The organism is Clostridium frigidicarnis (genome assembly GCF_900111985.1).
In the GTDB taxonomy this organism is placed as follows: domain Bacteria; phylum Bacillota; class Clostridia; order Clostridiales; family Clostridiaceae; genus Clostridium_Z; species Clostridium_Z frigidicarnis.
On the sequence record NZ_FOKI01000004.1, the window covers coordinates 57,672 to 115,342 of the forward strand.

At 28.2% G+C, this 57,671-nt stretch carries 50 protein-coding genes and 1 riboswitch (1 of these 51 only partly in view); of the genes, 43 read left to right on the forward strand and 7 right to left on the reverse strand.

Annotated elements, in window-relative coordinates:
• Positions 1-363: 363 nt before the first annotated feature.
• The 8 genes from BM119_RS03185 (at position 364) to BM119_RS03215 (ending at position 8,060) form a co-directional block, all read left to right on the forward strand.
• The gene (locus BM119_RS03185) at positions 364-1,155 is read left to right on the forward strand and encodes a basic amino acid ABC transporter substrate-binding protein (protein ID WP_177199300.1); all 792 of its coding nucleotides are present in this window, start codon (positions 364-366) and stop codon (positions 1,153-1,155) included.
• A gap of 37 nt (positions 1,156-1,192) precedes the next feature.
• On the forward strand, positions 1,193-1,840 hold the full coding sequence (locus BM119_RS03190; protein ID WP_090038842.1) for an amino acid ABC transporter permease: 648 nt from the start codon (positions 1,193-1,195) through the stop codon (positions 1,838-1,840).
• Between the two features lie 12 nt (positions 1,841-1,852).
• Positions 1,853-2,596 (forward strand): amino acid ABC transporter ATP-binding protein, encoded by a 744-nt coding sequence (locus BM119_RS03195; RefSeq protein ID WP_090038844.1) that lies wholly within the window; start codon positions 1,853-1,855, stop codon positions 2,594-2,596.
• 35 nt (positions 2,597-2,631) lie between these two features.
• On the forward strand, positions 2,632-3,825 hold the full coding sequence (locus BM119_RS03200; RefSeq protein WP_090038846.1) for an argininosuccinate synthase: 1,194 nt from the start codon (positions 2,632-2,634) through the stop codon (positions 3,823-3,825).
• A 3-nt stretch (positions 3,826-3,828) separates the two neighbouring features.
• On the forward strand, positions 3,829-5,148 hold the full coding sequence (gene argH, locus BM119_RS03205) for an argininosuccinate lyase (protein ID WP_090038847.1): 1,320 nt from the start codon (positions 3,829-3,831) through the stop codon (positions 5,146-5,148).
• A gap of 202 nt (positions 5,149-5,350) precedes the next feature.
• Positions 5,351-5,518 (forward strand): hypothetical protein, encoded by a 168-nt coding sequence (locus BM119_RS19745; protein WP_177199301.1) that lies wholly within the window; start codon positions 5,351-5,353, stop codon positions 5,516-5,518.
• Positions 5,502-6,794 carry an NCS2 family permease gene (locus tag BM119_RS03210; RefSeq protein WP_090038848.1) on the forward strand — a complete coding sequence of 431 codons (1,293 nt, stop codon included), beginning with the start codon at positions 5,502-5,504 and terminating at the stop codon, positions 6,792-6,794. Before BM119_RS19745 ends, BM119_RS03210 begins: the two co-directional genes overlap by 17 nt.
• A gap of 447 nt (positions 6,795-7,241) precedes the next feature.
• Positions 7,242-8,060: a class I SAM-dependent methyltransferase gene (locus BM119_RS03215; RefSeq protein WP_090038849.1), complete on the forward strand. Its 819-nt coding sequence runs from the start codon at positions 7,242-7,244 to the stop codon at positions 8,058-8,060.
• Positions 8,061-8,205: 145 nt separating this feature from the next.
• Here the strand turns inward: BM119_RS03215 and BM119_RS03220 are convergent, their stop codons facing one another.
• Both BM119_RS03220 and BM119_RS03225 read right to left on the reverse strand, forming a co-directional pair.
• Positions 8,206-8,673, reverse strand: a complete 468-nt coding sequence (locus BM119_RS03220; protein ID WP_090038850.1) for a pyridoxamine 5'-phosphate oxidase family protein — start codon at positions 8,671-8,673, stop codon at positions 8,206-8,208.
• A gap of 17 nt (positions 8,674-8,690) precedes the next feature.
• Positions 8,691-9,635, reverse strand: coding sequence for an amidohydrolase family protein (locus tag BM119_RS03225; RefSeq protein ID WP_090038852.1), 945 nt, complete (start codon positions 9,633-9,635; stop codon positions 8,691-8,693).
• A 492-nt stretch (positions 9,636-10,127) separates the two neighbouring features.
• Between BM119_RS03225 and BM119_RS03230 the strand changes: the two genes are divergently transcribed.
• The 7 genes from BM119_RS03230 to BM119_RS03260 all read left to right on the forward strand — a co-directional run bounded on the left by BM119_RS03230 (position 10,128) and on the right by BM119_RS03260 (position 18,780).
• Positions 10,128-11,867, forward strand: a complete 1,740-nt coding sequence (locus BM119_RS03230) for an ABC transporter ATP-binding protein (RefSeq protein ID WP_090038854.1) — start codon at positions 10,128-10,130, stop codon at positions 11,865-11,867.
• Positions 11,864-13,678, forward strand: a complete 1,815-nt coding sequence (locus tag BM119_RS03235; RefSeq protein WP_090038856.1) for an ABC transporter ATP-binding protein — start codon at positions 11,864-11,866, stop codon at positions 13,676-13,678. Before BM119_RS03230 ends, BM119_RS03235 begins: the two co-directional genes overlap by 4 nt.
• A 302-nt stretch (positions 13,679-13,980) precedes the next feature.
• Complete coding sequence (locus BM119_RS03240; protein WP_090038858.1) at positions 13,981-14,349, forward strand: hypothetical protein; 369 nt, start codon at positions 13,981-13,983, stop codon at positions 14,347-14,349.
• A 190-nt stretch (positions 14,350-14,539) separates the two neighbouring features.
• The gene (locus tag BM119_RS03245; RefSeq protein WP_090038860.1) at positions 14,540-15,769 is read left to right on the forward strand and encodes an ABC transporter substrate-binding protein; all 1,230 of its coding nucleotides are present in this window, start codon (positions 14,540-14,542) and stop codon (positions 15,767-15,769) included.
• A 2-nt stretch (positions 15,770-15,771) separates the two neighbouring features.
• Positions 15,772-16,617, forward strand: coding sequence for an ABC transporter permease (locus tag BM119_RS03250; protein WP_242948293.1), 846 nt, complete (start codon positions 15,772-15,774; stop codon positions 16,615-16,617).
• A gap of 21 nt (positions 16,618-16,638) precedes the next feature.
• A complete protein-coding gene (locus BM119_RS03255) occupies positions 16,639-17,415 on the forward strand; it encodes an ABC transporter permease (protein WP_090038864.1) in 777 nt (258 codons plus the stop codon).
• A 345-nt stretch (positions 17,416-17,760) separates the two neighbouring features.
• The gene (locus BM119_RS03260; RefSeq protein WP_090038866.1) at positions 17,761-18,780 is read left to right on the forward strand and encodes an ABC transporter ATP-binding protein; all 1,020 of its coding nucleotides are present in this window, start codon (positions 17,761-17,763) and stop codon (positions 18,778-18,780) included.
• A 188-nt stretch (positions 18,781-18,968) separates the two neighbouring features.
• Here the strand turns inward: BM119_RS03260 and BM119_RS03265 are convergent, their stop codons facing one another.
• The gene (locus tag BM119_RS03265; RefSeq protein WP_090038868.1) at positions 18,969-19,718 is read right to left on the reverse strand and encodes an alpha/beta hydrolase; all 750 of its coding nucleotides are present in this window, start codon (positions 19,716-19,718) and stop codon (positions 18,969-18,971) included.
• Between the two features lie 556 nt (positions 19,719-20,274).
• Here BM119_RS03265 and BM119_RS03270 point away from each other — a divergent pair.
• On the forward strand, positions 20,275-21,126 hold the full coding sequence (locus BM119_RS03270; RefSeq protein ID WP_090038870.1) for an alpha/beta hydrolase: 852 nt from the start codon (positions 20,275-20,277) through the stop codon (positions 21,124-21,126).
• 8 nt (positions 21,127-21,134) lie between these two features.
• Positions 21,135-22,115: an acyltransferase family protein gene (locus BM119_RS03275; protein WP_090038872.1), complete on the forward strand. Its 981-nt coding sequence runs from the start codon at positions 21,135-21,137 to the stop codon at positions 22,113-22,115.
• A gap of 204 nt (positions 22,116-22,319) precedes the next feature.
• Here the strand turns inward: BM119_RS03275 and BM119_RS03280 are convergent, their stop codons facing one another.
• Complete coding sequence (locus BM119_RS03280) at positions 22,320-24,782, reverse strand: CoA-disulfide reductase (protein WP_090038873.1); 2,463 nt, start codon at positions 24,780-24,782, stop codon at positions 22,320-22,322.
• A 103-nt stretch (positions 24,783-24,885) separates the two neighbouring features.
• Positions 24,886-25,182, reverse strand: coding sequence for an ArsR/SmtB family transcription factor (locus BM119_RS03285; RefSeq protein ID WP_090038875.1), 297 nt, complete (start codon positions 25,180-25,182; stop codon positions 24,886-24,888).
• Between the two features lie 571 nt (positions 25,183-25,753).
• Here BM119_RS03285 and BM119_RS03290 point away from each other — a divergent pair.
• The 3 genes from BM119_RS03290 to BM119_RS03300 all read left to right on the forward strand — a co-directional run bounded on the left by BM119_RS03290 (position 25,754) and on the right by BM119_RS03300 (position 30,174).
• Positions 25,754-27,985 (forward strand): ribonucleoside-diphosphate reductase subunit alpha, encoded by a 2,232-nt coding sequence (locus BM119_RS03290; protein ID WP_090038877.1) that lies wholly within the window; start codon positions 25,754-25,756, stop codon positions 27,983-27,985.
• A 53-nt stretch (positions 27,986-28,038) separates the two neighbouring features.
• Positions 28,039-29,073, forward strand: coding sequence for a ribonucleotide-diphosphate reductase subunit beta (locus BM119_RS03295; RefSeq protein ID WP_090038879.1), 1,035 nt, complete (start codon positions 28,039-28,041; stop codon positions 29,071-29,073).
• A 141-nt stretch (positions 29,074-29,214) separates the two neighbouring features.
• Positions 29,215-30,174: a calcium/sodium antiporter gene (locus tag BM119_RS03300; RefSeq protein ID WP_090038881.1), complete on the forward strand. Its 960-nt coding sequence runs from the start codon at positions 29,215-29,217 to the stop codon at positions 30,172-30,174.
• 377 nt (positions 30,175-30,551) lie between these two features.
• Here the strand turns inward: BM119_RS03300 and BM119_RS03305 are convergent, their stop codons facing one another.
• A complete protein-coding gene (locus BM119_RS03305) occupies positions 30,552-30,896 on the reverse strand; it encodes an arsenate reductase family protein (RefSeq protein WP_090038883.1) in 345 nt (114 codons plus the stop codon).
• Positions 30,897-32,142: 1,246 nt separating this feature from the next.
• Between BM119_RS03305 and arcC the strand changes: the two genes are divergently transcribed.
• The 17 genes from arcC to BM119_RS03390 all read left to right on the forward strand — a co-directional run bounded on the left by arcC (position 32,143) and on the right by BM119_RS03390 (position 49,090).
• The gene (gene arcC, locus BM119_RS03310; protein WP_090038885.1) at positions 32,143-33,087 is read left to right on the forward strand and encodes a carbamate kinase; all 945 of its coding nucleotides are present in this window, start codon (positions 32,143-32,145) and stop codon (positions 33,085-33,087) included.
• Between the two features lie 73 nt (positions 33,088-33,160).
• Positions 33,161-34,366: an arginine deiminase gene (arcA, locus tag BM119_RS03315; protein ID WP_090038887.1), complete on the forward strand. Its 1,206-nt coding sequence runs from the start codon at positions 33,161-33,163 to the stop codon at positions 34,364-34,366.
• Positions 34,367-34,393: 27 nt separating this feature from the next.
• Positions 34,394-35,392 carry an ornithine carbamoyltransferase gene (argF, locus tag BM119_RS03320; RefSeq protein WP_090038889.1) on the forward strand — a complete coding sequence of 333 codons (999 nt, stop codon included), beginning with the start codon at positions 34,394-34,396 and terminating at the stop codon, positions 35,390-35,392.
• 311 nt (positions 35,393-35,703) lie between these two features.
• Positions 35,704-36,669, forward strand: coding sequence for an aromatic acid exporter family protein (locus tag BM119_RS03325; protein ID WP_090039034.1), 966 nt, complete (start codon positions 35,704-35,706; stop codon positions 36,667-36,669).
• Positions 36,662-37,219 carry a TVP38/TMEM64 family protein gene (locus BM119_RS03330; protein ID WP_090038892.1) on the forward strand — a complete coding sequence of 186 codons (558 nt, stop codon included), beginning with the start codon at positions 36,662-36,664 and terminating at the stop codon, positions 37,217-37,219. Before BM119_RS03325 ends, BM119_RS03330 begins: the two co-directional genes overlap by 8 nt.
• A 309-nt stretch (positions 37,220-37,528) precedes the next feature.
• On the forward strand, positions 37,529-38,629 hold the full coding sequence (gene dinB / locus BM119_RS03335; protein ID WP_242948296.1) for a DNA polymerase IV: 1,101 nt from the start codon (positions 37,529-37,531) through the stop codon (positions 38,627-38,629).
• A gap of 268 nt (positions 38,630-38,897) precedes the next feature.
• Positions 38,898-39,566 carry a nitrite/sulfite reductase domain-containing protein gene (locus tag BM119_RS03340; RefSeq protein WP_090038897.1) on the forward strand — a complete coding sequence of 223 codons (669 nt, stop codon included), beginning with the start codon at positions 38,898-38,900 and terminating at the stop codon, positions 39,564-39,566.
• A gap of 5 nt (positions 39,567-39,571) precedes the next feature.
• Positions 39,572-39,853, forward strand: a complete 282-nt coding sequence (locus BM119_RS03345; protein WP_090038899.1) for a hypothetical protein — start codon at positions 39,572-39,574, stop codon at positions 39,851-39,853.
• Between the two features lie 384 nt (positions 39,854-40,237).
• Positions 40,238-40,420: riboswitch (cobalamin riboswitch) on the forward strand.
• 200 nt (positions 40,421-40,620) lie between these two features.
• Positions 40,621-41,625, forward strand: a complete 1,005-nt coding sequence (locus BM119_RS03350; RefSeq protein ID WP_090038901.1) for an ABC transporter substrate-binding protein — start codon at positions 40,621-40,623, stop codon at positions 41,623-41,625.
• 20 nt (positions 41,626-41,645) lie between these two features.
• Positions 41,646-42,755, forward strand: coding sequence for a FecCD family ABC transporter permease (locus BM119_RS03355; RefSeq protein ID WP_090038903.1), 1,110 nt, complete (start codon positions 41,646-41,648; stop codon positions 42,753-42,755).
• A gap of 1 nt (position 42,756) precedes the next feature.
• Positions 42,757-43,527 carry an ABC transporter ATP-binding protein gene (locus BM119_RS03360; RefSeq protein WP_090038905.1) on the forward strand — a complete coding sequence of 257 codons (771 nt, stop codon included), beginning with the start codon at positions 42,757-42,759 and terminating at the stop codon, positions 43,525-43,527.
• The gene (locus BM119_RS03365; RefSeq protein ID WP_090038908.1) at positions 43,528-43,848 is read left to right on the forward strand and encodes a CGGC domain-containing protein; all 321 of its coding nucleotides are present in this window, start codon (positions 43,528-43,530) and stop codon (positions 43,846-43,848) included. It abuts the gene before it with no gap.
• 227 nt (positions 43,849-44,075) lie between these two features.
• A complete protein-coding gene (locus BM119_RS03370) occupies positions 44,076-44,822 on the forward strand; it encodes an ABC transporter ATP-binding protein (protein ID WP_090039036.1) in 747 nt (248 codons plus the stop codon).
• Positions 44,809-45,639 (forward strand): ABC transporter permease, encoded by an 831-nt coding sequence (locus BM119_RS03375; RefSeq protein WP_090038910.1) that lies wholly within the window; start codon positions 44,809-44,811, stop codon positions 45,637-45,639. The genes BM119_RS03370 and BM119_RS03375 overlap by 14 nt, the downstream gene beginning before the upstream one ends.
• A 26-nt stretch (positions 45,640-45,665) precedes the next feature.
• A complete protein-coding gene (locus BM119_RS03380) occupies positions 45,666-46,706 on the forward strand; it encodes an ABC transporter substrate-binding protein (RefSeq protein WP_090038912.1) in 1,041 nt (346 codons plus the stop codon).
• Positions 46,707-46,930: 224 nt separating this feature from the next.
• The gene (gene msrB / locus BM119_RS03385) at positions 46,931-47,398 is read left to right on the forward strand and encodes a peptide-methionine (R)-S-oxide reductase MsrB (protein WP_090038914.1); all 468 of its coding nucleotides are present in this window, start codon (positions 46,931-46,933) and stop codon (positions 47,396-47,398) included.
• A gap of 282 nt (positions 47,399-47,680) precedes the next feature.
• Positions 47,681-49,090: an NAD(P)/FAD-dependent oxidoreductase gene (locus BM119_RS03390; RefSeq protein WP_090038916.1), complete on the forward strand. Its 1,410-nt coding sequence runs from the start codon at positions 47,681-47,683 to the stop codon at positions 49,088-49,090.
• A 380-nt stretch (positions 49,091-49,470) separates the two neighbouring features.
• On the opposite strand, the gene BM119_RS03395 is transcribed toward BM119_RS03390, so the two are convergent.
• A complete protein-coding gene (locus BM119_RS03395) occupies positions 49,471-50,442 on the reverse strand; it encodes a hypothetical protein (RefSeq protein WP_090038917.1) in 972 nt (323 codons plus the stop codon).
• A 459-nt stretch (positions 50,443-50,901) separates the two neighbouring features.
• Here BM119_RS03395 and BM119_RS03400 point away from each other — a divergent pair, with 459 nt between their 5' ends.
• The 6 genes from BM119_RS03400 to gcvPB all read left to right on the forward strand — a co-directional run.
• Complete coding sequence (locus BM119_RS03400) at positions 50,902-52,797, forward strand: sigma-54-dependent Fis family transcriptional regulator (protein WP_090038919.1); 1,896 nt, start codon at positions 50,902-50,904, stop codon at positions 52,795-52,797.
• 219 nt (positions 52,798-53,016) lie between these two features.
• Complete coding sequence (locus BM119_RS03405; RefSeq protein ID WP_090038921.1) at positions 53,017-54,183, forward strand: iron-containing alcohol dehydrogenase; 1,167 nt, start codon at positions 53,017-53,019, stop codon at positions 54,181-54,183.
• Between the two features lie 520 nt (positions 54,184-54,703).
• Positions 54,704-55,813, forward strand: coding sequence for a glycine cleavage system aminomethyltransferase GcvT (gene gcvT, locus BM119_RS03410; RefSeq protein ID WP_090038923.1), 1,110 nt, complete (start codon positions 54,704-54,706; stop codon positions 55,811-55,813).
• A gap of 39 nt (positions 55,814-55,852) precedes the next feature.
• Positions 55,853-56,236 carry a glycine cleavage system protein GcvH gene (gene gcvH, locus BM119_RS03415; RefSeq protein WP_090038924.1) on the forward strand — a complete coding sequence of 128 codons (384 nt, stop codon included), beginning with the start codon at positions 55,853-55,855 and terminating at the stop codon, positions 56,234-56,236.
• Between the two features lies 1 nt (position 56,237).
• Positions 56,238-57,578 carry an aminomethyl-transferring glycine dehydrogenase subunit GcvPA gene (gene gcvPA, locus BM119_RS03420; RefSeq protein ID WP_090038926.1) on the forward strand — a complete coding sequence of 447 codons (1,341 nt, stop codon included), beginning with the start codon at positions 56,238-56,240 and terminating at the stop codon, positions 57,576-57,578.
• Positions 57,578-57,671: the beginning of an aminomethyl-transferring glycine dehydrogenase subunit GcvPB gene (gene gcvPB, locus BM119_RS03425; protein WP_090038928.1), read on the forward strand. 1,358 nt of this gene lie beyond the right edge of the window; 94 of the gene's 1,452 nt are visible here — the first part of the coding sequence; its start codon is at positions 57,578-57,580; its stop codon lies off the right edge, out of view. The genes gcvPA and gcvPB overlap by 1 nt, the downstream gene beginning before the upstream one ends.

Here is a 57,671-nt window from a genome sequence, read left to right on the forward strand (position 1 = left end):
AATGAGAAGATTAGTAAAATATATTTTAATATAGAAGCCATGAAATTTAGAATACATATCTAAATTTCATGGCTTTTTATTATATTTATTTAAAGAGTAAACCATGTATATGTTATAAAAAACTAAATTACTTAAAATAATATTAAAATTTAAACGATTACCAAATTAAAATATTTAATAAAAATTGCTTTATATTATTAAAATTATAAAAAACTAAATTTCCTTATGAATATTTATGCAAATATATTGCATAAATATTCATAAGGAGTTATAATAACATCATGATATACGAACGAAACCTTTGAAATAGGTAAAAGTAAGAAAAATATGAGTATAAAAATACAAAAATCAGGAGGGGCTAAAATGAAAAAGAAAGTAATATTAGCATTAGTAGGAGTAATGATTTGCGGGGTGGTTATGGCAGGCTGTGGTAGTAAGCAGGAGAAAGTAAATACTCTTGATAAGGTAAAGGAATCAAAAGTTTTTAAAATAGGTTTAAGTCCGGATTACCCACCTTTTGAGTACACAAATGATAAAAATGAAATAGTAGGTTTTGATATTGATTTATCTAATGCAATAGCAGAAAAGCTAGGAGCTAAAACAGAAATTGTTACAGTACCATTTGATGGGATTGTACAGGGATTAAAATCAAACAAGTTTGATATGGTTGCATCAGGATTTACAGTGACAGAAAAGAGACAAAATGAAGTATTATTTACAGATAATTATTTAAACAGTGGCCAGTATATAGTTTTAAATACAGAAAATAATGATATAAAAACAGTTGAAGATTTAAAAGGAAAAACTATAGGCGTAGGTATTGGAACAACATCAGCAGATGCAGCAAAGAAAATAGAAGGTGTTAAAGAAGTTAAAGAATATAATAAAACACCAGAAGGATTGTTAGATTTAAAAAATAAGAGAATAGATGCTGTTGTAGTAGATAAGCCAGTATGTGATTATTATCTAGATAAAGATAAGGAATCATATAAGAAAATAGATGCAAATATAGAAGAAGAACCAATAGCTTTAGCATTTAAAAAGGAAGATACACAAATTCAACAAGAGGTAAATAAAATCTTAAAAGAGTTAAAAGAAGATGGTACTTTAAGTAAATTATCAGAGAAGTGGTTTGGATTTGATGCTTATAAATAACAATTAAATTAAGTAATAACATATGGGGGATGAGGTTATGGATTTAGAATTTATAAAGATGAGTGTTCCTGTTCTTACACAGGGAGCAATTGTAACTATAGAACTAACAGTTTTAACATTAATATTTGGAACAATAATAGGAATAATTGGAGCATTATTTAAAACCTCAAAATATAAGGTGTTAAATTTAATTGCAAGTTTTTACACATGGATAATAAGAGGGACACCTATGTTATTACAAATATTTATAATATATTTCGGACTTCCAAGTATAGGAATAGAAATGGAAGCTATGACAGCCGGAGTTTTAGCTCTTAGTATCAATTGTGGTGCTTATATGACTGAAATTATAAGAGGAGGAATTCAATCTGTAGATAAAGGACAGTTTGAGGCTTCTAAGACATTGGGATTATCTTATGGACAAACTATGATGCATGTAATAATTCCACAAACAATAAGAATTATACTTCCATCTGTAGGAAATGAATTTATTACAATAAATAAAGATACATCAATAGTTTCAACAATAACTTTAGTTGAGCTTATGAGAAGTTCACAAGTTATAGCGTCATCGTCATTTAGAGCTATGGAAACATATTTACTAGCAGGAGTGTTTTACTTAGCAATGACAACAGTTTTAACATTATTATTTTCATTAATAGAAAAAAAAGTTTCTGTATACTAGGAGGGATTTATAATGAAAGCTATAGATGTAAAAAATATAACTAAAAAGTTTGAAAATTTAACAGTATTTGAGGATTTATCTTTAAATATAAATCAAGGAGAAGTTGTTACAATAATAGGTCCTTCGGGTTCAGGAAAATCTACTTTCTTGAGATGTTTAAATAATTTAGAAACCATAGATAATGGAGAAATATTAATCGAAGAAAATAAGCTAGATGTATCTGATAAGAAAGTTATGAAAGATTTAACTACAAAGATGGGAATGGTTTTTCAAGGATTTAATTTATTTCCACATCTTACAGTTTTAGAGAATGTTATGTTAGCACCATTAAAAGTAAAAAAAGAAGATAAGAATACTGTACTTGAAAGAGCAAAAAAACTATTAGAGAAGGTAGGATTAATAGATAAAATAAATTACTATCCTTCAAAGCTTTCTGGAGGTCAAAAGCAAAGAGTTGCAATAGCTAGAGCACTTGCCATGGAACCTAAAATCATGCTTTTTGATGAACCAACATCAGCTTTAGATCCAGAATTAGTTGGGGAAGTTTTAAATGTAATGAAGGAACTTGCAAAAGAGGGTATGACAATGGTAGTTGTTACACACGAAATGAGTTTTGCTAGAGATGTATCAGATAGAGTTATATTTATGAGTGATGGAAAAATCGTTGAAGATGATGTGCCAGAAAAGATATTTACAAACCCAAGTGAAGAGAGAACAAAAACATTTTTATATAAAACATTAGAAAAATCAGCATAATAGAATTTTTTATATACGAAGGAGGGCTATTTAAAATGAAAGAAAAAGTAGTATTAGCATATTCAGGGGGATTAGACACATCTATAATAATAGCATGGCTTAAGGAAAATTATAATTTTGATGTTATTGCAGTGTGTTTGAATGTTGGACAAGATGAAAATATGGGGGCTATAGAAAATAAAGCTCATGCATCAGGGGCATCAAAGGTTTATATTGAGGATTTAACTGAAGAATTTATAACTCAATGTGTATATATGGCTGTGAAGGCAGAAGCGAAATATGAAGGAAAATATATGTTAGGTACTTCTCTTGCAAGACCTATAATGGCTAAAAGATTAGTTGAAATAGCTCATGAAGAGGGAGCTAAGGTAATTTGTCATGGATGTACTGGAAAAGGTAATGATCAGGTACGTTTTGAAAGTTCTATTTGGGCTTTTGATCCAACTATTGACATAATTGCACCTTGGAGAATTTGGGATATAAAATCAAGAGAAGATGCTATAGATTATGCAAATGATCATAATATAGAGGTAGCAGTTACAAAGGAAAAAATATATTCAGTAGATGCAAATATTTGGCATACATCTCATGAGGGCGGAGATATTGAATGCTTAGAAAATGAGCATAAAGAAGAAATGTATCTTATGGGAGTATCACCTGAAAAAGCAAAAGATGAGCCTACATATGTAGAAATATACTTTGAGGAAGGTATACCTAAAAAGATAAATGGTGAGGAACTTCCACCTGTTGAACTTATGAAAATGTTAAATAAGTTAGGTGGGGAAAATGGAATTGGAATTGAAGACATTATCGAAAACAGATTAGTTGGAATGAAATCTAGAGGAATATATGAAACACCAGGAGGAGCTATACTTTATAAGGCTCACTCAATATTAGAAAGTGCAACTTTAGAAAAGGATACTATGCATTATAAAGAAATGATTTCTATTAAATATGCAGAAATTATTTATGATGGAAAGTGGTACTCAACTTTAAAAGAATCTTTGGATAAATTTATTGATGAAACACAGAAAAATGTAACAGGAACAGTTAAAATTAAGTTATATAAAGGTAATATTAAACCAGCAGGTATATTCACAAATAATGCTTTATATGATAATGAAATTTCTTCCTTTGGGGCATCTGAATTATATGATCATAAGGATGCAGAAGGGTTTATTAAATTAACAGCTCTTCCATTAAAAATCAAGGCAATGAAGGGGATGTAAAATATGAAACTTTGGGGTGGTCGATTTAAAAAGGGTGAAAGTAAGTTGATGGAGGATTTTAATTCCTCCCTTTCTTTTGATAAAAGATTATATTTAGAAGATATAAATGGAAGTATAGTTCATGTTAATATGCTTAAAAACTGCAATATAATAAGTGAAGATGAAGGAAAAGAAATAGAGTGTGCACTTAGGGAACTTCTTAAAGATATTGAAGAAAATAAAATTGAGATTAAAGGAAACTATGAGGATATCCATTCATTTGTAGAAATAAACTTAATCGAGAGAATAGGAAATGTTGCAAAGAAGCTTCATACGGCGAGAAGTAGAAACGATCAAGTTGCTTTAGATATGAGGCTATATTCTAAAGAATGTGCAATTAATATAAAAAATAACTTGGAAAAGTTGGGTAATACGTTAAAGTGTGTAGGAGAAAACAATCCATATATTATGCCAGGATATACACATTTACAAAGAGCTCAGGTAGTAACATTTACCCATCATATGAAGGCTTATGAAGCTATGTTTAAAAGAGATATTAAAAGAATAGAAAATGCCATTGAAATACTAGATGAATGTCCTTTAGGTTGCTGCGCTTTAGCAGGTACAACATATAATATAGATAGAGAGTTTACCGCTAAAGAATTAGGATTCAAAAAACCTACAGATAATTTTTTAGATGGAGTATCGGATAGAGATTATTTAATTGAACTAAGTGCAGATTTTTCAATAATAATGATGCATTTATCAAGATTGTCAGAAGAACTTATTCTTTGGAGTTCTAAGGAATTTGATTTTATATCAATAGATGATGAGTTTGCAACAGGAAGTTCAATAATGCCTCAAAAGAAAAATCCAGATGGACCAGAACTTATAAGAGGTAAAAGTGGTAGAGTTTATGGAACATTAATATCCTTATTAACTACAATGAAATCATTACCTTTGGCCTATAATAAAGATATGCAAGAAGATAAGGAAGTGTTTTTTGATGCACTTGATACTACCAGTAAATGCTTAATAGTTATGGAAAGAATAATAGGGACAATGAAGGTGAAAAATGAGTCTATGAGAAATGCTGTTAAAGCAGGTTTTTTAAATGCTACTGAAGTTGCAGATTATTTAGTTTGTAATGGAATGGCATTTAGAGATGCTCATAAAGTTGTTGGGGAGATTATTTTATTCTGTGAAGAAAAAGGAGTTAATATAGAGAAGCTAACTTTAGATGAACTAAAACAATTTTCTAGTTGTTTTACAGAAGATATATATGACTTTATTGATTATGAAGTTTCAATCACAAAAGGAATAAAGAATAATATGAATATGTAAATTTAAAAATTTATAAAATATATTATAAATTTAAAAACTTATATTTACAAGCTATCTTTAATGCTAAACATATGCTAAAAAGCAGTTTATATGGTTAGTTAAAGATAGCCTTTGTTTTTAGTGTATATTATTTATTAATTAGTGAAAAATTATAGATAGGAGTGATTCTTATGATGTTCATAAAAATTATGTAGAAATATGAATGGATAGAATGTCAAAATCACATGAAAATTTAAAAAATACATATAAAAATTTAAAAAAATATAAAAATATTCGGCAAAACCCTTGGCAAAATGAAAAAATGTGTTATTATAGTAAAGGTGTTGAAAAAATAACTAGAAAGAGTGGTACATATGGAAAAGTATTTTAAACTTAAAGAAAACAACACTACTGTAAAAAAAGAAATAGTAGCAGGAATAACTACATTTATGACAATGGCGTACATATTAATAGTTAACCCCTCTATTTTATCAGTAGCAGGAATGGATCCAGGGGCTGTATTTACAGCAACAGCATTATCAGCGGTCATTGCAACTCTTATAATGGGTTTATATGCAAAACTACCATTTGCACAAGCTCCAGGAATGGGATTAAACGCCTTTTTTGCGTTTACAATAGTTAAGGGTATGGGATATTCATATCAATTTGCATTAACAGCAGTTCTTTTAGAAGGAATTATATTTATATTATTAACACTATTTAATGTTCGTGAAGCTATAGTTGATTCAATACCAATGAGCATTAAAAGAGGTATATCAGTAGGTATAGGATTATTAATTTCATTAATAGGTCTTGAAGGAGCAGGCGTAGTTACTCATCCAGAGGGTGGTGGAACTATAGTTGCATTAGGAAATATAATATCAGGACAAGGATTAGTTGCAATAATAGGAATATTAATAACAGGAATATTATTAGCTAAGAATGTAAAGGGAGCATTATTTTTAGGAATGCTTATTACAGCTATAGTTGGAATACCTTTAGGGGTAACACATTTTCCAACTTCATTAGTTAGTATGCCACCATCAATGAGTTCATCATTTTTTACTTTTGAATGGCATAATATCTTTACTTTTGATATGGCGATAGTATTATTTACTTTATTATTTATGGATATGTTTGATACAATAGGAACTTTAGTTGGAGTTGCTACTAAGGCTAATATGTTAGATGAAAATGGAAAAGTGCCAAATATAAAAAAGGCCCTTTTATCAGATGCTATTGGAACAACATTAGGAGCATGTCTTGGTACAAGTACTGTAAGTACATTTGTTGAGAGTGCATCAGGGGTTGCAGAAGGCGGAAGAACTGGATTAACAGCAGTATCAACAGCAGTAATGTTCTTTTTAGCATTATTCTTTGCACCACTATTTTCAGTTATAACTCCAGCAGTAACAGCATCAGCTTTAGTATTGGTTGGACTATTTATGATTGAGCCTATTAAAGAAATAAAGCTTGATGATTACACAGAAGCTATACCGGCATTTTTAACAATTATAATGATGCCATTTTCTTATTCAATATCAGATGGTATAGTATTTGGAGTAATTTCATATATAGTATTAAAAGTATTCACTGGAAAGCGTAAAGACGTAAGTCTAGCAACAGTGATAATAGGTATAATATTTATACTTAAATTCTTAATTTAAGGCACATTGAATGTGCCTAATATAAAGACACTAAAACACTAAAAAATTGCTTATGTGAAAATTTTTCATATAAGCAATTTTTATTTTAGATAATAAAAATATATGGAACTATAGATTAAAATCTTAATGAACTAGCGTATATTTTATAATTTTTTAGGTTTACTTAGACAATATCCTCTTTTAACAGAGCTTTTTTTAGATTATAATATATATTTGGTATACCTTTTAACTCTATAGGATATTATAGAGATGAAATATATGGATAACCTTAAAATACATTAAATATGTAATTTAATCAGTGACAAGTTGTAAGTGACAAGAGAGTTAAGGATGAAATCTTCTTAAGAAGATGTTAACAATAACTGTCAATTTTCAATTATAACGAGGTTTAGCCACTTTGTTCTAAATATAATATATAGTTAATTTATACTTAATGGAGGATGATTTATGAATCAACAAGAATGCAATGAAAGTAATAAAGAAGTATGCATTGATATAAATGAGGAAGCGTGGAATAAGGAAACATATGATGCATGGGTTGAAAGATTAGGAGAACCTAAAATGGCGGCTGAAAAGATAAAGAAAAATCCTACAAAACCTATATCTGTTATTTACAACAAGTTTGGAGATGTAAATAACAAAAAAATAATGAATTTAATGGGATCAAACGGAAATAAGGCTGTAGCATTGAGCTTATTAGGAGCTAATGTAACTGTAGTTGATTTTTCAGAGGGAAATAAAAGATATGCTATGGATTTAGCTAAAGAAGCAAATGTAAATATAAAATATGTTTTATCTGATGTTCTTAAACTTCCAAAGGAAGAACTTACAGGAGATTATGATATAGTATTTGCTGAAATGGGAATACTACATTATTTTTCAGATTTAAAACCTTTTTTAAATATAGTACATAAATTGTTAAGTAATAATGGAATATTTGTTATAAGGGATTTCCATCCTGTTTCTACAAAATTAATTTCATCAAGGGGATCAACAGCTAAAGTCCGTAAACATAAAGTTACAGGAGATTATTTTGATACTTCTCTTGAAGAAAAACTTATATCTTATTCAAAATATTTAAATGACAATGAAGAACCTAAAACAGTACTACTTCGCAAATGGAATTTAGGGGAAATAGTAACAGCCGTATCCCAATCAGGTTTAATGATAAAGAGCTTAGATGAGGAAGCAAATTTATCCTCAGAGGTTTTTGATAAAGGGATACCAAAGACATTCACTTTAGTTGCTGAAAAGCATGTAAGATAAGTTTAATTAAGTAATTTCTAGTTTTGGATGGAGTTTGATTAAACTTAGAGAATAAATTTAATAGTTTGTTTTAAATTATGGCAAGGAAACCCCAGACTAGTATGTTTTGGAATTCCTTGCCGCTTTTGTAGCGAATTATTACTAATTAAGATTTTCGTCCCTTAGCAGAAATGTTTTCAATAGTTATTTTTATTACTTTAGTTTTTGAGGCTAAATTTTCAATATATTTAGTACCTTCATCTATGTAATTAGGAGAATACTTATTAATTAATTCCAAAAGAACTAAATTTTTTTCATTATCATGAACTTCAGTTGCTAAGCCGAATACAATTACGCTTTCATATTCTGTGCTAAACTTTTCAGGGAGAATATGAGTTTTTCCAACTACACAAAATGAGATTTTGTTATTATTATTAATGCTATCTATTTTATGGCCTTCGGTGGCAGAATGAAAATAGATGGAGTTATTCATATAGACATAACTTAGTGGCACGCCATAGGCATATCCATTTTCACTTAAACATGATAAAATACCATAATCACAAGATTTTAAAATTTTTATAGAATCTTCTTTAGTAAGTTCTCTGTTTTTCTTTCTAAGTTCTCTAAACATATATAGGCACCTCCAAATTATAATAAAGACATATGACGTATTTCATTTAATTCATCTTCATTAAAAACTCCAGATTTATAAAGATATAAATATTCCTCTGAAACTCCACTATTAAATAGCAGTAAGTCATCAGTATTTATGCTCAAAGTTACACCGCTATCAAATAAAATTCTAGAGGGATGTTTTTTTATGTCATCAATAGCTCCTAAAATAAAATTACTGCTTGGACATATGTTTAATCTAATATTTCTTTCTTTTATAAGAGAAATGACATATTCATCAGAATAAGCCCCAATGCCATGTTGTATTTCATCTATATTTAATATTTCTATAGCTTTTTTTACATTTTCTGCACCATGAAATTCTCCACAATGAACTTTAAGTTTAAGACCTTTTTCTTTTGCATATTTATAGTAAGGTTTGAACTTTTCAAAATCATCAATAGATTCATCCCCATATAAATCTAAGGACTTAAATACACCGCTATCTATACAGGGTATTAAAAAGTTCTCTAGACCTTCAGTTGTTATGGATTTAGGCATTCCAATTTCTGGCCTGAAATCTATACTGTTAGCATATTTAGTTTTAACTTTAAGTATAGAATTAAAAAAGTCATTATAGTTATTGAAATATCTTAAGTCATTGCAATCTATACTAGGTTCCAAAATTTTAACTCCATCCTCTATAGCTTCTTTTAGAGTAGCCTCTATTAGAAATTCAATATCAGAGCCTTTGGTAATAAATTTAATAGTTTCACCAAAAATATAATTATCTAAACCTAAAAGGCCTTCCATTTTATTTGGAGGTGGCGTTACATTACCGCTTGCCCACTTGTTAAATGTAGAAAACCTCATACCAAGACCACAGTGATTATGTAGATCACCCTTAGGGGTTTTTCTTATTTTAGATAAATCATCTGATTTTAATCCTTCTTTAAATAAGAAATCATATTGGTTATTCATATAAAATCCTCCTAGAAATTTTCTCAATAAATAATTAAATAATAAATTAGGATAAGATTTAGGAGTTCAAAACCATATCCATAAATTTATCGTCACCTTTGTTATTGGGTTTATTAAAGCATCTTTACCATACTTTTCTGATATTTTAATACATCAATATAGCCCTATTACATAAGCAAATTCTGAGTTGAATTTAATCATGTAACCGACTCATCTACAAATGTAATATATGTATTACAATTATATCATATGTTTGTAAAATTAATACTTTGTGAAAATAAAAAATCTGTTTAGAATAAAATTAATTATAATAAAATGCAATAATAATAAAGGTTATTTTCGTGATATAATAATGTAAATTAGAAATTTTAGCCTTTTATTTAAGGAAGAAATCCTTAATTGTCAATTCTCAATTTTAAATTGTCAATTAAAACGTGGTGTTCTAATAAGAATATAAACATAAATATATTATAGATACTAGGAGCGAGATGCATGAATTTTATAAGAGAATATATGAATAAGTATTGGAAATCATTTGGATTTGCCTTGTGTTTTCTTACTTTAGAGACATTATGTGATCTTTTACAACCAACTATAATGTCAAGAATCATTGACATAGGAGTAAAAAATAAAGATATAAATTATGTTGTGAATATGGGACTCATAATGCTTTTAATAACTGGACTTGGAGCTGTTTTTGCTTTAAATAGAAGTATACTAGCAAGTAAGGTTTCACAGCATTTTGGAGCTGACTTAAGGGAAGGACTTTTTAAAAAAATAAATACTTTTTCATTTGAAAACATAGATAAGTTTAATAGAGCATCACTGATTACTAGAGTAACAAATGACGTCAATCAAGTGCAGGTTTTTATTAATGGATTAATGAGAATTTTTGTTAAGGCACCACTGTTATGTATTGGTAGTATTATAATGGCAGTTAGATTAAACCCATCTATGTCATTGGTTATTATAGGTATAATGCCAATAATCATAGCAATAATGACAATTAATATGAAGAAGGGATATCCTCATTTCAGAAAAGTACAAAATTCATTAGACAAAGTAAATAGTATTATAAGAGAATATTTATCTGGTATAAGAGTTGTAAAGGCATTTAATAAATTTGACTACGAAAAAGATAAATTTGATATATATAATAATGAACTGTTAAATTCTTCAACTAAAGCAATGAGAGTTATGTGTTTTTTTAATCCTGCAATCACGTTAGTAGTTAATATCGGTATAATAATTGTTATTTGGATTGGAGGCATAAGAGTATCAAATGGAAATATGCAAGTTGGGCAGATAGTTGCATTTATTAATTATATGGGTCAGATTTTAAGTTCTCTAATATTAATATCATATATACTTAACACATTTGTTAGAGTTAAAGCATCCTCAGAAAGAATACAGAAAGTTTTTGATGAAAAAAATAATATATCACAAGATAATTCTTTAGAATTTAATAATGATGAAAAAAACATGTTTATAGAATTTAATGATGTATGTTTTTCTTATATTAAAGAAGTAAAAGATTATAATATCAAGAACATAAATTTTAAGTTGAGCAGTGGAGAAACTATAGGAATTATAGGATCTACAGGGTCAGGCAAAACCACCATTGTGAACCTTATACCAAGGTTCTATGATGTGGATTGTGGAAGTATAAAAATAGGAGAAAACAATATTAAGGATATTAATTTGAAATATCTAAGAAATAAAATATCAATAGTTCCTCAAAAGAATATATTATTTACAGGTACCATAATGGACAATATAAAGTGGGGAAAAGAAAATGCAACCTTAGAAGAAGTTGAAAGGGTAGCTAAAATTGCTGATGCCCATAATTTTATATGTGGATTTAAGGATGGATATAATACAATGATAGGACAAGGCGGAGTAAATGTTTCAGGGGGACAGAAGCAGAGAATATCAATTGCAAGAGCAATAATTAAAAATCCGGAAATACTTATATTAGATGATTGTACTAGTGCTGTAGATGCAAATACAGAACTTAACATAAAAAATGGATTAAAAGAACAGCTTAATAATTCAATATGTATTATCATAGCCCAAAGAATAACTTCAGTTATGGATGCAGATAAAATTATAGTTTTAGATAATGGAGAAATAGTTGGAGAAGGAAATCATAAAGAGCTTATGCAAAATTGTAGTGTTTATAAAGATATCTTTATATCTCAAATGGGTAGAACAGGAGATGATAAAAGATGAATACAATGGGAGCAAGAAAAAATAATAGTGGAAGATTTTTACCCAAGGCAAAGCCTAAAAATATAAAAGAAACTCTTAAAAGATTATGGATGTATATTAAAGGAGAAAGAAAACAACTAGTATTAGTTTTTATATTTATTATAATTGACTCAATAGTAGTTTTGTTTATACCTTATTTAATTGGGCGATCAATTGACTTAATATCTTTAGACAACATAGAATTTAGTCTTTTATCTATATCAGTTTTGGCTTTATTAATGGCATATTTAGGTGATGTAATAATTAATTTTATAAAAGGGTGGCTTATTGTAGGCATATCTCAACGGGTAGTTAGAAATATGAGAAGAGCATTATTTGAGAAACTTCAGAAATTACCTATAGAATTTTTTGATACCAATTCAAATGGAGATATAATGAGTCGACTTACAAATGATATAGATAATATAAATACTGTTATATCTCAGTCTTTGGTTCAGCTTATGGCAGGAATCATAAGTATTGTGGGATCTTTAGTTATGATGCTTATATTAAGTCCGATTTTAACACTATTTACAATGATTACAGTACCACTAGTTTTTTTATTAACTCGAAGCATAGCAAGAAAAACTAAGGTGCTATTTAAGAATCAGCAGGTAGAATTGGGTAAACTAAATGGACATATAGAAGAAGTAATATCAGGTTTAGAAGTAGTTAAGGCTTTTAATCATGAAGAAAAGGCATTAGAAGAATTTAGAGAAGTTAATTCTAAATTATTGAATGTTGGATTAAAAGCACAAATATGGTCATCATTTTTAATGCCATTTATGAATGTAATTAGCAATATTGGATTTGCAACTGTGTCTGTTGTAGGTGGAATACTAGCAGTAAAAAATCTAATCACCGTTGGGGTAATAGCTAGTTTTATAAATTACTCTAGACAATTTACTAGGCCATTAAATGATTTGGCTAATGTATTTAACACATTACAGGCAGCTTTAGCAGGGTCTGAAAGAGTTTTTGAAGTTCTTGATGAAAAAGAAGAAAAGAAGGATATAGTAAATGCCAGAAGTATAGTTAACATTAGAGGAGAGATAGAATTTAAGGATGTTGGTTTTGAATACAAATATAATGAACCAATATTAAAAAAGATAAACTTTAAAGTTAAACCTGGAAGTAGTATTGCTTTAGTTGGACCAACTGGAGCAGGAAAAACTACCATTGTAAATCTTATTACAAGGTTTTACGATGTTTCAAAGGGGGAAATTTTAATTGATGGGATAGATATAAGAAACTATAAAAGAGAGGATTTAAGAAAAATATTTGGAATAGTTCTTCAAGACGCATATTTATTTTCAGGAACAATAAAAGAAAACATAAAATATGGAAACTTAAATGCTACTGATGAAGAAATGAAAGATGCTGCAAAAAAGGCAAATGCTCATAGTTTCATTAAATACCTTCCAAAAAGATATGATACATTGCTATCAGAAAGTGGTCAAAATTTAAGTCAGGGACAGAGACAACTTTTAACAATAGCTAGAGCAATTCTTGCTGAACCTTCTATTTTAATATTAGATGAGGCTACTAGCAGTGTAGATACTAGAACAGAAATTAAGATACAGGAAGCTATGCTTAAAGTAATGAAAAATAGAACAAGTTTTATAATTGCACATAGACTTAGCACAATTAGAGATTGTGATATTATTATGGTTATAGATAATGGAGAAATACTTGAAAGTGGAAATCATGAAGAGCTTATAAAGAAAAAAGGGTCATACTATAACATGTATTATAAGCAAATCCCATTAAGTTATAGGAATAATATAAATTAATATTAATATTTATATTATATAAGGCACATTCAAAAAAATAACAGTCAGTATGCTAGTCTATTTTGTGCCATACTGCGTCAGCCATATTAGCCCATAGCCTATGCTATGAACTAATATCACTTCCTTGTCTGACACAAAATATACATGGCATTTTTGACTTGTTATTTTCTTTCATATGCCTAATTAGGATTTATAAACTTACTCATAATAAGTTGAATTTTAAATATTGTAAAATTCCACATTAAGTATGTAATAGAGGTTTATTTAGTGTTTATTTAGTGTTTATAAGGGTGGGGTAATGAATGAAAAGCTTTTTTGATCTATCATATGAAGAAATTGTATGTCTAGCAACTAGTATAGGATTAGGTATAGCTGGAGAACTTACGGTATATCAGCAAAATATTCTTGCAAATTTTTATATATTATTAGGTCAAGTAATAGTAGTTGCCAATACTGTAGGTGGTGTGTATCCTCCAGTAGGTAATGGCCCTAATTATGGGCCGGTTGGATTAGGAAGTTTAACAGGGTGTAGATTTGGTTGTAAAGATAACTCTAATAATAATTCATCCAATAATGACGATGAATTACAAAAGAACCTGAAGATTATGATGGAAAAAATAAATGATCTAGAGAGGGAAATCTCTATTTTAAATCAAAAAAATAACGATTAAAAACAATAATATTGTAAAATAGTATGTTAATAGAGTATAACAATAAGTAAATTTTGTTAATTGAAAATGAATAAAATATATAGAAACAACGATGATTATATAAAAATGCTATAAAATTAATATAAACTATACAATTACATACAAATATATGTATAATTATATATGAAAAAATATAGTAAGGCGGGATCAAATGAAAAAAACAGTATTTATTTTAATGGCATTAATATTAACATTATCATTTTCTGGATGTTCAAAAAAACAGGCTAAAAATGAGGAATCTAATATAGAAAATTGGCAGCAGGTTTTAGATGAATCTAAGGGATCAACTGTTAATTTCTATGGTTATGGTGGAGATGAAAATATAAACAAGTGGGTTGACAATGTTTTAGCTAAGAAAGTAAAAGAAGATTATGATATAACTCTAAATAGAGTGCCTATGGACATAGACAGTATACTAAATAAACTACTTGGAGAAAAACAAGCTAACAACGAAAAGGGATCAATTGATTTAGTATGGCTTAATGGAGAAAATTTTTATGCTGCAAAAAAGGCTAATTTACTTTATGGACCATTCACTAATATAATTCCTAATTTTGAAAAGTATGTAGACGGTACAGCTAATGATATTAACAAAGATTTTGGATATAATGTAGATGGATATGAATCACCTTTTGGCAGAGCTCAATTGGTAATGGTTTATAATAAAGACATGGTAACTAAGTTTCCTAAAAACACACAGGAACTTATGGAGATTTGTAAAGCTAATTCAGGAAAATTCACATATCCAGCACCTCCAGATTTTACAGGAAGTGCATTTGTAAGAAATGTGATATATGATATCGTTGGGGAAGAAAAGCTTAAAGGACTTAAAACTAAGGAAGAAATAGAAAAAGCTATAGAACCTGCAATAAATTATTTAAATGATTTGAAACCATATTTATGGAATGAAGGAAAAACTTATCCAGCGACTTTGGCTCAATTAGATAATATGTTTGCAGATAAACAGGTTTTAGGCACAGTAACATATGCTCCTAATGCTATAGATGGAAGAATCAAGAATGGTGAATATCCTAATGGAGCTGTTTCATCAGTTTTTGAAAAAGGAACCATTGGAAATACACATTTTGTAGCAATACCTTATAATAGTGAAAATAAAAAAGGGGCAATGGCAGTAGCAAATGCAATATTGTCAGTAGAAATGCAGGCTAGTAAGTATGATCCTCTAGCTTGGGGAGATTTACCAGCATTAGATAATAACAAATTATTGGATAATGAAAAATCTATGTTTAGTAAAGTGAAATTAAGTGATGCTATAGTAAAACAAGATGAACTTTTAAGTCATAGATGTTCAGAACCAGATGCAGATATTATACCTATAATAGAGAAAATTTGGATGGAGAGAGTTGCAGGGGAGGAATAAGTTTGAAGAAGTTAAGTCCCTATATACTGCTTCTTCCATGTTCCTTATTTTTAATAATAACTTTAGGCTTTGGAGTAATTGAGGGAATTCTTCAAAGCCTTGGCTTTATGCCTTCATTAGGTATGGAAGAAGTAACTTTCAAGTATTATGCTGAGCTATTTAAGGACGGAGAGTTTACTAAGTCTTTATTATTTAGCTTAAAGACATCATTAATATCATCTATTTTATCTGTTATTATAGGAGTATTTATAGCTTACATATTATATAAAAGAAAAAGTAGATTAAATAATTTAATTATAAAGCTTCCAATGGTTATACCACATATTGTGGTGGTTTTTATTATACTTTCTATATTTTCCCAAGGTGGATATATAAGTAGAATAATGAACAATTTGTTTATGATAAGTGATTTTAATGAGTTTCCACTGCTCATAAATGATCAATATGGAATTGGAATAGTGATAGCTTATTTGTGGAAGGAAATCCCCTTCGTTGCTATAATTACCTATGATATACTTAATAATATAAACAAAGACTTTATTATTGCTGCTAAAAATTTGGGCGCAAATAAAGGTCAGATATTTTCTAAAATATTATTGCCACTAAGTAAAAAAAGTATAATAACTAGTTTTTTAATAATTTTTGCCTTTTCTTTTGGAGCTTTTGAGGTTCCGTATCTTTTAGGGCCAACAATGCCCAAAGCACTTCCAGTTAAAGCATTTATTGAATATTCAAGCTCAGATTTATTTAATAGACCATATGCTATGGCTATAAACACAGTGTTATCATTTATATCTTTAGTTATTATGGTGTTTTATGAAATATCATTTAGAAAAACTTTAAAATAAAAAATAGAAGGGATTTTTAGGTTGAAAAGATTATTAACTATATTGTTATTTATAACTTTTGTATTTCCTATTATGATACTTATATGTTATTCGATGTGCACAGCGTGGGCATATCCAAAACTTATACCAGATGATATAAGCTATAGAGGAATAGAGGCCATGTTTAGTGTTGAATCATTACATATAACATTTAATAGTATAATTTATGCGTTGGCAATTACAATAGTTACAGTGATGCTATGTATACCAGCAGCTAGGTCATTATCATGTTATGATTTTAAAGGAAAAGGGGCTTTTAATCTACTAATAACATCACCATTAATATTACCTCTTGCTTCTATTACAATGGGATTGCATATACTTTTTATAAAGCTAGGACTTACTAATACAATACTAGGTGTTGTTCTTATAAATTGTATACCATGTATACCTTATGGGGTAAGGCTTATATCAAATGTAATGTCTATTGTTGGGGTAAATCATGAGATAGCAGCAAAAAGTTTAGGTGCATCTCCAGTAAAGGCATTTTTATTTATTACATTTCCAATGATTTTACCAGGAGTAATATCAGCTTGTGCATTTGTGTTTATTATTGCTTTTAGTCAGTACTTTACAACATTTTTGATAGGTGGTGGAATGGTTAAAACACTTCCTATGGTTTTAATACCTTATATCCAAAGTGGAGACAGAACATTGGCATCAGTGTATAGTATATTATTTATAATATCATCCCTCTTAGTTTTAATTATTATAGAGAAACTAGTTTCAAAGCATTATAACAAGTGGTTTTACATATAGAACTTAACGTATAGAAAAATATAAAATTTTTAAAATCTAAAAGGCTGATAAAATAAGGGCTAATGGGAGTTGAAAACTTTATTGAGTAGCAAGTTACAAGTTTAGGATAAATCTTCTCAGGAAGCTTGGAATGAATTGACAATTGAAGGATAAATCTTCTTAGGAAGATTTTAAAACCTAAACTTTCAACTTTCCACTCTCAACCTTCAACTTTATATTTAGGAAGTCTGTGACTTCCAACAATAATTGTCAATTGTCAATCGTCAATTAAAAAAGGGGGTAGCCTTTTGTTCTAACAGGATAGGAGTTACAGGTGGTAGTCATAAGATAAAGGAGCAACAAAGTATGAGTTCTATTGAAATAAAAGATTTAACAAAAATATTAGATGAAAAAGTTATATTGGATAAAATAAATTTAAATATAGAAGAAGGATGTTTTTTTACAATTTTAGGTGCATCAGGTTGTGGAAAAACAACACTTTTAAAGACTATAGCAGGCATACATAATATAGACAATGGCCAATTAATTATAGATGGTAAAGACATTTCAACTTTGCCTATGGAAAAAAGGAACACTCCTTTTGTATTTCAAGATCACTTATTATTTCCTCATATGAAGGTCTTTGATAATATTGCATTTGGATTAAAAATAAGTAAAATGCCAAGGAAAGAAATACACAAAAAAGTAACTAGAATTATTGATTTATTGCAATTAAACGGAATGGAAAATAAATATCCGAAGAACTTATCAGGGGGACAAAAACAAAGGGTATCCCTAGGAAGGGCTTTAGTTATGGAGCCTAAAATATTATTACTAGATGAGCCATTTTCAAGTCTAGATATTAATCTTAGAGAACATATGAAGAACTTAATTAAAGAGATACACAACATATTTAAATTAACAATCATATTTGTAACTCATGATAAAGAAGAAGCATTATGTATTTCAGATAAAATAGCATTAATGGATGGTGGAAAAATACTTCAGATAGGAACTCCCTATGAAATATACGAAAAACCTAATTCATTAGAAGTTGCAAAGTTTTTTGGAAACTGCAATTTAATAGAGGGTAGAATTAAAGATGAGCATTTTTTAAATGACTTTTGGAATATAAAAGTAAAAGTTAATAAACTAGATGTGGATAACTGTAGATTAGCTATAAAATCAGAAGACATAGAAATAACCAAATGTGTTACAAGCCCTATATTTATAAGCAAAAAACTTTATACAGGAGATAAATTTATTTATACTTTAAAAAATAAAGATGAAGAGATAAAAGTAAGTTGTAATAAAAAAACAAATTTAGATATAAATGAAAAGGTATATATACATATATCAAATAAGGTAGAGGCGGTAATACTTTAAGATTAATAAGGAGATATATAAGTAAAGTTAACAAAATATTATACTAAGGATAAACAATAAAAGCCTATGAATTATGAAAATTCATAGGCTTTTATTGTTATAAGGTTAAAACTAATGTTAGTGTTTTGTTAGAATTATAATATAAGTTGTAATTCAATAAAGTATACAAATAGTAATAATTTTTATATTTAGTTTGAAAGGTTATTTAAAAAATCTGCTGTAAACTTTAATGTTTGGGTTTGTTGACCTTCTCTAGTAATCAAACTTTCATGGTCACCTTTTTGATTACCATAATTTCCAAAGTTCCCATGGTTTCCTCCTTGTATAACATTAAACACAGCACTAGATGGAAATAAATTTTTAGAATTTTCTATATTGGCTAAGGAGGCTACGCCATCTTCAGATCCATATAAGGATAGAACACTTATATTTCTATCTTTAAAGTTATGTTTATCTTGAGGATAGGATGCATACATAATTAATCCAGTTATTTTGTCAGGATTATTATAAGCATAAGATGCAGCCATAGTACCACCTAAAGAATGTCCTCCTATAACCCAAGTATGAATTTCAGGATTTTTATTTATAATACCATCAGCCTTATTAGGTGAAAATACTGCTAAATTAAAAGGCATTTTAGGAATTATAACTTTAAACCCATTTTCAGAAATTTTTTTCATTAATGGTGCATATGCATCAGCAGTTACCTTTCCACCAGGATAAAATATAAATCCTATATTATTACTTTGATCTTTAGGAGTAAATGTAATGTAATCAGTATTTTCAATATTTACATTTGTAGCATCTAATAGATCTTTTTGTGATGTATAATCTCCAGTATATACTCCAGAATAAACATACATAAAGAATAATAGACATAATGTAAAAAGAATAATTATGGGTATAAATATTAACTTCTTTTTATTTAATTTTTTCATTTTTTCGCTCCTTACAAGTATTATTAATTAATATATCATAATTTATGCTATTTTGTGAACAAAGTTCTTTTAAAATCCGCTAATCTGATATAAATTATAAAAGAGATTTAAAATATATAGAGGTTTTGATGATATAATTAATCAAGTGGAAAAGCTTTAATTTATTGATAAGTACAAGATACAAATGATAAAAAAATTAGAAGTTTTAATGGATGAATTTATTGGGTAATGATTATATTTCATTTAAGAGGTTAGCGTATTACCATACTTAGTTAGGGGATAAAAATATCTAAAAATGAAACATTATATAGTAAACAGTAAAATTAATATTTGAAAATTTTACATTAACCAAATCATTACTTGATAATAGCAGTACAGAGATTTAAATACATAAGGCATATTTAAAAAAATAACAAGTCAAGTATGCTCGTCTATTTCGTCGGTGATATTTATGCTATGAACTAATATCACTTCCTTGTCTGGCACAAGACATACATGGAATCTTTGAATTGTTATTTTCTTTCATGTGACTAAGATAGAAATAAGGAGAGAAGGAATGGTTAAGTTTCAATTAGAGGAGATTTTTTTAAGATTTCCACTAGTAATTAGAACATTTAAATATAATATTTTAGCAGAAAAAAAAATAAAATATAAGGATTTTAAATATGGAGAAAATAAAAGACAATATTATAGAGTGTTTTATGGTAATAAAAGTGAAAATCCAATAATATATTTTATACATGGTGGGGGATGGTGGCATGGAAGTCCTAGAATGTATAGTGCAATAGGAAAATTTTTTTGTGATTTAGGTTATACAGTGGTGCTTCCAGGATATAGATTAGCACCTAAATATAAATATCCAAATCAAATAGAGGATGTGTTTAAAGTATTACAACACTTTAACGCTAATGAAGAAACAAATTATTATAATAAAAATAATATTATAGTAATGGGTTTTTCAGCAGGTGGAGAGTTAGCAGCTAATATCGTTTTTAATAAATCTATGCAGCATAAATATAAGATTGATGAAAATAAAATTAAAGGTTTTATTTCTATGTCAGGAGTTTTAGATTTTACTGAATGTACATCTTTATATTCAAAAATGCTTTTATATAATTATATAAATAATAAATCTTATATAAAGAAAATAAATCCAGTAAATTTAATTGATAACAAAATTGAAATTCCAGTTTTGTGTTTACATGGAAATAAAGATCCAATTATCAATATAAGGACTTCTAAAAGTTTTATAAAAAAATTAAATAATTTAGGAGGAAAGGGGGAGTTTTACCTAGTTAAAGGAAAACATCATTCCGATATTACCAATTTAGTAATGGGGCATGGTCAAAACGAATCTAAAAAAATAGTTAGTTTTATAGAAGAAATATGCAATAAAATATTGGAGTGATTGAAAGAATGGATTACAATAAACGAAATTACTTTTTAGACAACTTAAAAGTATTATTAATCTCTTTAGTAGTTTTCGGGCATGTCATAGAATATTACATAGATGGAAGTTATATTTTGAAGGGTATATATTTATTTGTATATGTTTTTCATATGCCTTTATTTGTATGTGTATCTGGATATTTATCAAAAAATGTTGATAAATGCAAAAGAACAGCTGTGAAGAATCTATTACTACCCTATATTGTTTTCAATATGATATGGTATTTGTCAGTATATTTTGCTACAGGGCAATATATGTTTTCTTTGATTTATCCAGGGTGGACATTATGGTATTTATTAAGCCTATTCTTATGGAGAATATCATTAAAATATTTGATTAAAATTAAGCATATAGTATCAATTAGTATATTAATAAGTTTATTTATTGGATGTTTGCCAAGTGGCGAAACATTTTTATCTTTCTTTAGAACAATAAATTTTTTGCCATTTTTTCTAATTGGTTATTTCTTAAACGAAAATCATATTAATTTAAGAAAAAAGCCTAGTAGAATAATTTCTGCTATAATAATTACTATATATATAGGATCAGCATTTTATATAGCTAAAAATGACTTATTAGATTATAAATTTTTATATAATTCTCAATCCTATGCAGATTCAGGGTTAAATGTATTTCAAGGTTCCCTATTCAAATTTATATCATATGTTTCTTCAATGATTTTAAGTGTATGTGTTGCAAATATAGTCCCAAGTAAAAAAAAGTTTTATACATATATAGGAAAATCAACAATGACAATTTATGTTTTTCATATTTATTTAGTTATTTTGATTTACATAATGATACCAAGTTGGAATATAAGTTTAATTAAAAATTCAATATTAATAATAAGTCCTTTAATTATAATTTATATATTATCCAGAGGCATTGTTGGTAAAATATATAATTTTATGTTTAATACTATAAATAAAATTTTAAGCCTTAAATAAATAAAAAGCACATAGATACTTTTTTATGAATTATACATTCTTGTACAATAAAATTATTTAAAGAAAAGTGAGGTCTAAGCGTCAGCTATTTTGCATCGCTTAGACCTCACTTTTGGGTTAAATGAATTTTATCATATTTAGATGAATTTAGGCACATTCAAAATATACATTGCATCTTTCGCTTATTATTTCATTTCATGTGCCTTATATAAATAAGTTTAATCCAGAATCCTCTGTTGATGCTAAATAAGAAGCAACTCCACCGATTTCTATGCCATCTATAAGTTCTTCTTTTTTGATACCCATTAAATCCATAGACATAGAACATGCAACCATATTTACGTTCATTTTTAATGCATTTTCTATTAAAGTATCTAAGCTATCTACATTGTTTTTATTCATGATATGGTTTATCATTTTAGGCCCCATACCAGCCATGTTCATTTTTGATAAAGGCAATTTTGAAGTGCTGCTAGGAAGCATCATATCAAACATTTTTTCAACCATATCTTTTTTAATAGAAGGTTTTGATTTTTTCTTTAATATATTAAGGCCCCAAAATGTAAAGAACATTGTTACAGGTTTTCCCATAGAAGCTGCTCCAGTTGCTATTATAAATGAGGCGATTGCTTTATCTAAATCACCGCTAAATACAACTAATGTAGCTCCATCTTTTTCAGCTTTTGATGTAGTAGTAATAGAACTACAACTAGGAACTCTTTTTTTTATCCATACAATGAATGCATTTTGACTTTTTTCAAATTCTGCTTTCATTAAAATATTACCTGTTTTCTCGCACCATGATTTTATATCTTTTTTAAATCCTGGATCAGTAGCTCTAACTTCTAATATATCTCCAGGATTTAAATTCTCAATTTCTTCAAAAACACGTCTTATTGGACCTGGACATTGAAGTCCGCAAGCATCTAAGGTTACAGATACTTCATTAATACTAGAATCACTAGATGGTTCAGTATCAGTATTTACACCATTTACATTTTTAGAGCTAGAGTTCTCATTAAAATCAATTACTGAGGAATAAGTTTTATATCCTCCATCTAAGTTTTTACACTTAAATCCATGTTGAGAAAGAATTCTACAAGCTATATATCCCCTTAGGCCAACTTGACAGTACACATATATTTCTCTATCCTTTGGGAGTTCAGTTAGTCTTTTTCTTAAATCTCCAAGAGGAATATTTATAGAACTTTTAATTGAGCCCATTTCAACTTCTAGAGATTCTCTAACATCTAAAAAAACTTCGCTTTTATTTATAAGAGTATCTACTTCATTCCATTGAATAGTATCAATACTACCATCAAGTATATTTGATGCTACATATCCAGCCATATTAACAGGATCTTTAGCTGATGAATATGGAGGAGCATAACATAATTCTAAGTCAGCTAAATCTGATATTGTAAGTTTACCTTTTATAGCAGTAGCTATAACATCAATACGTTTTTCAACTCCATCAAGTCCAACTCCTTGAGCCCCAAGAATTCTTCCATTTTGAGGGTCAAAAATAACTTTTATAGCTATAGGGAAAGAACCAGGATAATATCCAGCATGGGAACCAGGGTGTATGTGGATAACCTTGTAATTTATGCTTAATTTATTTAATATTTTTTCATTATTACCAGTTGTAGCAACAGTAAGATCAAAAACCTTAGCAACTGATGAACCCAAAGTTCCATTATATTTAATTTTTCCACCACTTATATTATCGGCCACAATTCTTCCTTGTCTATTTGCAGGCCATGCCAATGGAATCATAGTAGGATTTCCATTTATATAATCTTTAACTTCAACAGCATCACCTAAAGCATATATATTAGGGTCAGAAGTAGTCATATATTCATCTACAATTATAGCCTTTCTTTGATTAACTTTAATACCTGCATTTATGGCTATAGTACTTTCAGGATTAACACCAATAGAAAGTAGAATAATATCCGTTTCAATAATTTTTCCACTATTTAAGATGACCTTTTTCCCATTATCACTAAAAGATTTTACTCCATCTTCAAGAATTAAATTAATGTTCTTATCCACTAAATGCTCATGAACAATTGAAGCCATCTCATAATCTAAAGGAGCCATAACTTGATTTGACATTTCAACTAAAGTTACATTTAAACCTTTATCATGAAGATTTTCGGCCATTTCAAGTCCTATAAAACCACCACCTACAATAATGGCATTTTTAGGAGAATTATTATCAACAAAATTTTTAATATTATCAGTATCAGGTATATTTCTTAAAGTGAATAGATTATTACAATCATTTATACCTGGAATAGGTGGTTTTATTGGGCTTGCTCCTGGAGATAAGACTAAAGTGTCATAACTTTCTTCGTAAATTTCAGAAGTTTTTACATTTTTAATTTTTATAGTTTTAGCTTCTTTATTTACTTCTATAACTTCACTAAAGTTTCTAATGTCCATGTTAAATCTATCAGACATACCTTCGATTGTTTGAACTATTAAGTTCTCTCTTTCCTTTATAGTACCTCCTATATAATAAGGAAGACCGCAATTTGCAAAAGAAATATATTCGCCTTTTTCAACCATTATTATTTCACAGTTTTCATCAATTCTCCTAAGTCTAGCAGCAGTAGATGCCCCTCCAGCAACTCCACCAACAATTATAACTTTCTTATTCATAAAAAATCTCCTCTCATTTATATTTGTAAATCTTAATATTACAATATTACAATATATAGTTTAGTTAAAAAGAAGTCTTTTATTTAGACTTCTTTAGATATTCTTAATCAAATAGAACTTTTACAAGTTCTTCTACTTGTTTATTAGCAACTTTGTAAATTATTTCTAATCCGTTTCTCTCCCCAACAATAATACCGGAGGATTTCAATTTGGCAACATGCTGAGAAATTGTTGATTGGGGAATATTAAGACAAAGTTGAATATTTGTAACGTTACAACCACCAGTTTCTATTAATCCTTTTACTATGCATAATCTAATGGGGTGAGCTAAAGCTTTTAATAGATTAGCATTGTTTTCAAAAACAATGGGATTGCTTAAAAAAGTTTCTTTATCAATCATAGGTTATCCCCCTTCATATCACTATATTTATATATTACGATATAGTTTAGGATATGTCAATGTAGAAAAATTTATACACTTATAAAATATATGAATTTTTAGAAATGATATAAGAAGCTATGTAATTTTGCACAGCTTCTTATAATTGTATAGAATTTTTAAAGTCTGAAAAGCTGAGAAAAGTGAGGACTAAGCATTAGCAAACTATCTTAGCTTTTTTATACTTTATAATACTTTGCGCAGTCAGCTAATTTGTTTTGATCAGCCCTAACTTTGGAGTTTATATGAATTTTTATTTTCATATTCAGATGACTTTTTTGTCACAAGTATATTGCCATAAATACATGTAAAAGGTATACTTTTAATGATTGTTATATAAAAAGATTTATTTGTATATAATAATTATCTTTAGCAAGGATTTAAGAAGTTATTGAAGATAAAAAACTCCTATGTTTAAATTTAGGATTTTACAAAAATAATAAAACTATATATAATATGCTAGTCAATATATTGTGGTATGTATTGAATGTAAATACAATATATGCTACATATTATAAGAGGAGGCATCAGAATGGAAAAGATTATGGACATATGTAAATTTGCAATAAAAGACATAATTAATGAAGATGAAAGTTATGATATTGAGAGATTAGAAAAGACACTAGGGAATATAATAAGACCCAATATGAGTGAAAGAGAATTAAATAAAGCAGTAACACAAACATTATTAGAGTTGACAACTGCTATAGAGCCAAAGTGGATTCAAGGAGCAGCTAAATTATATATTAAAGGTTTATATGAAGATGTAAGAGAAAACAGAAACTTGAAAAACGATGAAAATCCATATGATAACTTATATGAATTAATAGAGGAATTAACAAGCAAGGGTTTGTATGGACAATACATATTAGAAAACTATTCAAGAGAAGATATAAATGAATTAGAAAAAGAAATTAAACCTGAAAGGGATTTTTTGTTTACATACAGTGGTATTAATTTATTGGCTAAAAGATATTTAATCAAAGATTTTAGTAGGAAACCTTTAGAATTACCACAGCAAATGTTTATGGGGATAGCCATGCACTTAGCAATACCAGAGAAAAAAGAAAAAAGATTGTACTGGGCAAAAAGATTTTACAATGCAATATCATCATTAAAAGCAACTATGGCTACACCCACAATGTCTAATGCAAGAAAACCATTTTATCAACTAAGTTCATGTTTTATAGATACTGTAGACGATAGTCTAAATGGCATTTATAAATCCCTAGATAATTTTTCAAAGGTATCTAAGTTTGGTGGAGGGATGGGTATATATGTTGGAAAGATTAGAGCATTAGGTTCACCTATAAGAGGATTTAAAGGGGCATCTAGCGGGGTTATACCATGGATAAAGCTTTTCAATGATACAGCCATTGCTGTAGATCAATTAGGAGTAAGAAATGGATCAGTTGCTATATATTTAGATGTATGGCATAAGGACTTACCAGAGTTTTTGCAGCTTAAAACAAATAATGGTGATGATAGAAAAAAAGCACACGATATTTTCCCAGGATTATGTTATCCAGATCTGTTTTGGAAGTTAGCGGAAAAGGATATTGATGCTAATTGGTATATGATGTGTCCACATGAAATAAGGATGGTCAAAGGATATAACTTAGAAGACTTTTATGGAGAAGAGTGGGAAAAGAGATATTATGACTGTGTTAATGATGAAAGAATAGATAAAAGAGTGATGATTGTAAAAGATATAGTTAGACTTATAATAAAATCAGTAGCAGAAACAGGAACTCCATTTGCATTTTATAGAGATACAGTAAATAGAATGAATCCTAATAAGCATAAGGGGATGATATACTCATCTAATTTATGTACAGAAATTATGCAAAACATGAGTGCTATGACTATAGATAAGACAGAAATAGTGAATGAAAATGGAGATTTAATGGTAATAGAGAAAACTAAACCTGGAGATTTTGTGGTATGCAATCTTTCATCTTTGGTTTTAGGAAATATTGATGTAAATAAGGATGAAGAGCTAGAATATATAGTTGAAACGCAAATTAGAGCAATGGATAATGTTATAGATTTAAATTATTATGCAGTACCTTTTGCAGAAATTACAAACAAAAGGTATAGATCTGTTGGTCTTGGAACAAGTGGTTATCACCATATGCTTGCAAATAATTCTATTCCATGGCCATCTGAAAATCATTTAGAGTTTGCAGATAAAATATATGAAAAAATAAATTTTTATGCAATAAAGGCTAGTAATAATATTGCAAAGGAAAAAGGTTCTTATGAATATTTTAAAAACTCAGATTGGGAAAATGGAGAGTATTTTAATATAAGAAATTATGAGTCAGAAGAGTGGAAGGAATTAAAAAGCCAAGTTAATAAACATGGAATGAGAAATGGATATCTTTTAGCAGTTGCACCAAATGGTTCTACAGCTACAATAGCAGGAACATCTGAGGGCGTCGACCCTATAATGTCTAGATTTTATTTAGAAGAAAAAAAGGGTAGTGTAGTACCTAAGGTTGCTCCCAATCTATCTATGGATAATTATTGGTTTTATATATCTGCATATAACGTTGATCAATTATCTAGCATTAAAGCTAATGGAATAAGACAAAGACATATAGATCAAGGTCAAAGTTTTAACCTTTATATAACAACAGATTTTACAATGAGACAAATCATGAATTTATATATAGAAGCGTGGAAATGTGGAGTAAAAAGTATTTACTATGTGAGAAGTAAGTCATTGTCAGTAGAGGAATGTGAAAGTTGCTCAGCTTAAGGCAACTTTAAAAAAATAAGATTTAGAAAAACTTATTTGTTTTAGGAGGAGTTATGAATATAAATAAGAGACCATTGTTCAATGAAAATGGGGATATTGAGGTAAGTAAAAAAAGGCTTATAAATGGGAATACAACAAATCTAAATGATTTTAACAATATGAAATATACATGGGTATCAGAATGGTACCGTCAAGCTATGAATAATTTTTGGATACCAGAAGAGATTAATATGTCTCAAGACTTAAAGGACTACAAAATATTAACAGAAGAAGAGAGAATTGCATATGATAAAATATTATCTTTTTTAATATTTCTAGATAGTATTCAAACTGCTAACCTAGGGAATATAGGTAATTATGTTACCGCATCAGAAGTTAATTTATGTTTAACTATTCAAGGATTTCAAGAAGCAGTGCATTCACAAAGTTACAGTTATATGTTAGATACAATTTGTTCTCCAGAAAAAAGAAATGAAATTCTTTACCAATGGAAAAATGATTCTATTTTATTAAAAAGAAATAAATATATAGGAGATCTTTATAATAGTTTTGTAGAATATCCTAATGGAGAAAACTTTTTAAAAGTATGTATAGCTAATTATATATTAGAAGGAATCTATTTTTATTCAGGATTTATGTTTTTCTATAATTTAGAGAGAAATGGAAAGATGCCTGGTTCAGCCCAAGAAATTAGATATATAAATAGAGATGAAAATACCCATTTATGGCTATTTAGGAGTATAATAACAGAGCTTAGAAAAGAAGAACCAGGACTTTTTAATGATGAAGTAATTGAGGAAATAAGACAAATGATGAAAACAGGTGTTGAGCATGAAATCCAATGGGGTCATTATGTAATAGGGGATAATATAAATGGGGTAAACAAAAAGCTTATTGAAAATTATATAAAGTATTTAGGGAATATGAGATTAAAAGCAATAGACATAAGTCCGTTATATGATGAAATTACAGAAAATCCAGCTCCGTGGGTGGATATACAAAGTGATGCTAATAAAGTTAAGACAGACTTCTTTGAGGCAAAATCTACGGCTTATGCAAAGGCAGGAGCTTTAGTGGACGATCTTTAGAGAGAACTTTTTCCAAGAAATATGTGGATTTTTATACTATAAAGTGGTATATAATATTATAGTAAGGAAAATACTTATATTAGTTTACGCATAAGTTATAAGTTATATAAAAATCTATATATTTGCAACAAAGGAGAAAAAATGAGTTATATAATTTTAGTAGTAGGATTTATTTTGCTTATTAAAGGTGCAGATTTATTTGTAGATGGTTCTGCATCTATTGCAAAAAAATTAGGAATACCATCTGTCATTGTTGGGTTAACCATAGTTTCATTAGGAACAAGTGCACCAGAACTTGCCGTAAGTCTTATTTCTTCCCTTAAAGGAAGTAATGAAATAGCAATCGGAAATGTTGTAGGTTCTAATTTGTTTAATGCTTTAATAGTTTTAGGAATAACAGCTATTATAACACCGTTATTAATAGATAAAATAACAATAAAAAAAGATTTTTTAGTAAATAATTTAATTACAATATTATTATTCTTTTTAACATTTGATAGTATTATATTTTCAAAATCAAATTTAATATCAAGAGTGGATGGAATTATTTTATTAGTTTTATGCATAGCTTATATGGTATATCTCGTAGTAAGTGCTAAAAAAGGTAATATAAAAGAAGATAATAATGAAGTAATAAACATAAATATAATGCAAAAGGTTCTTTTTATTATTATAGGTATATTAGGTATAATTTTTGGAGGAAAACTAGTTGTAGATTCAGCAACTACTATAGCTTATTCCTTAGGAATGAGTGAAAAACTTGTTGGGCTTACAATAGTAGCTATGGGAACATCATTACCAGAACTTGTTACCTCTGTTGTAGCTGTATTAAAGGGCGAAAATGAGATAGCTTTAGGAAATGTGCTCGGTTCCAATACATTTAATATATTGCTAATATTAGGAGCATCAGCTGTTATAACACCTATACCTGTATCTCAAACTTTAGCGGTAGATTTTATAGTTCTTATAGGAGTAACTCTTCTTTTAGGGTTTTTAATATTCTTTAATAAAGAAAAGATAAAAAAGCTTACTAGAACAGAAGGATTGTTATTGGTTGCAATATATGTTGCTTATACAATATACATAGTAATAAGAAATTAGTATAATAATAGTTAGAAAACTAATTTATTTAAGTGATGAGTTGAAAATGATAAATGGAAAATTTTGAAATAAACTCAAAAGTTGTAGATTGAGAAAGATATAGTTTTTTCAAGTTGTCCAGAAAAAACTTAGAATTAAGTTATATTATATTATAGAAAAGAGATGGCTAGGCATTAGCAAACTATCTGACGAAATGTTAGTATTGTTGCTTGGTCGTCTCTTTTATTTGTATGACTTTCTATTTTTATGTCTAGATGAATTTTTTTTGTTTAATAGTATATTGTGACATAAGGCAAATTCAAAAAGAATAACAAGTCAGTATGATACTATATTTGACTTGTTATTTTCTTTCGTATGCCTAAAAGGATATGTAATAATTATTCTGACTCCCATTGTTTCCAAGTATCTGGTTCATAACCTACAGTAGCTTTATTTCCATTTCGAACTATTGGAGTGTTATAAAGCTTAGGGTTATTTAATAAAAGTTCTATTCTAGTTTCAGGAGTTCTTATTTTATCCATGTTAAGTTTAGTATAGTCTTTAGAATTTTTATTTATTAAAGATTCAAGGCTAATAGAAGTTTTAACCTTTTGAAGCTCCCCTTTACTTAAAGTCTTTTCATTTAAATCTATAAATTGAAACTTAATTTTCCTTTCTTTGAAATATCTTTCAGTTTTTTTAGTATCAAAGCATTTTTTTGTTCCAAATATTTGAATGTTCATTTCTTCCTCCTAATAATTAAAATATAATATAGTATATCATAATAATTATTAATATTTAATTCTTTAGAAATTTATAATGTTATAAAATGCTGACAAAATTTAAGATTAAAGAGATTTTTAAAATAGGCAATTGAAGATTTGCAATTAAGAATGAAGAAGAAATCTTCTTGAAAAAATTTCTTAAATAAAAAAATATCTTTTTAGAAAACCAGTGGTCTTCAACTATAACTTTGAATTTTTCACTTCATATTTAGAAAGTCTGTGAATTTTAACTACAATTGTCAAACCTCAATTAAAGTGTGTTGGAAACACTTTTAAAGAATATATACGTAAAAACAAGAATCTTAATAGATAATTAATAATTAAGAAGTATATGAAAATGAATTATTATTAATATAAAAAAAATAATATATATACAAAAGGTACAAGATACAAGTTATATGGCTAAGTTTAGGGAATTTATAACATGAAAATTTATAATAAAACTAACAAATAGTTATGCATATTAATTCACAATGTTTTGATTAACATTGTGAATTTTTTTTGTAAGAGTAATAAGCATGCATAGGATTTTCAATATTTAATACATATAGAATGTAGCCATAAAATAATTTGTTGTTTTTAAGTTTAAAGAAGTAAACAAGAAATTAATACAAATTAAATGTTAAAAATAAAAATACATCTAAGTCATGAAAAATCAAGGGGAGAAGAATTAAAGATAGTATAAATGTATTATAGATAATACACTTTTAACCTTAATTTTTAAATCTTTTTATAATAAATGTAGTTGTTTTTTTCTTCATATTTATTAAAAATTATATGTTATTTATAAATATACTTACATTGGAATAATTGCATTTATTGTAAAGTTTTTTGTAGTATATTTTACTATTTTGTGATATATTATTAATAAAACTAAATAATGTAAAATATGTATTTTATATTTATATGAGGGCTACCAACTGTAACACCTCTAGATTAACTCATCTAACCTTCAGATGGCGCAAAGAATACAATCTGAAGGAAGATTCATTCTATGTATGATGTTTCTATAATGGATTTGTTTTATAACTGGTCTAGTATATATTTGTATGTGTTACTGTTAGGCACATTCAAAAAAATGTCAAGTCAGTATGCTAGTATATTTGACTTATTATTTTCTTTCATGTGCTTTAATCAATTTAATTTAAATAAAAAGTAAATACAAAAATTTAATTTGGTTATATGAAAAGGGAGGAATAAAAACATGAAAATTGTAGTAGCTTTAGGAGGAAATGCACTCCAATCAAATCCCAAGGATAAGAGTTCCGAAGGTCAATTAAAAACATGTAAAGAAACAGCTAAGGCTTTAGTAGATATAATAGAAGATGGTCATGAAATAGCCATAGTTCATGGTAATGGACCTCAAGTTGGACAAATAGTGGCAACTGTTGAGGATGCTATAAAAGTAAATGATACTAACGTATTGTTTCCATTTGATGTATGTGGCTCATTTACTCAAGGTTATATAGGATATCATCTTCAAAATTCATTAAAAGAAGAACTTGTAAAAAGAAATATAAAGAAAAATGTGTCAACAATAATTACACAGGTTGTAGTTGATAAGGAAGATAAAGGCTTTAAGAATCCTACAAAACCAATAGGTTCTTTTTATACAAAGGAAGTAGCTCAAAGAATGGAAATAGAGCATGGATATATTATGAAAGAAGATTCGGGAAGAGGATATAGAAGGGTTGTAGCTTCACCTAAACCTATAGATATCATAGAAAAAGATATAATAAAAAACTTGTTTAATAATAAAGACATAGTAATATCTTGTGGTGGTGGTGGAATACCGGTTATAAGAGAAGAAGAACAAGTAAATGGTGTTGCAGCAGTTATAGACAAAGACTTTGCAGCAGAAAAACTTGCGGAAGTATTAGATGCTGATTGTCTTTTAGTTTTAACCGGTGTAGATAAGGTTTGTATAAATTATAATAAGCCAAATGAAAATAAACTTGATACTATTACTTTAAATGAAGTTGATAAGTATATAGAAGAAGGACAGTTTGCACCAGGTAGTATGCTTCCAAAGGTTGAAGCATGTAAGAAATTTGTCGAATCTAAAGAGAAAAAAAGTGCAATTATTGCATCATTATTTAACGGCAAAAAAGCATTAAAGGGATTATCAGGAACTAAAATTTGTGAATAACTTTTTGTGAAACATAGAAAAATTAATTTTTTGTAGTTGAGACTTGAAAGTTAAAGAAGAGGGGGGAGATGTAATGGTTACAAGGAATATAAATGTTTACTCTGAAATAGGTAAACTAAAAACAGTTTTGCTTCATAGACCAGGAAAAGAATTGGAAAATCTTACACCGGCTTTCCTAGAAAATCTATTATTTGATGATATTCCATATTTAAAAGTTGCACGTGAAGAACATGATAGATTTGCAGGTGTATTTAGAGAAAATGGAGTAGAAGTTTTATATTTAGAAAGACTTATGGCAACAGTCATTAGTGATATGGATATAAGGGAAGAGTTTATAGAAGGTTTTTTAACTGAAAGTGGAATTGATAATTATAACACTAGATATATATTAAAGGAATATCTTATGTCAATGTTATGTAAGGAAATGGTTGATACTATTATGGCAGGTGTTAGACTTAAAGACCTAGGAATGAGAGGGTCATCAGGAGAATATCCATTTTTGCTAAGTCCAATGCCAAATTTATATTTTACAAGAGATGCTTTTGCTTGTATTGGTCATGGAGTAACATTAAATTCTATGAGAAAGTCAATAAGAAGAAGAGAAACTATTTTTGGTGAGTATATTTTTAAATATCATCAAGAGTTTAAAGATTCAAATATAAAAATATATTATGATAGAAATAGCAAGTTAAACATAGAAGGTGGAGATGAGCTAATACTTAGTGATGAAATATTAGCTATAGGAAGTAGTGAAAGAACAGATAGAGAAGCAATATTTAAATTAGCTGAAAATATATTTGAAAGTGATGAGCCGTTCAAGAAAATATTAATATTTAATATACCTAAAAAAAGAGCATTTATGCATTTAGATACAGTATTCACCATGGTGGATTATGATAAATTTACAATACATCCTGAAATTGAAAAGACTTTAAAAATAGTAGAATTAACTTATGATAATTTAAATAGAAGTATAATATCTAAGGAAAAAGAAGGCAGCTTAGAAAGTATTTTATCAGAAGCATTAGGACATGATGTAACTCTTATAAGATGCGGTGGAGGTGATGAAATAATAGCAGGAAGAGAACAATGGAATGATGGCTCAAATACACTAGCCATAAGCCCTGGTAAGGTTATAACATATGATAGAAATTATGTTACTAATGAACTTCTAGATAAAAATAATATTGAGGTATATGCAATGAAATCAAGCGAATTATCTAGAGGCAGAGGTGGTCCAAGATGTATGTCTATGCCGTTTATAAGAGAGAATATTTAAAAATTAAATTATTTGGGGGTATTTAATATGTTTAATTTAAGAAATAGAAGTTTTTTAACATTAATGGATTTTTCACCAAAGGAAATAAATTTTTTCCTAGATTTAGCTGAGGATTTAAAGAAAGCTAAGTACGCTGGAATTGAGACTAAGAAATTAGAAGGAAAGAATATAGCATTAATATTTGAAAAAGATTCTACAAGAACAAGGTGCGCCTTTGAAGTCGCAGCTCATGATCAAGGAGCACATGTAACATATTTAGGACCTACAGGAAGTCAAATTGGTAAAAAGGAATCTACAGCAGATACAGCTAGAGTATTAGGAAGAATGTATGATGGAATAGAATATAGGGGCTATGGACAAGATATAGTCGAAGATCTTGCAAAATATTCAGGAGTTCCAGTATGGAATGGGCTTACTACTGAAGATCATCCAACTCAAGTTTTGGCAGATTTCTTAACAACAAAAGAACATTTTAATAAGCCACTTAACGAAATAAAGTTTGTTTATGTAGGTGATGGAAGAAATAACATGGGTAATGCTCTTATGATAGGAGCAGCAAAAATGGGGATGGATTTTAGAATTGTTTCTCCAAGAACTTTATTTCCAGAACAAGATTTAATAAATAAATGTATGGAAGTAGCCAGTGATACAGGTGCTACAATAACAATAACTGATGATATTAAGAGTGGAGTTAAAGATGCGGATATTATATATACAGATGTATGGGTTTCAATGGGGGAACCAGAAGAAGTATGGAAAAATAGAATAGAATTGTTAAGACCTTATCAAGTTAATAAAGAGATGATGGACTTAACAGGTAATAAAAATGTGAAATTTATGCATTGCTTACCTTCATTTCATGATGTTAAAACCAAGATAGGAAGAGAAACATATGAAAAATTTGGACTAGAATCTATGGAAGTAAGTGATGAGGTGTTTGAAAGTGAAGCATCAATAGTTTTTGATGAAGCTGAAAATAGAATGCATACTATTAAGGCAGTTATGGTAGCAACTTTAGGACAATAGTATAATGAAAAGCTAAATTTGAGAAATCATATTTAGCTTTTTCTATTTTCTTTTAAAGAAAATTAAATTATAATAGTAGGAAATAATTAATAATAATAATTATTATTAAAATAAATATATTAACCAAGCTGAAGAGGAGAAGAAATTATTTTTAAAGTGATAAGCTTAACAAGTGAGATTGTAAAGTTAAGTTTCTTAATATAGAGGTTAACTTTCAAAAAATTAAGAAGTAGGGGTATTGCAAGAGTAGTTACAGAATAAAATTTTTAAGGAGAGGGAAGAGAAGTTTGAAAAAAGGTACATATATAAATATTAATTTTATAGGCCAAAGAGTTTTAAAAACCGCATTAGGTGCGCCAATAGCAATGGCTATATCAGATATGTTAGGGTTGAAATATGGATTAGCAGCAGGAATTATAGTAATTTTAAGCATACAAAATACTAAAAAAGAATCTTTTACAGTTGCATTAAAAAGGTTTGTCTCAACAATAATTGCTTTAGGGATATCATCAATTTTATTTAAAATATTTTCATTTTCTCCATGGGTGTTTGGAGTTTTTCTTATGTTATTTATACCAATAGCAGTTAAGGTAAAGGTTGGAGATGGAATAGTTGTAAGTTCAGTTTTAGTAACTCACCTAATGTCTGAAAAAAGTGTTAATATGAGCATTTTAGGTAATGAGGTAATGTTATTTTTGATAGGGGCTATAATAGCTCTTATTCTAAACTTGTATATGCCGTCTGTGGAAAATGAAATTAATGAGGAACAACGTTATATTGAGGAACTTATAAAGTACATATTGATAGAGATGAGTATATCCTTAACACAAAGATCTGTATCTATAAAAGAAGAACTTAGATTTAATGAATTAGAGGAAACTTTAAATAGAGGCAAGAAAAGAGCAATTATAAATTACAATAATTACTTTTTTATAAATTCTAACTATTATAATTCATATATGGATATGAGAATAAATCAATTAGAAATACTTAAGAGTATGAGGGGATATTTTCAAAGATTATCAGAGATATACCATCAAAATTACATGCTTTCGGAGTTTATAAATGATATAGGAGAATCAATTCATGAAAAAAATAATGCAGAAACTCTTCTTAAGGAACTTAATTTATTAAAAGAAAAGTTTAGAATAATGGATTTACCTAAAACAAGAGAGGAGTTTGAAAATAGATCTTTACTATTTCAATTTTTGAATGACATGGAGCAGTTTTTAAAAGTTAAAAATAATTTTGCAAAAGATAGAGGTATGTATGTTTAATTCTCAATTTTTAGTTGATTTTATGAGTAATTATAAAGAGTTTGCAGTGTTAATAAGTTTAGCTATAAGTGTTTTAATAGCACTTTCAGGAGTATTGCCATCAGTTTTTGTAACAGGAGCAAACGTAATAGTTTTTGGATCAATAAATGGATTTATAATATCCTTAATGGGAGAGGTAATAGGGGCAACAATAACCTTTTATTTATATAGGTTAGGTTTTAAAGGAAAGGCTAAGAGTCTTGGTAATAAGTATAATTTTCTTAAAAAATTAACTAAAAGCAAGGGAATAAAAGCAGGTATATTAGTCATGCAAGGAAGACTTATACCTTTTGTGCCTTCAGGGTTTGTAACACTTTCTGGGGCTATTAGTGAAATGGATGCAATAACATTTACATTGGCAACACTTGTGGGTAAAATTCCATCAATAGCCTTAGAAGCATTGGTAAGCCACGATATAGTAAATATGGAAGAGAATTTTATAAGGCTGATAATAACAATAATAGCTCTTATAATAATGTTTTTAACACTAAGGGATAGAAAAATATCGTAACTATACACCAGTAACTAATTTAGAATTGTATGATATAAACAAATAGTATATAGAAGAATAATGTAGACCTATCTAAAAATTTATAATATATAATAAAGCATGGAGTTTTTGCTTCATGCTTTATTTGTATAAACACCTAGTAAAAGTATTAGGCACATTCGAAAAAATAACAAGCCAATATACATGGCATCTTTGATTTGTTATTTTCTTTCATATGCCTTATTAAAACTAAAAGTAGTTTATAACATACCTAGGGAATGTGGTAAAATAATATGTGTTATTGTAGGGAGAATTTCTAGGGAGTGGGTAATGTTGGATAAGTTAAGAAAGATTATTCACATAGATATGGATGCTTTTTATGCATCTGTAGAGCAGAGGGATAATAAATGTTTTAGGGGAAAGCCTGTTATTGTGGGAGGAGATCCAAGTAAAAGAGGCGTTGTAGCTACATGCTCATATGAAGCAAGAAAATATGGAGTGCATTCTGCCATGGCATCTATGACTGCATATAAATTATGTCCAAATGCAATTTTTGTTACACCAAGAATGGAAGTATACAAAAGTGTTTCAAATGAAATAATGGATATATTTCATGATTATTCTGATATTATAGAGCCATTATCATTAGACGAAGCATTTATTGATGTAACAGAAAATAAGGTTAATAATTTGTCAGCAACAATTATAGCTAAGGAAATAAAAAAAAGAATATATAATGAAGTTGGGATTACCGCATCAGCGGGAGTATCTTATAATAAATTTTTAGCTAAAATAGCATCAGATTATAAAAAACCTAATGGATTAACAGTTATAGAACCTAAGAATGTAGGAGCATTTCTTGATAAATTAGGTATAGAAAAGTTTTTTGGGGTAGGTAAGGTAACAAAAAATAGATTGAATAATATGGGGATTTTTAAAGGTGAAGATATAAAAAACTTTACTGAAAGTGAGCTAATAACTTTATTTAAGGATAAGGGAAAACTTTTATATGATTTTTCACGAGGAATAGATAATAGAAGTGTCAATCCGTCAAGAAAAAGAAAATCTATTGGTAATGAAACTACTTTAAGAGAAGATATTGAATATATAGATGAAATGATTAACATATTAGATCAATTAGCAGATAAAATTGAAAAAAGGCTTAAACAAAGTAATATTAGTGGGAAAACAATAACTCTTAAAGTTAAATTTTCAGATTTTCAGAATTTAACTAGAAGAATCACAGTTAATGGAAAAATAAAAGATAAAAATAATATTATGTTATATGTAGGTGAGCTACTAAAAGAAATACCTATGGATAATAAAAAGGTGAGATTACTTGGAATAACTATTTCTAATTTGGATAAAGATAATTTTAGTAATAATGAGCATAGTCAGCTTAATTTTAAAAATATATTAGATGAATTCTAGGTGAAATTTTATTAAAATAAATTTGGAAATTTGAAAGTGACAAGTTAGCTGAATTTGGTAGAAGTTAATAGATTAATAAATATTAAAATTAGTAACAAATGTTACTTAATAAAAATATATGAAATGCTACAATTAACATTAAGCACATTCAAAAAATAACAAGTCAGTATGCTATTATATTTGACCTATTGTTTTCTTTTATGTGCCTTAGAGAGAGAATATAGGGTTTAAGGATATATTATATAAGAAAATCATAGGAGGGATAAAATTGAGTAATTATGGGAATTTACAAAAAATAATAGATGGAAAAAGAACTTATGGTATAACGCCACACATACCAGGTGGTTTTATAACACCAGAAAATTTAGAGAAAATAGCTAGGGTAACTAAAAAATATAATGGGGTATTAAAAATAACATCAGGTCAAAGAATATTAATAACAAATTTGAATGAAGAAGATTTAAAGGAAATTTGGAAAGAATTAGATATGGAGCCAGCTGTTAAAGAACAGAATTCTGTTAAGAATGTAGAGATATGTCCAGCAGGCTTTTGTAAAAGATCAAAATATAACACTATAGGAATAGGTATGAAGCTATCAAAAAAATATCAATGGATGCCAATGCCATGTAGAACTAAAATAGGTGTTGCTGGATGCAGAAATGCTTGTGGAGGTGTATACAGTAAAGATGTTGGGGTTATAGCAGACGTAAAAGGGTTTAGAGTTGTTGTAGGAGGATCTGCTGGATTTAATCCGAGAATAGCGGATGTTATAGCTTTAGATATAGAGGAAAAAGAGGCAGTAATCCTTGTAGATTCAATATTTGAATATTACAAAGAAAATGCTATTCCAGGAGAAAAATTAGGTTTTTTCATAGATAGAATAGGAATAGATAATTTCAAAAATGAAGTATTAAAATTATCTAAAAATAAGGAGTAGTAAAGATGAATTCACAGGATTTAGTAGATGAATTGCTATATGTATTTAATATATTAACTGGTAGTGGAGTTGTTTTTCATTATAGTGATGAAAATATAGAGTTTAAAAATATAACAGATATAGTTGAGATTGATGATGAAACCTTACTTTTACAACTTGATGATGAAGAAGAATATAGAGTAGAATTAACTGATTTTAAAGAATATCATGTTAAGGAAAATATAAATTTATATGATAGAGATGATGTGAGAAATTTTGATAATATACTTAAGGAACTTATAGGATAATATATACTTTTTTACTATATAGGAATTTAGAATTAAGTTGAATCTATGAACAAGTTAAAAACATTAAACGTGTATAGTCTTTTTTAGTTGAAAGTTGAATGTGGAGAGTTGAGAGTGAAGGATGAAAACTTGTGATTTCTAACAATAACTGTAAACTTTCAAATCTAAATTTTTAATTAAAATGTTGTTATTTTTTCGTAAAAACAGCATATGTAAAAATATAAAATTAAATATATATTAAATATATTTTTACATAAACTTACTAAAAGGTACCAAAAATTGTGAATATATTTATTTTAAATCACAATAAGTAACATAATAATAGTACAGGAAATGCTTTTTCTTGACATAATGTAAAAATTAACATAGAATTTAGATATAAAAAAACTGAATAATTTCATTGGTTCTAGAAATAGATTAATAGGGAAGTTTTGGTGAAAGTCCAACACAGCCCCCGCTACTGTAAGCACTACTTATGAATTAGATTGCCACTGACATTTTGTTGGGAAGGTTCTTCATAGGGTTTGATGTGTAAGTCAGGAGACCTGCCTATGAAAGTTATTAAGCTAACTTCGGAGGGAGGTTAAGATTTTATGAACTATTTGTATATAAATCTGTCCTCAAGGACAGATTTTTTTGTTTTGATCTAACATTCATATGGGGAAAAATGCCACCAGAATGAAGATTAGTTCTATATACAAAAATAAGTTCATGAATTAAAACAGCTCTCTAAAAAATGAAAAATATTTATTTTGGAGGAAAACGTTATGAAGAAGAAAATATCAATTGGGTTACTGCTATGTTTTAGTATGATTTTATCAGCATGTACAACAGGATCAGGTAGTAATATTAGTGAAAAAAAGGATAATACTCAGAGCTCATCAAATGGATATCCCATTGTTGTAAAAAATTATGATTTCAATAAAGAAGAAAAAGATATGGAATTTAAAGAAACACCCAAAAGAGTTATTAGTACTAACCAAACTACAACAGAGCTTTTGTTAGACTTAGGATTAGAAGAAAGTATGGTTGGAACATCTTATAGAGATAATCCGATATTGGACAACATTAAAGAAAAATATGATAAAATTCCTGTTTTATCAGAAAAATACCCATCTAAAGAAGTTGTTATAGAAAAGAATCCAGATTTAATAATAGGATGGAAAAGCGTATTTGCAGATAAAGCTTTAGGGGATGTCTCAACTTGGAATGAAAAAGGAGTTAATACTTTTATACAAAGAAACACAGTAGGCATTGATAATGCAACAGTAGAAAATGTATATAAAGATATAGAAGATATAGGAAAAATATTTAATATAAAAGATAAAACTGATAAATACATAGATGAAATGAAAAGTAAAATAGATAAAATTCAAAATTCTATTAAAGATGTAAAGGAACCAGTAAGTGTTTTAGTTATGGAAGGAAGCGAAGATAATAAATATACTACTTATGGAAATAAGTCATTAGCAGCTGACATGGTAGCTAAAGCAGGTGGAAAAAATCTTGCTAAGGAAAGTGGAAGTATAAGTGTTGAAGATATAGTAGGCTTAAATCCAGATGTTATAGTTCTTATAAATTTTGAAAATCAATCAAAAGATAATAAGGATGCAGAGGCATTAAAAAATCATACTGCTCTTTCAAGTGTGAATGCAATAAAAAATGATAGAATTATTTACACACCTTTAGCTGAAGCTTATGCAGGTGGAGCAAGAACAATTAATGGAATAGAAAGACTAGCAAAAGGATTCTACCCAGAAATTATAAAATAACTAAAGTTTAAGAGGTTAATATGAAATTTAATTCAAATATAGCTGTTAAGTCAAAAGTAAATTTTGATTCTAAAATTAAAGAAAATAGGAAGTTCTTTATAATAATATTAATTACTTTAGCAATATTGCTGTTTTTATCAATAATTTTTTCAGTAACTTTTGGCTCTGTGGATTTAAGTCCATATGATGCTTACAGAATAATAATATACAATATATTCAAAATACCTATAGGTGATGTGGCAACTCTTACTAGTGGTGCAAGCTATGATATAATTTGGAACATAAGAGTGCCAAGGGTATTATTAGGAGCAATAGTAGGAATGGGACTTGCTATAGTTGGAGTTGTTATGCAGGCTACTGTTCAAAATCCATTAGCAGATCCATATATACTAGGACTATCTTCTGGTGCGTCATTAGGAGCTACTTTTTCTATACTTATAGGATTTAGTGGAGGAATGTTTTTTTCAGGGATAACTTTTTGGGCTTTTTTAGGAGCATTAATATCATCTATTCTTGTTTACACTTTATCTAACATAGGAGGAAGAATAACTTCAACAAAACTAATACTTTCAGGAATGATAGTAAGCTCTATATGTTCAGCAATAACAAGCTTTATAATATTTGTAGCAAATGATGCTGAGGGAATAAAAACAATAACATTTTGGAGTATGGGAAGTCTTACTTCAGCTTCTTGGAAAAACATACAGATACCAAGTTTAATAGTTTTAGTAACTGTGATTTTTTTTATATTTCAGTTTAGAACTTTAAATGTTATGCTTTTAGGAAATGAAACATCAGTAACATTAGGCGTAGATTTATCTAAATATAGAAAAATATATATGGTTTTATCATCTCTTGTAACAGGAGTTATAGTTTCTGTATGTGGAATTATAGGATTTGTAGGACTTATAATACCTCATATTGTAAGACTGATTGTAGGATCAAACCATAAAACTTTAATACCAGTAAGTGCTCTTGTAGGATCAATATTTTTAATATGGACAGATGTCTTTTCTAGAACATTTATGAAAGGTATGGAAATGCCAATAGGTATAATAACTTCAATTTTAGGCGCTCCATTTTTAATGTGGCTTATGATTAAGAAATCTTATAGAAGTGGAGGAAAATAGAATGAAATTAGAGGTTAAAGATCTTTGTGTGGAAATTTCAAGTAAGAAAATTGTACAAGATGTTTCCCTTAATTTAAAAAAAGGTGAATTTGTAGGCATAGTAGGACCTAATGGTAGTGGTAAGTCTACTATACTAAAGTCTATATATAGAGCAATAAAGCCTAAAAAAGGATCAATATTTATTAATAATGTAGATATATCTAAAATTTCTATAAAAAGCACAGCTAAAGAATTGGCTGTTGTAAGTCAATTTAATGAAAATAATTTTGATTTTAAGGTAGAAGATATGGTAATGATGGGGAGAGCTCCTCATAAGAGTACATTTGAATTTGATACTTCAAAGGATTATGAAATAGTTTATGAATGTTTGAAGAAGGTATCAATGGAAAGCTACGGTGATAGGAATTTCTCTACTTTATCTGGTGGAGAAAAACAAAGGGTAGTATTAGCTAGGGCCCTTGCACAAGATGTAGATTTCCTGATTTTAGATGAACCAACTAATCATTTAGATATAAAGTACCAAATTCAAATTTTAGATTTAGTTAAATCATTAAATATAAGTGTAATATCAGCGCTGCATGATTTAAATTTAGCAGCAGCTTATTGCGATAAAATATACATGGTCAATTCAGGAGAAATAGTATCTTCAGGCATTTCAAAAGATGTATTAACAGAAGATAATATAAAGCATGTATTTGAAGTGGATTGTGAAGTTTCTATTCATCCAAAGACAAATAGATTAAATATAGTTTATTTTTCAGGAGGAATTTAAATGAATATAGCTATAATGGTTTGTAAAAAGCTTACTTCTGAGTGTTCGGGCTCATGGTGTTTTAAAGCTTTTGCAGAAAAAGATAAGTCTTTTGCAATTTATAAATCTGAGATAGAGACTAATTTATGTGGATTCTTTCATTGTAATGGATGTGGAAGCAATTTAGATAAAGAACTTGAATATAAAGTCACTCAATTAAAAAAAGTAGGTGTGAAAACAGTACACATTTCAAAATGCATTGAGGTGGAATGTGATAGATATAATGAAGTAAGGAATTTTTTATTGAGAAATGATTTTAATATAATTGATGGAACACACTAAAATATTAATTAATGCTAACACGATACCCTAAATATAGAAACTAAGGTTTGGTACATGACAAACCTTAGTTTTTTTATGCAAATTTATATTCACTAATATACCAAATAACTAATATTATAGAATATAAGTAAAATCTATACTGAAAACTGTTTTTAAGATGAAAATTTAGTAGGGGATCAGAAGCATTTCACAAAAGAGAATTTAAGGAGGGGTTAGTTGTGAAAAATATGGTTCAAGTTAAGGATTTATGTATGAACTTTTATACCCTGGAAGGTGAGCTTAAGGTTTTGAATAATGTAAATTTTAATGTTAAACAAGGGAAAATTCTGTCTCTTCTTGGGCCATCGGGTAGTGGTAAGTCAACAATATTAAATATATTAACGAATCTTTTAAAACCAACAAGTGGACAAATTGATATAAATGGTAAAATAGGATACATGTTTCAAAGAGATCATTTACTTGAATGGAGAACAATACTTGAAAATATAACAATAGGACTAGAAATACAAAAAAAGCTCAATGACGAATCAAGAAAAAAGATAGATAGACTTCTAAAGAGTTATGGACTTTGGCAATTTAGAAATAATTATCCCAATGAATTATCTGGAGGTATGAGGCAAAGGGTGGCATTAATTAGAACTCTTTCAGTAAATCCGGATATACTTTTATTAGATGAACCATTTTCTGCATTAGATTATCAAACAAGACTTTTAGTTAGTGATGATATATATAAAATTATAAAAAATGAGAATAAAACAACCATACTAGTTACTCATGACATATCAGAAGCTATATCCATGGCAGATTCTGTAGCAGTTTTATCTAAAAGACCAGCCACTATAAAAAATATATATCCTATTAAATTGACTTTAAATAATGAAGAAAAAACTCCTCTCACTTCAAGGAAGACACCTGAATTTAAGGATTACTTTGATATTTTGTGGAAGGAGCTTGATATATATGAAGAAAACTAAAGAATTAACAGGATATGAGGAGTTTTTATTAAATATAAAGCATAATAAAAGAAAAATATTATTTTGGCAAATAGTAGTTCTTATTATTTTCCTTTTTCAATGGGAAGTTCTTGCAAGGCTTAATATAATAGATACATTTCTTTTTAGCAAACCCTCAGATATTTTTATTTTATTTAATGAATATGTAACAAATGGTGAACTTTTTAAGCATATAGGAATTTCAGTATGGGAAACTGTATTAGGATTTCTAATAGGTACAGGTTTGGGACTAATTATAGCTGTAGGGCTTTGGTGGTCAAAGACAGTTGCAAAAATATTTGATCCATTTTTAGTAGTTTTAAATGCTCTTCCTAAAACAGCATTAGCACCTATACTTATTGTATGGGCTGGAGCTGGAATCAAAGGAATAGTTGTAATAGCAATAACAATCTCTGTTGTTACAACAATACTATCTGCATACAATTATTTTATAAATATGGATGAAGAGAAAATAAAAATGTTGAAAAGCTTTGGAGCAACTAAATCTCAAATTTTAACAAAGTTAATTCTTCCATCAAATGTAGGAAATATAATTAATATAGTAAAAATAAATATAGGAATGTCTTGGGTTGGTGTTATTGTTGGAGAATTTTTAGTTTCTAGATATGGTATAGGTTATTTAATTGTTTATGGTGGTCAAGTATTTAGATTAGATTTAGTTATGATGGGTGTAGTAGTACTAGCTATATGTGCTTTAATTATGTACCAAATAGTAAATTTAATTGAAAAATTGTATTGGAAAAAAAGAAACAACAGAAAGGGTAAAAATACTATATAGATAAAGGATTAATTGGAGGTATTAAAATGAAAGGATATAAAAAAACAATAGCAATAGCTTTGAGCACATTAATGATAAGTTCAGCTTTAATTGGATGTGGAAGCAGTAAATCAGGAAAGGATGAAATAAAAAAAATAAAGGTTGCAGAGGTTACACATTCAGTTTTTTATGCACCTCAATATGTGGCAATGAGTAAAGGATTCTTTAAAGATGAAGGCCTTGAAATAGATCTTATAGGAGCTCAAGGAGCAGATAAAACAATGGCTGCATTACTTTCTGGAGAAGTACAAATAGGACTTATGGGACCAGAAGCATCAATATATGTAGTCAATAAGGAGAGTAAAGATATAGCTATAAATTTTGCACAACTAACAAAAAGAGATGGAAGCTTTTTAGTTTCAAGAGACAAACAGGATAATTTTACTTTTGATAATTTAAAAGGTAAAGCATTAATAGGAGGAAGAAAAGGTGGAGTGCCTGAAATGACATTAGAATATGTTATAAAAAATAAAGGATTAAAAATAGGTGAAAATACTTCAAGTGGTGAAGTAAATGTAAGAACAGACGTACAATTTAATGTTATGGCAGGAGCCTTTTCAGGGGGAGAAGGAGATTATGTAACTTTATTTGAACCATCAGCAACAGCTATGGAGAAACAAGGAAAAGGATATATTGTTGCATCTATTGGAAAAGAATCAGGAGAAATGCCATATACGGCATATAGTGCTTTAAGCAAGTATATGGATAAAAATTCAGATGTAATTCAAAAATTCACTAACGCTGTTTATAAAGGACAATTATATGTAAAAAATAATAGTGCAGAAGATATAGCAAAAGAAATTTCTAAATATTTTACAGATATAAAATTAGAGGATTTAATAGACGTAGTTCAAAGATATAAAGATATAGATGCATGGTGTGAAAATCCTATATTAAAAGAAGATAGTTTAAATAGATTAATGGATGTAATGAGTACAGCAGGAGAATTAGATAAGAAACCTTCTTATGATAAAATTGTGACAACTAAATATGCAGAAGAAGCTATTAAAAATATAAATATTAAGTAATTTTTTATAACCCCTAGATAAAAACTATATATCTAGGGGTTATAAAATTATCTAATATATTTTAGGGTAGAAGATTAAGTGTTTGGAAATAATAGAACATATAGTTTGTTTAATTAGAGTTTTTTATAAATTATAGGAATGAATATGAAAATTTATAAATATTTATATGAAATCTATGGGTTAATATATAGATATATGGTCAAATAGAAGAAGGGAGTTTAGCTATGAATAGAAATGAAAAAGAGAAAATAAATAAAGAAGAATTAAAAGGTATACTTACAGACATTCAGTACAAAGTTACTCAAGAGAATGGAACAGAACCTCCTTTTTTAAATGAATATCATAACAATTTTAAAGAGGGGTTGTATGTGGATATAGTTACTGGGGAACCTCTATTTTCATCAAAAGATAAATTTGATTCTGGATGTGGTTGGCCAGCTTTTTCTAAGCCTATAGACAGAAAAGAAATAAAAGAAAATCTAGATATAAGTCATGGTATGAATAGAACTGAGGTAAGAAGCAAGGAAAGTGATTCACATTTAGGGCATGTTTTTTGTGATGGACCAAAAGAGTCAGGTGGGCTTAGATATTGCATAAATTCTGCAGCACTAAAATTTATACCTTTAGATAAATTAGAAGAAGAGGGATATAAAGATTTTTTATATTTATTTAAGGATAAAGAATTAAGTTAGTGAGAAGATCTGCTGTTATCTTTAGATTTTTAGAAAAATTACCTATTCATAGGATAAATTTAAAGTTACAGATCAATAAGCAGGAAATTATCAAATGTAGTCTAATTCTATTGGGAGTTATACGAACAATTTCCTAAATATTCAATATAATATTTAGGAAATAACGGGTATAATCTATAAAAATTGTGAGAAATATTGAGAAAACCTTGAAAAATAAAATAAAATACGTATAATATAGGTTGAGAAAAGAAAAATATTCGCTAGAAATGGAGGCTTAAATATATGAATAATAAATATGATGTAATAATAGTAGGAGCAGGACCAAGTGGTATATTTACTGCTTATGAACTTACAAAAATAAATCCTGAAAAAAAGGTTTTAATAATAGAGCAAGGTAAGCCAGTAAATAAAAGGAATTGTCCAATACCACAATTAAACAAATGCATTAAATGTAAACCATATTGTAATATAACTACTGGATTTGCAGGTGCAGGTGCTTTCTCAGATGCTAAGCTTTCATTATATGATAGTGAAGAAGAAGAAGTTTTAGTTGGAGGAGATCTTCCAAAGATAATAGGTAATGCTGAAACAAAATCCCTTATAGATTATTGCGATGAGGTGTATCTAGATTTTGGTGGAGATAAGACCATTGCTGGTATAGAAAAGAAAGATGAAATCAGAAAAATAAAGAACAATGCAAAAGAACATAATATAAATCTAATAGATATTCCTATAAGACATTTAGGAACTGAAAAGTCCAGAGAACTTTATGAAAGAATACAAAATTATCTTTTAAATAATAACATTACTATACTATTTGAAACAGTAGTAGAAGAACTTATAATTGAAAATGGAGAAGCAAAAGGAGTTGTAACACCAAATGAAAAATATTTTGGTGAAAAAATAGTTTTAGCACTTGGAAGAAAGGGTGCTGATGTACTTTCTGATTTCTGTGACAAATATAACATAGAAAAAGAAGTTGGAGTAGTAGATATTGGAGTAAGATTTGAAATGAATACTGAAGGTGACATAGAAAAAATAAATGAACTTATGTATGAAGGCAAATTTGTTGCAGAAGTTGCACCATTTAAGGATAAAGTAAGAACTTTTTGCCAAAATCCTAATGGCTTTGTTGCAGCAGAAGTATATGATAATGGATTATCATTAGTAAATGGGCATGCATATAAGGAGAAGAAAAGCACAACAACTAATTTTGCCATATTATGTTCTCATAAGTTTACAGAACCTTTTAAAAAACCTATAGAGTATGGATATAAAGTAGCAGAGCTTATTAATATGCTTTCAAATGGAGAAGTTGTTGTTCAAAGATTTGGAGATATATTAAATGGAAAAAGAACATGGGAGAAGGACTTAGAAGAAAACTCAGTGGAACCAACTTTAAAAACAGCTTTAGCAGGAGATATAACACTAGGAATACCATATAGAACTATGACAAATATAGTTAATTTCATAATAGAAATGGATAAGGTTGTAAAAGGGTTTGCAAATCCTGATAACCTGCTTTATGCACCAGAGATAAAGTTTTACTCAAATGCGGTTAAAATAGATAAAAATTTAGAAACTAACATAAAAAACTTATATGCAATAGGAGACGGAGCAGGACTTACAAGGGGACTTATGATGGCTTCAGGTTCAGGAGTGTATTTAGCAAGAAGACTATTTAATAGTTAATACTAGTGGTTTGAATTTTAAGATAAAAGTATATTTAATAGAAATGAATTTTTTATATTTTAATTAGAGTAAATTCAACTATGTTATATAAAGATTAATCATTATTTAACTTGATATAACAATTGTATTACAACTTATATATAATTAAAATTATACAAGATATAAAGCTATGAAGTTAGTAAAAGAACCTCATAGCTTTAATTGATAATAATATAATTTTTAAAATGTAAAGGAAAGCATAAAAAATTTAAATTCTGAGATGTTGATGAAACCTTCTTAGGAAGATTTCTGAAATAAAAAATATTTTTAAGAAAACCTGTGATTTTCAACATTAAATTGTAACTCTGCAAACTTGTCACTTAAAAATAGCTAGGCATTTTTTATTTGAAGTACACACCGTCTATGGCCACACTTTCTGCAAAAGGTTTAAAAGAAGAATCTTGCCATTGTAAGTAAACTTGAATTGATCCTAGAATATCTTTGGTGGCTATTCCAATAATATTTTCAATAGCTAAAAGCTTAAATGTTCCATCATTTTCTAAGCTTATAGGATATAACCCAACAAGGCTAGAAATAGAGCCTTTAAAGTCACTTTTTAAGGTTCCATCATCCTTGTACAAAAAGGAGAGATATTCTTTTGGGTTTAAAGATAGATTTATTAAATATTTCTTTTTTAATAAGGTGTTCGCTATTTCTACATTGTAATTAGGCTTATATAAAACAGTGTACATTTCAGAAGTTTTTTTATTGAATTCTTCAAAATCAAATATATTCTTAAGAGCAGTATCTATAAATGAATAGATATAATAGAATACATATCCACCACTTCCGCCAGGTACTATACTTATTAGTATTTCTTTTTTGTCTCTGTTGATTAAATTATATACGCCTACTTTAGGGTTGAAGCCACCATTAACTTTTAATGGAATGATATCAGTTTTTTTATTACCATATTCTACAACCAAAGTTATGTCATCAATATAATTTTTTGTGTTATTAAAAGGAGCAGTGCCAGTTAAATAAACTTTATCTAGATAACCATCACCATCTACATCCCCTAAATCTTCGCTTAATATTATTTTGCTATCTAGTTTAGTATTACTATTTCTTATATAAGATAAGCTACTAAGGTTTGTAACTTCACTTATATCCCATTGATTAATACTCCATTTTAATGTCATAGAATAATCAACACCATATAATTTATAACGACAAGAAATCTCATCTACATTATTATTATCTAAATCTTTTATTGTTATAGATGGGGTGTCAGGATTATTATTTGTAAAACTTAAATGTGCATTTTCAGGGAGAAAATAGCTTATAAGGTTGATTAGAGCTTTTTTGTCCATACAACTATCCTTAACATTAGTGTTTACAGTAATATATTATGTTTATAGAAGTGGTTGTGTTAATAATTATGGATTGTGTAATGCATTTAGAATATCAATAAAATAATATGTATATAAGGAGAAATATGGTATAATTTTGATGTGAAAGGATATAACCTTTTATCTATAATAGATGGATGTATTAAATAACATAGAGTTAGTAGCAGCTAAAAGAATAAACAACAACTTTAAACATTGGGATCATAATCCATTAACAATTAAAGTGAAATTAAAATAATGTATTTTGCTATGAAAATTTATAGTATACATATAATTTACTAAAATAAAGCACTATCAACATTGTTTAATCTGTATTGATAGTGCTTTAATTTTTGTATAAAAATTTTTAATCTTGAAATGCTGTAATTATCAATTATAAAAACATATGGTGAATGAGATATATTTAAGAGGTGAAATTTTATGGAGGAAAATAGAGAAGTTATTATAAAGAATTCTCATAAAAGATCAGAGGATTATGGAGTAAAAAGAAAAACAAATTATTCCAATAAAATATTAAATAAAGAAGGAATACTACATGTACTCTCTAAAAATAAGGAGTTAATAGAAATTTCTAAGGGGTATATAAATATGGTGTATTCTTCTTTAAATGAAGATGATTTTATTATTGTATTAACTGATAATGATGGATGTATATTACATATCCAGGGTAAGGAAGATATAGTTGAAGGATTTATAAAAATGAATTTTATTATTGGAGCTTATATGAATGAAAAAAGTATAGGTACAAATGCAATGGGAACTGCTATAAGTGAGAATAAGCCAGTTCAGATAACAGCTAAAGAGCATTTTATAGATGCTTTTCATAATTTGACATGTTCGGCAGCTCCAATCCATGATTCTTCTGGAAAGATAATAGGAACTTTGAATTTAACAGGAAAATGTGAAAAAAAACACCCTCATACTTTGGGATTAGTTATCTTTGGAGTTAAAGCTATAGAGAATGAATTAGATAAGAGTAAAGCAAATATAATATTAAAAGAAACTTATAATTATATGGAAAGTGTAATAGATAATGTTTCTAAAGGAATTATGATAGTAGATACAAAAGGGAAAATAAAAAACGTAAATACATTAGTTTCTAGAATTTTTAACAAAGAAAAGGAAAGTCTTATAAATGAAGACATAGACCATATAATTCCAGGTTGGTATAATATATTAGAAATGTTTGAAAAAGATAAACTCTCTTACTCAAAGGAAATAAAAGTAAAACATAATAGTAGTTATAAAGTATTCTTAGATTTTAAACCAATAAAAACAAAAGATAGAGTAATTGGAATGGTTATTATAATGACTGAGCAGAAAGAAATTAATATAAATATACAAAAGAATACAGGTGCATTTTATAATTTTGAAGATATAATAGGAGAAAGTGATGCACTTATAAATGTTATAACCAATTGTAAAATAATATCTAATAGTCCATCCACAGTTCTTATTACTGGTGAAAGTGGAACAGGAAAAGAAGTTTTAGCTCAGGCGATGCATAATTATAGTCATAGAAAAAACAATAAATTTGTTGCTATAAATTGTGGGGCAATCCCAGAAAATATAATAGAAAGTGAACTATTTGGATATGAAGATGGGACATTTACAGGAGGTAGAAAAGGTGGAAAACAAGGTAAATTTGAACTGGCAAGTGAAGGAACACTATTTTTGGATGAGATAGGTGAAATGCCTTTAGAAATGCAGGTTAACCTTTTAAGGGTTCTTCAAGGAGGGCGAGTTACAAGGCTTGGTGGAAATAAAGAAATTCCTTTAGATGTAAGAGTAATTGCAGCTACAAATAAAGATTTAAAAGAAGAAATTAAAAAAGGAAAATTTAGAGAAGATTTATATTATAGGTTAAGTGTTATACCTATAAAAATACCTCCGTTAAGAGAAAGAAAAGGAGACGTAGAGAGATTAATAAATTATTTTTTAAGAATAAAAGCATTTAAGTTGAGCAAAGCAATACCTCATATAAATAAGAGTTTATATGAGAGATTTTTTACATATAATTGGCCCGGAAACATAAGGCAATTAGAAAACTGTATTGAAAATATTGTGAACCTAGATGGTGAAATTTCCTTTAATATTTTTGAAGATAACATAGAGAGTAGGTCTAATATTCAGGAGTTAAAACAGGAAAATTGTGAAGAATTTAATAATATATGTACCTTGGAAGAAATGGAAAAAATTATGATTATAAAAGCTATTAGAATCTTTAAAGGAAATATGACAAAAGTAGCTAAAGGTCTTGGAATAAGCAGAAATACGCTATATCTTAAGGTGAAGAAATTCAAAGTTAAAGTGTAATAAAATCTAACAGTGTCCTAAAATATTGCAATTAGTTTGAAATTCATGTAATGTTTTAGGACAAGTTTAAAAAATAAAAGTTAAAATTTTAACAGAAAAAGCTTAAAAACAATATCTTTGTTAAAAAAGATACAATTGGCACAAAGATTGCTATATATATTTACATGAATTTTAAAAATACAAAATGAATATAAGGCATATAAATAGGGGGAAATATAAATGGCAAGATTTACATTACCAAGAGACATATATCATGGAGAGGGATCTTTAGAGGTTTTAAAAACTTTAAAAGGAAAAAAAGCTATCATCGTTGTTGGTGGCGGTTCAATGAAAAGATTTGGATTTTTAGATAAAGTTGAAAGCTATTTAAAAGAAGCTGGAATAGAAACAAGATTAATAGAAGGGGTTGAACCAGATCCATCAGTTGAAACTGTTATGAATGGCGCAGAAGTAATGAGAGATTTTGAGCCAGATTGGATAGTTGCAATGGGAGGCGGTTCTCCAATAGATGCAGCTAAAGCAATGTGGATATTCTACGAATACCCAGAGTTTACATTTGAACAAGCTGTAGTACCTTTTGGATTACCAGAATTAAGACAAAAGGCTAAGTTTGTAGCTATACCATCAACAAGTGGTACAGCAACAGAAGTTACTGCATTCTCAGTAATAACTGATTATAAAGCAAAAATCAAATATCCTTTAGCTGATTTTAATATAACTCCAGATATAGCTATAGTTGATCCAGAACTAGCCCAAACAATGCCAGCTAAATTAGTTGCACACACAGGAATGGATGCATTAACCCATGCTATAGAAGCATATACAGCATCATTAAGATCTAACTTTTCAGATCCTTTAGCACTAAAAGCTATAGATATGGTTAAAGTTAATTTAATTAAATCTTTTGAGGGAGATAAAGAATCAAGAGACTTAATGCATGAAGCTCAATGTTTAGCAGGAATGGCGTTCTCTAATGCATTACTTGGAATAGTTCACTCTATGGCTCATAAAGTTGGTGCTGTGTTCCATATACCACATGGCTGCGCAAATGCAATATTTTTACCATATGTAATTCAATATAATAGAGTAGCATGTGAAGATAGGTATGCTGATATAGCTAGAACTTTAGGGTTAAAAGCAGAAAGCAATGAGAAACTTACAGATGCTTTAATAGAAACTATAAATGAAATGAATACAGAATTAAATATACCGCATACAATGAAAGAGTATGGAATAACTGAAGAAGACTTCAAGGCAAATGTTGAATTTATATCTAAAAATGCAATATTAGACGCATGTACAGGATCTAACCCAAGAGAAATAACTGCAGAAGTTATGGAAAAGTTATTTGAATGCACATACTATGGAAATAAAGTTAATTTATAATTTAAAAAAAGTTATGATTCTCAATTTATGAGAATCATAACTTTTTTTATATATGAAAGCTTTAATCAATGAAAAGTTGTGAATAATAAATCAGTATGCTTGTCTATTTTGCATCATACCGCGTCAGCAAATTCAGCTAATAGCCTGCTATTAACTAAACTTGCCTCCTTGTCTGATATAAAATATACGATGCATCTTTGGTCTATTATTTTCTTTCATATGCCTTAGTTTATGATGGAGTTGGTCATAATTTCTAAATTTATACATATAAAGCTATATATATGAACTTTACATGGCAAATGTAAAAAAAACCCTATAGATATTTCAAATAGTTGTCAATAGTTTCAATAAATGCATTTACCATAGGCAATAAAAGTTTTATAATGAGAATAGATATATTCAAAAAATTCATTAAATTCAAAGAATTAAAAAATAATATTTAAGTGTTGATTATTAATAGAGTATCTATAACTTAAATAGATATTCTTTATAATAAAATTTTATACTTGGAGGTAGTTAGATGGATGCAATAAAAAGTACACCTTTAAGAGGGGAGTATGAAAAATACGGGGCCAAGGTTATTGACTTTGCAGGTTATGAGCTTCCAATACAATTCAAGGGTATCTTAGAGGAACATAAGGCAGTAAGAGAAAAAGCAGGGTTGTTTGATGTTTCTCATATGGGTGAAATAACTATAAAAGGAAGAGATGCCGAAGAATTTGTAGATCATTTACTAACTAATGACATAAAATCTTTAAAGGAAAATGATGTAGTGTATACGTTTATGTGTAACTATAAAGGAGGAGTAGTAGATGATTTGCTTGTTTATAAATACAGCAAAGAATATTACTACTTGGTTGTAAATGCTAGCAACAAGGATAAAGACTTTAAATGGATGGTAAGCAATAAGAAAAATTATGATATTGATATTAAAGATATTTCAGAAACAGTAGCTCAATTGGCTATTCAAGGACCTAATGCAGAAGAAATTCTTCAAAAATTAACAAGTACAGATTTATCGGAAATTAAGTTTTTTAAGTTTAAAGATGGTGTAGAAATTAAAGGTAAAAAAGCTTTGGTTTCAAGAACTGGATATACTGGAGAAGATGGATTCGAAATATATTTGGATCCAAAGGATGCAGCATATGTTTGGGAAGAAATTTTAGAAGGTGGAAAAGAACTTGGAGCTGAGCCTATAGGACTTGGAGCAAGAGACACATTAAGATTTGAGGCTACATTACCTTTGTATGGCAATGAAATGGATGAAGAGGTAACACCACTTGAAATGACTTTTGGATTCTTCGTAAAAATTGATAAAGGTGATTTTATAGGAAGAGATGTATTAGTAAAACAAAAAGCTGAAGGAGTTACTAGAAAGTTAGTTGGATTTGAGTTGTTGGATAAAAACATTCCTAGACATGGATATCCAGTTGTTAAAGATGGTGTAGAAATAGGACATGTTACTACAGGATATAAATCACCAACTTTGGGAAAAACTATAGGACTAGCTTTGGTAGATGCAAAATATGCTAGTATGGATACTGAATTTAATGTAAAAATAAGAAATAAAGAATATAAAGCAATTGTTATTAATAAAAGATTTTACCAAAAGAAAACAAAAAGTAAATAAAATAATTTAAATCAATTTAAAATTTAGGAGGGTTAAAAGATGGCTGTTTTAGAGAATTTATTATATACAAAAAATCATGAGTGGATAAGAGTTGAGGGAGATAAAGCTTATATAGGAGTTACTGATCATGCCCAAAAACTATTAGGAGATATAGTTTTCGTTGATCTTCCAGAAGAAGACGATGAATTTAAAAAAGGAGAAAGCTTCTCTGTAATAGAATCAGTTAAGGCTGCTGCAGATATATACATGCCAGCAGGTGGAAAAGTTATAGAGGTAAACGAAGTTCTTTCAGATGATCCAGCTGCAATAAACAGTGATGCATATGAAAACTGGATGATAGTTGTAGAATTAGAGGATAAGGAGGACTTAAAGGATTTATTAAAAGCTTCAGATTACGAAAATTTATGTAAAGAGGAGGAGTAAGATGTTTCCTTATATTTCAAATACAGAAAAAGAGAAACAGGAAATTTTAAAAACTCTTTCTATGACTTCCACAGAGGAATTATTCAAAGATATACCAGATAAGGTTAGATTAAAGAGAGAGTTAAATTTATCAAGTGGTTTATCAGAATTAGAAGTCACAAATATAATGAGCAATTTAGCAAAATCTAATAAATCTACAGAGGATTTGACTTGCTTTTTAGGTGCAGGATTATATGATCACTATATACCATCAATAATAAAACATTTGCTTGGAAGAGCAGAGTTTTATACTGCATATACTCCATATCAACCAGAAATAAGTCAAGGAACTCTTCAAAGTATATTTGAGTTTCAAAGTATGCTATGTAATTTAACAGGAATGGAAGTTTCAAATTCATCTATGTATGATTCTGGTACTGCTGCTGTTGAAGCATCTGTTATGGCTAAACAAAGCACTAGAAGAAACACAATATTAGTATCAAAAACTGTAAACCCTGAAGTTAGAACAGTACTTAAAACTTATTTAAAGTTTAAGGAATACAATCTTATAGAAATTGATGAAAACGAAGGAGTTACAGATGTAGACAAACTTAAATATTCCATGGATAAAGATGTTGCAGGAGTTATAGTTCAAAGTCCAAATTTCTTTGGAATTATAGAAGATGTTACTGAGGTTGAACAAATAGTTCATAGTAACAAATCTTTATTAATAATGAGTGTAGATCCTTTATCTCTAGGAGTGTTGAAAAGTCCAGGGGAATTAGGAGTAGATATAGTAATAGGAGAAGGTCAAGGATTAGGCTGTAATATAAACTTTGGTGGACCAGGATTTGGTTTCTTAAATACAACTAAAAAGCTTATGAGAAAAATGCCAGGAAGAATAGTTGGAGAAACTGATGATGGACATGGAAAAAGAGGCTTTGTATTAACTCTTCAAGCTAGGGAACAACATATAAGAAGAGAAAAGGCAACATCTAATATATGTTCGGATCAAACTTTAATGTCAATAGGAGCAGCTATATATATGGCTACTTTAGGTAAAAATGGCGTAAAAGAGGTTTCTAAACAATGTATTGAAAAATCTCATTATGCTTATAATAAGTTAATTGAAAGTGGAAAATATAAACCAGTGTTTAATAAACCATTTTTTAATGAATTTGTTGTGAAAACAGATAAATGTTTATGTGAAATAAATAACATTTTACTTCAAAATAATATTTTAGGTGGATATGATCTAGGAAAGCAATACCCTCAATATGAAAATTCTATAATGCTTTGTGTTACAGAAAAAAGAACAAAGCAGGAAATAGATAAATTAGTTAAGGTCATGGAGGAGATATAATGAATAATTATAATAAAATTATATTTGAGCTTTCCAAAGAGGGCAAAAAAGGTTATAAGCTTCCTAAATTAGATGTTCCAGAGGTTGCTTTAG

Excerpts from the sequence above, each read along its gene's own strand:
- BM119_RS03185 (WP_177199300.1), top strand. The coding sequence starts at position 364 with ATGAAAAAGAAAGTAATATTAGCATTAGTAGGAGTAATGATTTGCGGG.
- BM119_RS03190 (WP_090038842.1), top strand. The coding sequence starts at position 1,193 with ATGGATTTAGAATTTATAAAGATGAGTGTTCCTGTTCTTACACAGGGA.
- BM119_RS03195 (WP_090038844.1), top strand. The coding sequence starts at position 1,853 with ATGAAAGCTATAGATGTAAAAAATATAACTAAAAAGTTTGAAAATTTA.
- BM119_RS03200 (WP_090038846.1), top strand. The coding sequence starts at position 2,632 with ATGAAAGAAAAAGTAGTATTAGCATATTCAGGGGGATTAGACACATCT.
- argH (WP_090038847.1), top strand. The coding sequence starts at position 3,829 with ATGAAACTTTGGGGTGGTCGATTTAAAAAGGGTGAAAGTAAGTTGATG.
- BM119_RS19745 (WP_177199301.1), top strand. The coding sequence starts at position 5,351 with ATGGATAGAATGTCAAAATCACATGAAAATTTAAAAAATACATATAAA.
- BM119_RS03210 (WP_090038848.1), top strand. The coding sequence starts at position 5,502 with ATGGAAAAGTATTTTAAACTTAAAGAAAACAACACTACTGTAAAAAAA.
- BM119_RS03215 (WP_090038849.1), top strand. The coding sequence starts at position 7,242 with ATGAATCAACAAGAATGCAATGAAAGTAATAAAGAAGTATGCATTGAT.
- BM119_RS03220 (WP_090038850.1), bottom strand. The coding sequence starts at position 8,673 with ATGTTTAGAGAACTTAGAAAGAAAAACAGAGAACTTACTAAAGAAGAT.
- BM119_RS03225 (WP_090038852.1), bottom strand. The coding sequence starts at position 9,635 with ATGAATAACCAATATGATTTCTTATTTAAAGAAGGATTAAAATCAGAT.
- BM119_RS03230 (WP_090038854.1), top strand. The coding sequence starts at position 10,128 with ATGAATTTTATAAGAGAATATATGAATAAGTATTGGAAATCATTTGGA.
- BM119_RS03235 (WP_090038856.1), top strand. The coding sequence starts at position 11,864 with ATGAATACAATGGGAGCAAGAAAAAATAATAGTGGAAGATTTTTACCC.
- BM119_RS03240 (WP_090038858.1), top strand. The coding sequence starts at position 13,981 with ATGAAAAGCTTTTTTGATCTATCATATGAAGAAATTGTATGTCTAGCA.
- BM119_RS03245 (WP_090038860.1), top strand. The coding sequence starts at position 14,540 with ATGAAAAAAACAGTATTTATTTTAATGGCATTAATATTAACATTATCA.
- BM119_RS03260 (WP_090038866.1), top strand. The coding sequence starts at position 17,761 with ATGAGTTCTATTGAAATAAAAGATTTAACAAAAATATTAGATGAAAAA.
- BM119_RS03265 (WP_090038868.1), bottom strand. The coding sequence starts at position 19,718 with ATGAAAAAATTAAATAAAAAGAAGTTAATATTTATACCCATAATTATT.
- BM119_RS03270 (WP_090038870.1), top strand. The coding sequence starts at position 20,275 with ATGGTTAAGTTTCAATTAGAGGAGATTTTTTTAAGATTTCCACTAGTA.
- BM119_RS03275 (WP_090038872.1), top strand. The coding sequence starts at position 21,135 with ATGGATTACAATAAACGAAATTACTTTTTAGACAACTTAAAAGTATTA.
- BM119_RS03280 (WP_090038873.1), bottom strand. The coding sequence starts at position 24,782 with ATGAATAAGAAAGTTATAATTGTTGGTGGAGTTGCTGGAGGGGCATCT.
- BM119_RS03285 (WP_090038875.1), bottom strand. The coding sequence starts at position 25,182 with ATGATTGATAAAGAAACTTTTTTAAGCAATCCCATTGTTTTTGAAAAC.
- BM119_RS03290 (WP_090038877.1), top strand. The coding sequence starts at position 25,754 with ATGGAAAAGATTATGGACATATGTAAATTTGCAATAAAAGACATAATT.
- BM119_RS03295 (WP_090038879.1), top strand. The coding sequence starts at position 28,039 with ATGAATATAAATAAGAGACCATTGTTCAATGAAAATGGGGATATTGAG.
- BM119_RS03300 (WP_090038881.1), top strand. The coding sequence starts at position 29,215 with ATGAGTTATATAATTTTAGTAGTAGGATTTATTTTGCTTATTAAAGGT.
- BM119_RS03305 (WP_090038883.1), bottom strand. The coding sequence starts at position 30,896 with ATGAACATTCAAATATTTGGAACAAAAAAATGCTTTGATACTAAAAAA.
- arcC (WP_090038885.1), top strand. The coding sequence starts at position 32,143 with ATGAAAATTGTAGTAGCTTTAGGAGGAAATGCACTCCAATCAAATCCC.
- arcA (WP_090038887.1), top strand. The coding sequence starts at position 33,161 with ATGGTTACAAGGAATATAAATGTTTACTCTGAAATAGGTAAACTAAAA.
- argF (WP_090038889.1), top strand. The coding sequence starts at position 34,394 with ATGTTTAATTTAAGAAATAGAAGTTTTTTAACATTAATGGATTTTTCA.
- BM119_RS03330 (WP_090038892.1), top strand. The coding sequence starts at position 36,662 with ATGTTTAATTCTCAATTTTTAGTTGATTTTATGAGTAATTATAAAGAG.
- dinB (WP_242948296.1), top strand. The coding sequence starts at position 37,529 with ATGTTGGATAAGTTAAGAAAGATTATTCACATAGATATGGATGCTTTT.
- BM119_RS03345 (WP_090038899.1), top strand. The coding sequence starts at position 39,572 with ATGAATTCACAGGATTTAGTAGATGAATTGCTATATGTATTTAATATA.
- BM119_RS03350 (WP_090038901.1), top strand. The coding sequence starts at position 40,621 with ATGAAGAAGAAAATATCAATTGGGTTACTGCTATGTTTTAGTATGATT.
- BM119_RS03355 (WP_090038903.1), top strand. The coding sequence starts at position 41,646 with ATGAAATTTAATTCAAATATAGCTGTTAAGTCAAAAGTAAATTTTGAT.
- BM119_RS03360 (WP_090038905.1), top strand. The coding sequence starts at position 42,757 with ATGAAATTAGAGGTTAAAGATCTTTGTGTGGAAATTTCAAGTAAGAAA.
- BM119_RS03365 (WP_090038908.1), top strand. The coding sequence starts at position 43,528 with ATGAATATAGCTATAATGGTTTGTAAAAAGCTTACTTCTGAGTGTTCG.
- BM119_RS03370 (WP_090039036.1), top strand. The coding sequence starts at position 44,076 with ATGGTTCAAGTTAAGGATTTATGTATGAACTTTTATACCCTGGAAGGT.
- BM119_RS03375 (WP_090038910.1), top strand. The coding sequence starts at position 44,809 with ATGAAGAAAACTAAAGAATTAACAGGATATGAGGAGTTTTTATTAAAT.
- BM119_RS03380 (WP_090038912.1), top strand. The coding sequence starts at position 45,666 with ATGAAAGGATATAAAAAAACAATAGCAATAGCTTTGAGCACATTAATG.
- msrB (WP_090038914.1), top strand. The coding sequence starts at position 46,931 with ATGAATAGAAATGAAAAAGAGAAAATAAATAAAGAAGAATTAAAAGGT.
- BM119_RS03390 (WP_090038916.1), top strand. The coding sequence starts at position 47,681 with ATGAATAATAAATATGATGTAATAATAGTAGGAGCAGGACCAAGTGGT.
- BM119_RS03395 (WP_090038917.1), bottom strand. The coding sequence starts at position 50,442 with ATGGACAAAAAAGCTCTAATCAACCTTATAAGCTATTTTCTCCCTGAA.
- BM119_RS03400 (WP_090038919.1), top strand. The coding sequence starts at position 50,902 with ATGGAGGAAAATAGAGAAGTTATTATAAAGAATTCTCATAAAAGATCA.
- BM119_RS03405 (WP_090038921.1), top strand. The coding sequence starts at position 53,017 with ATGGCAAGATTTACATTACCAAGAGACATATATCATGGAGAGGGATCT.
- gcvT (WP_090038923.1), top strand. The coding sequence starts at position 54,704 with ATGGATGCAATAAAAAGTACACCTTTAAGAGGGGAGTATGAAAAATAC.
- gcvH (WP_090038924.1), top strand. The coding sequence starts at position 55,853 with ATGGCTGTTTTAGAGAATTTATTATATACAAAAAATCATGAGTGGATA.
- gcvPA (WP_090038926.1), top strand. The coding sequence starts at position 56,238 with ATGTTTCCTTATATTTCAAATACAGAAAAAGAGAAACAGGAAATTTTA.